This is a genomic window from Chryseobacterium sp. Marseille-Q3244, from assembly GCF_940807095.1.
In the GTDB taxonomy this organism is placed as follows: Bacteria; Bacteroidota; Bacteroidia; order Flavobacteriales; family Weeksellaceae; genus Chryseobacterium.
This window is the reverse complement of record NZ_CALNWX010000022.1, coordinates 1-57,671: the sequence shown is the minus strand read 5'-3', so window position 1 is coordinate 57,671 and position 57,671 is coordinate 1. Positions and strand designations below refer to the sequence as shown.

Annotated in this window: 54 protein-coding genes and 1 pseudogene (1 of these 55 running past the window's edge); 38 read left to right on the top strand and 17 right to left on the bottom strand. The window is 35.2% G+C overall.

Features of this window, described 5'->3' with window-relative positions:
- On the top strand, positions 1 to 52 hold the 3' end of the coding sequence (locus NBX25_RS23060; RefSeq protein WP_250255614.1) for a deoxyuridine 5'-triphosphate nucleotidohydrolase. Its footprint begins 575 nt before the window's first position; 52 of the gene's 627 nt are visible here — the last part of the coding sequence; its start codon lies beyond the left edge, outside the window; its stop codon occupies positions 50 to 52.
- Here NBX25_RS23060 and NBX25_RS23055 read toward each other — a convergent pair.
- From NBX25_RS23055 to NBX25_RS24955, 5 genes are all read right to left on the bottom strand, one after another.
- Entirely contained in the window at positions 44 to 1,282 is a 1,239-nt protein-coding gene (locus tag NBX25_RS23055) for a 3-deoxy-D-manno-octulosonic acid transferase (RefSeq protein WP_250255613.1), read from the bottom strand. The two genes, NBX25_RS23060 and NBX25_RS23055, sit on opposite strands and share 9 nt — an antisense overlap.
- A gap of 11 nt (positions 1,283 to 1,293) precedes the next feature.
- Complete coding sequence (locus tag NBX25_RS23050) at positions 1,294 to 1,758, bottom strand: DUF1648 domain-containing protein (RefSeq protein ID WP_250255612.1); 465 nt, start codon at positions 1,756 to 1,758, stop codon at positions 1,294 to 1,296.
- A 3-nt stretch (positions 1,759 to 1,761) separates the two neighbouring features.
- The gene (locus NBX25_RS23045) at positions 1,762 to 2,478 is read right to left on the bottom strand and encodes a C40 family peptidase (protein ID WP_250255611.1); all 717 of its coding nucleotides are present in this window, start codon (positions 2,476 to 2,478) and stop codon (positions 1,762 to 1,764) included.
- Between the two features lie 85 nt (positions 2,479 to 2,563).
- The gene (locus NBX25_RS23040; RefSeq protein ID WP_250255610.1) at positions 2,564 to 3,211 is read right to left on the bottom strand and encodes an O-methyltransferase; all 648 of its coding nucleotides are present in this window, start codon (positions 3,209 to 3,211) and stop codon (positions 2,564 to 2,566) included.
- A 140-nt stretch (positions 3,212 to 3,351) separates the two neighbouring features.
- Positions 3,352 to 3,507: a CCPGW family putative bacteriocin gene (locus tag NBX25_RS24955; protein WP_410493975.1), complete on the bottom strand. Its 156-nt coding sequence runs from the start codon at positions 3,505 to 3,507 to the stop codon at positions 3,352 to 3,354.
- A gap of 262 nt (positions 3,508 to 3,769) precedes the next feature.
- On the opposite strand from NBX25_RS24955, the gene NBX25_RS23035 reads away from it, so the two are divergent.
- Positions 3,770 to 3,928, top strand: a complete 159-nt coding sequence (locus NBX25_RS23035; protein WP_164466571.1) for a hypothetical protein — start codon at positions 3,770 to 3,772, stop codon at positions 3,926 to 3,928.
- 53 nt (positions 3,929 to 3,981) lie between these two features.
- Here the strand turns inward: NBX25_RS23035 and NBX25_RS23030 are convergent, their stop codons facing one another.
- Positions 3,982 to 4,815, bottom strand: a complete 834-nt coding sequence (locus NBX25_RS23030; protein WP_250255609.1) for an OmpA family protein — start codon at positions 4,813 to 4,815, stop codon at positions 3,982 to 3,984.
- Between the two features lie 87 nt (positions 4,816 to 4,902).
- On the opposite strand from NBX25_RS23030, the gene tilS reads away from it, so the two are divergent.
- The 8 genes from tilS to NBX25_RS22990 all read left to right on the top strand — a co-directional run bounded on the left by tilS (position 4,903) and on the right by NBX25_RS22990 (position 13,537).
- Entirely contained in the window at positions 4,903 to 6,255 is a 1,353-nt protein-coding gene (tilS, locus tag NBX25_RS23025) for a tRNA lysidine(34) synthetase TilS (RefSeq protein ID WP_250255608.1), read from the top strand.
- Entirely contained in the window at positions 6,228 to 6,788 is a 561-nt protein-coding gene (locus tag NBX25_RS23020) for an RNA polymerase sigma factor (protein WP_123909894.1), read from the top strand. The genes tilS and NBX25_RS23020 overlap by 28 nt, the downstream gene beginning before the upstream one ends.
- Before the next feature lie 79 nt (positions 6,789 to 6,867).
- A complete protein-coding gene (locus NBX25_RS23015) occupies positions 6,868 to 7,827 on the top strand; it encodes a redoxin domain-containing protein (RefSeq protein ID WP_250255607.1) in 960 nt (319 codons plus the stop codon).
- 312 nt (positions 7,828 to 8,139) lie between these two features.
- A complete protein-coding gene (locus NBX25_RS23010) occupies positions 8,140 to 10,209 on the top strand; it encodes a protein-disulfide reductase DsbD family protein (protein ID WP_250255606.1) in 2,070 nt (689 codons plus the stop codon).
- Positions 10,210 to 10,462: 253 nt separating this feature from the next.
- Complete coding sequence (locus NBX25_RS23005) at positions 10,463 to 10,984, top strand: biopolymer transporter ExbD (protein WP_250255605.1); 522 nt, start codon at positions 10,463 to 10,465, stop codon at positions 10,982 to 10,984.
- Positions 10,985 to 11,092: 108 nt separating this feature from the next.
- A complete protein-coding gene (locus NBX25_RS23000) occupies positions 11,093 to 11,875 on the top strand; it encodes an alpha/beta fold hydrolase (RefSeq protein ID WP_123909890.1) in 783 nt (260 codons plus the stop codon).
- A 4-nt stretch (positions 11,876 to 11,879) separates the two neighbouring features.
- Positions 11,880 to 12,689, top strand: coding sequence for a hypothetical protein (locus NBX25_RS22995; protein ID WP_250255604.1), 810 nt, complete (start codon positions 11,880 to 11,882; stop codon positions 12,687 to 12,689).
- Positions 12,690 to 12,733: 44 nt separating this feature from the next.
- A complete protein-coding gene (locus NBX25_RS22990) occupies positions 12,734 to 13,537 on the top strand; it encodes a patatin-like phospholipase family protein (protein WP_123909888.1) in 804 nt (267 codons plus the stop codon).
- A 66-nt stretch (positions 13,538 to 13,603) separates the two neighbouring features.
- Here NBX25_RS22990 and NBX25_RS22985 read toward each other — a convergent pair whose 3' ends face one another.
- Complete coding sequence (locus NBX25_RS22985; RefSeq protein WP_250255603.1) at positions 13,604 to 14,608, bottom strand: DHH family phosphoesterase; 1,005 nt, start codon at positions 14,606 to 14,608, stop codon at positions 13,604 to 13,606.
- Positions 14,609 to 14,843: 235 nt separating this feature from the next.
- On the opposite strand from NBX25_RS22985, the gene rpmH reads away from it, so the two are divergent.
- Positions 14,844 to 15,002, top strand: a complete 159-nt coding sequence (rpmH, locus tag NBX25_RS22980; RefSeq protein WP_040997588.1) for a 50S ribosomal protein L34 — start codon at positions 14,844 to 14,846, stop codon at positions 15,000 to 15,002.
- Between the two features lie 155 nt (positions 15,003 to 15,157).
- The gene (locus NBX25_RS22975) at positions 15,158 to 15,868 is read left to right on the top strand and encodes a cell division ATP-binding protein FtsE (protein WP_123909886.1); all 711 of its coding nucleotides are present in this window, start codon (positions 15,158 to 15,160) and stop codon (positions 15,866 to 15,868) included.
- Positions 15,869 to 15,912: 44 nt separating this feature from the next.
- On the opposite strand, the gene NBX25_RS22970 is transcribed toward NBX25_RS22975, so the two are convergent.
- Genes NBX25_RS22970 through NBX25_RS22960 form a run of 3 tightly spaced genes read right to left on the bottom strand, consistent with a single transcriptional unit; the run spans position 15,913 to position 18,657 of the window.
- Complete coding sequence (locus tag NBX25_RS22970) at positions 15,913 to 16,617, bottom strand: tRNA1(Val) (adenine(37)-N6)-methyltransferase (protein WP_250255602.1); 705 nt, start codon at positions 16,615 to 16,617, stop codon at positions 15,913 to 15,915.
- Positions 16,617 to 18,071, bottom strand: coding sequence for a sensor histidine kinase (locus tag NBX25_RS22965; protein ID WP_123909884.1), 1,455 nt, complete (start codon positions 18,069 to 18,071; stop codon positions 16,617 to 16,619). Before NBX25_RS22965 ends, NBX25_RS22970 begins: the two co-directional genes overlap by 1 nt.
- Before the next feature lies 1 nt (position 18,072).
- Complete coding sequence (locus NBX25_RS22960) at positions 18,073 to 18,657, bottom strand: riboflavin synthase (RefSeq protein ID WP_250255601.1); 585 nt, start codon at positions 18,655 to 18,657, stop codon at positions 18,073 to 18,075.
- Positions 18,658 to 18,705: 48 nt separating this feature from the next.
- Here NBX25_RS22960 and pdxA point away from each other — a divergent pair, with 48 nt between their 5' ends.
- The 7 genes from pdxA (at position 18,706) to rocD (ending at position 24,914) form a co-directional block, all read left to right on the top strand.
- Positions 18,706 to 19,797 (top strand): 4-hydroxythreonine-4-phosphate dehydrogenase PdxA, encoded by a 1,092-nt coding sequence (gene pdxA / locus NBX25_RS22955; protein WP_123909882.1) that lies wholly within the window; start codon positions 18,706 to 18,708, stop codon positions 19,795 to 19,797.
- An 84-nt stretch (positions 19,798 to 19,881) separates the two neighbouring features.
- Complete coding sequence (locus NBX25_RS22950) at positions 19,882 to 20,412, top strand: YceD family protein (RefSeq protein ID WP_123909881.1); 531 nt, start codon at positions 19,882 to 19,884, stop codon at positions 20,410 to 20,412.
- Between the two features lie 67 nt (positions 20,413 to 20,479).
- The gene (rpmF, locus tag NBX25_RS22945; RefSeq protein WP_002976251.1) at positions 20,480 to 20,683 is read left to right on the top strand and encodes a 50S ribosomal protein L32; all 204 of its coding nucleotides are present in this window, start codon (positions 20,480 to 20,482) and stop codon (positions 20,681 to 20,683) included.
- Positions 20,684 to 20,810: 127 nt separating this feature from the next.
- Complete coding sequence (accB, locus tag NBX25_RS22940; protein WP_123909880.1) at positions 20,811 to 21,293, top strand: acetyl-CoA carboxylase biotin carboxyl carrier protein; 483 nt, start codon at positions 20,811 to 20,813, stop codon at positions 21,291 to 21,293.
- A 93-nt stretch (positions 21,294 to 21,386) separates the two neighbouring features.
- A complete protein-coding gene (accC, locus tag NBX25_RS22935; RefSeq protein ID WP_123857964.1) occupies positions 21,387 to 22,742 on the top strand; it encodes an acetyl-CoA carboxylase biotin carboxylase subunit in 1,356 nt (451 codons plus the stop codon).
- Positions 22,743 to 22,845: 103 nt separating this feature from the next.
- Entirely contained in the window at positions 22,846 to 23,370 is a 525-nt protein-coding gene (locus NBX25_RS22930; RefSeq protein ID WP_250255599.1) for a YdcF family protein, read from the top strand.
- A gap of 293 nt (positions 23,371 to 23,663) precedes the next feature.
- Positions 23,664 to 24,914 carry an ornithine--oxo-acid transaminase gene (gene rocD, locus NBX25_RS22925; protein WP_250255597.1) on the top strand — a complete coding sequence of 417 codons (1,251 nt, stop codon included), beginning with the start codon at positions 23,664 to 23,666 and terminating at the stop codon, positions 24,912 to 24,914.
- Here rocD and NBX25_RS22920 read toward each other — a convergent pair.
- The gene (locus tag NBX25_RS22920) at positions 24,911 to 25,996 is read right to left on the bottom strand and encodes a glycosyltransferase family 4 protein (protein WP_250255596.1); all 1,086 of its coding nucleotides are present in this window, start codon (positions 25,994 to 25,996) and stop codon (positions 24,911 to 24,913) included. The genes rocD and NBX25_RS22920 overlap by 4 nt on opposite strands.
- Positions 25,997 to 26,042: 46 nt before the next feature.
- Between NBX25_RS22920 and NBX25_RS22915 the strand changes: the two genes are divergently transcribed.
- The 7 genes and pseudogenes from NBX25_RS22915 to NBX25_RS22890 all read left to right on the top strand — a co-directional run bounded on the left by NBX25_RS22915 (position 26,043) and on the right by NBX25_RS22890 (position 32,658).
- Positions 26,043 to 27,077, top strand: coding sequence for a WaaS/CpsH family glycosyltransferase (locus NBX25_RS22915; RefSeq protein WP_250255594.1), 1,035 nt, complete (start codon positions 26,043 to 26,045; stop codon positions 27,075 to 27,077).
- Positions 27,074 to 28,039 carry a glycosyltransferase gene (locus tag NBX25_RS22910; protein ID WP_250255592.1) on the top strand — a complete coding sequence of 322 codons (966 nt, stop codon included), beginning with the start codon at positions 27,074 to 27,076 and terminating at the stop codon, positions 28,037 to 28,039. The genes NBX25_RS22915 and NBX25_RS22910 overlap by 4 nt, the downstream gene beginning before the upstream one ends.
- Positions 28,036 to 28,863: a glycosyltransferase family 2 protein gene (locus NBX25_RS22905; protein ID WP_250255590.1), complete on the top strand. Its 828-nt coding sequence runs from the start codon at positions 28,036 to 28,038 to the stop codon at positions 28,861 to 28,863. Before NBX25_RS22910 ends, NBX25_RS22905 begins: the two co-directional genes overlap by 4 nt.
- 49 nt (positions 28,864 to 28,912) lie before the next feature.
- A pseudogene (locus tag NBX25_RS24950) lies at positions 28,913 to 29,068 on the top strand (IS982 family transposase); the annotation flags it as partial.
- A gap of 124 nt (positions 29,069 to 29,192) precedes the next feature.
- Positions 29,193 to 29,792: a hypothetical protein gene (locus NBX25_RS22900; RefSeq protein WP_123909874.1), complete on the top strand. Its 600-nt coding sequence runs from the start codon at positions 29,193 to 29,195 to the stop codon at positions 29,790 to 29,792.
- Between the two features lie 132 nt (positions 29,793 to 29,924).
- The gene (gltX, locus tag NBX25_RS22895) at positions 29,925 to 31,652 is read left to right on the top strand and encodes a glutamate--tRNA ligase (RefSeq protein ID WP_250255588.1); all 1,728 of its coding nucleotides are present in this window, start codon (positions 29,925 to 29,927) and stop codon (positions 31,650 to 31,652) included.
- Positions 31,653 to 31,701: 49 nt separating this feature from the next.
- Positions 31,702 to 32,658, top strand: a complete 957-nt coding sequence (locus NBX25_RS22890) for an acetyl-CoA carboxylase carboxyltransferase subunit alpha (RefSeq protein ID WP_123857973.1) — start codon at positions 31,702 to 31,704, stop codon at positions 32,656 to 32,658.
- A 57-nt stretch (positions 32,659 to 32,715) separates the two neighbouring features.
- Here NBX25_RS22890 and NBX25_RS22885 read toward each other — a convergent pair whose 3' ends face one another.
- Complete coding sequence (locus tag NBX25_RS22885) at positions 32,716 to 33,480, bottom strand: DUF6759 domain-containing protein (RefSeq protein ID WP_250255586.1); 765 nt, start codon at positions 33,478 to 33,480, stop codon at positions 32,716 to 32,718.
- Between the two features lie 143 nt (positions 33,481 to 33,623).
- Between NBX25_RS22885 and tsf the strand changes: the two genes are divergently transcribed.
- The 10 genes from tsf to NBX25_RS22835 all read left to right on the top strand — a co-directional run bounded on the left by tsf (position 33,624) and on the right by NBX25_RS22835 (position 48,763).
- Positions 33,624 to 34,448, top strand: coding sequence for a translation elongation factor Ts (gene tsf / locus NBX25_RS22880; RefSeq protein WP_065395353.1), 825 nt, complete (start codon positions 33,624 to 33,626; stop codon positions 34,446 to 34,448).
- Between the two features lie 251 nt (positions 34,449 to 34,699).
- Positions 34,700 to 37,984 (top strand): FIDD domain-containing protein, encoded by a 3,285-nt coding sequence (locus tag NBX25_RS22875; RefSeq protein WP_250255584.1) that lies wholly within the window; start codon positions 34,700 to 34,702, stop codon positions 37,982 to 37,984.
- Between the two features lie 78 nt (positions 37,985 to 38,062).
- On the top strand, positions 38,063 to 40,873 hold the full coding sequence (locus NBX25_RS22870) for a T9SS type B sorting domain-containing protein (protein WP_123909870.1): 2,811 nt from the start codon (positions 38,063 to 38,065) through the stop codon (positions 40,871 to 40,873).
- Positions 40,874 to 40,987: 114 nt separating this feature from the next.
- Entirely contained in the window at positions 40,988 to 44,383 is a 3,396-nt protein-coding gene (locus NBX25_RS22865; protein WP_250255583.1) for an FIDD domain-containing protein, read from the top strand.
- Positions 44,384 to 44,574: 191 nt separating this feature from the next.
- Positions 44,575 to 45,381 carry a hypothetical protein gene (locus NBX25_RS22860; RefSeq protein WP_250255582.1) on the top strand — a complete coding sequence of 269 codons (807 nt, stop codon included), beginning with the start codon at positions 44,575 to 44,577 and terminating at the stop codon, positions 45,379 to 45,381.
- A gap of 250 nt (positions 45,382 to 45,631) precedes the next feature.
- Complete coding sequence (locus NBX25_RS22855; protein ID WP_123909868.1) at positions 45,632 to 46,405, top strand: DUF6759 domain-containing protein; 774 nt, start codon at positions 45,632 to 45,634, stop codon at positions 46,403 to 46,405.
- A gap of 100 nt (positions 46,406 to 46,505) precedes the next feature.
- On the top strand, positions 46,506 to 47,183 hold the full coding sequence (gene trmB, locus NBX25_RS22850) for a tRNA (guanosine(46)-N7)-methyltransferase TrmB (protein WP_123857981.1): 678 nt from the start codon (positions 46,506 to 46,508) through the stop codon (positions 47,181 to 47,183).
- Between the two features lie 22 nt (positions 47,184 to 47,205).
- Positions 47,206 to 47,886: a DUF6759 domain-containing protein gene (locus NBX25_RS22845; protein ID WP_250255580.1), complete on the top strand. Its 681-nt coding sequence runs from the start codon at positions 47,206 to 47,208 to the stop codon at positions 47,884 to 47,886.
- A 6-nt stretch (positions 47,887 to 47,892) separates the two neighbouring features.
- The gene (locus tag NBX25_RS22840; protein ID WP_250255579.1) at positions 47,893 to 48,330 is read left to right on the top strand and encodes a DUF6759 domain-containing protein; all 438 of its coding nucleotides are present in this window, start codon (positions 47,893 to 47,895) and stop codon (positions 48,328 to 48,330) included.
- A gap of 247 nt (positions 48,331 to 48,577) precedes the next feature.
- A complete protein-coding gene (locus tag NBX25_RS22835; RefSeq protein ID WP_250255577.1) occupies positions 48,578 to 48,763 on the top strand; it encodes a bacteriocin-like protein in 186 nt (61 codons plus the stop codon).
- Between the two features lie 63 nt (positions 48,764 to 48,826).
- On the opposite strand, the gene rpsB is transcribed toward NBX25_RS22835, so the two are convergent.
- The 3 genes from rpsB to rplM all read right to left on the bottom strand — a co-directional run bounded on the left by rpsB (position 48,827) and on the right by rplM (position 50,644).
- Positions 48,827 to 49,588: a 30S ribosomal protein S2 gene (rpsB, locus tag NBX25_RS22830; protein ID WP_045501217.1), complete on the bottom strand. Its 762-nt coding sequence runs from the start codon at positions 49,586 to 49,588 to the stop codon at positions 48,827 to 48,829.
- Between the two features lie 207 nt (positions 49,589 to 49,795).
- The gene (rpsI, locus tag NBX25_RS22825; protein WP_047373582.1) at positions 49,796 to 50,182 is read right to left on the bottom strand and encodes a 30S ribosomal protein S9; all 387 of its coding nucleotides are present in this window, start codon (positions 50,180 to 50,182) and stop codon (positions 49,796 to 49,798) included.
- Positions 50,183 to 50,188: 6 nt separating this feature from the next.
- Complete coding sequence (rplM, locus tag NBX25_RS22820) at positions 50,189 to 50,644, bottom strand: 50S ribosomal protein L13 (RefSeq protein WP_047385928.1); 456 nt, start codon at positions 50,642 to 50,644, stop codon at positions 50,189 to 50,191.
- A gap of 475 nt (positions 50,645 to 51,119) precedes the next feature.
- Between rplM and NBX25_RS22815 the strand changes: the two genes are divergently transcribed.
- Positions 51,120 to 52,244 (top strand): DUF3667 domain-containing protein, encoded by a 1,125-nt coding sequence (locus NBX25_RS22815; RefSeq protein ID WP_250255575.1) that lies wholly within the window; start codon positions 51,120 to 51,122, stop codon positions 52,242 to 52,244.
- 39 nt (positions 52,245 to 52,283) lie between these two features.
- Here NBX25_RS22815 and NBX25_RS22810 read toward each other — a convergent pair whose 3' ends face one another.
- On the bottom strand, positions 52,284 to 52,700 hold the full coding sequence (locus tag NBX25_RS22810) for a hypothetical protein (RefSeq protein ID WP_349815594.1): 417 nt from the start codon (positions 52,698 to 52,700) through the stop codon (positions 52,284 to 52,286).
- 172 nt (positions 52,701 to 52,872) lie between these two features.
- Between NBX25_RS22810 and NBX25_RS22805 the strand changes: the two genes are divergently transcribed.
- On the top strand, positions 52,873 to 56,220 hold the full coding sequence (locus NBX25_RS22805; protein ID WP_250255573.1) for a methylmalonyl-CoA mutase family protein: 3,348 nt from the start codon (positions 52,873 to 52,875) through the stop codon (positions 56,218 to 56,220).
- A gap of 103 nt (positions 56,221 to 56,323) precedes the next feature.
- Here the strand turns inward: NBX25_RS22805 and NBX25_RS22800 are convergent, their stop codons facing one another.
- Positions 56,324 to 57,253: a hypothetical protein gene (locus tag NBX25_RS22800; protein WP_123909863.1), complete on the bottom strand. Its 930-nt coding sequence runs from the start codon at positions 57,251 to 57,253 to the stop codon at positions 56,324 to 56,326.
- Positions 57,254 to 57,671: the final 418 nt, after the last annotated feature.

Genomic DNA, 57,671 nt, shown 5'->3' with positions numbered 1-57,671 from the left:
AAATATTGATCAAATTATGAAGGACATCAAAAGCCAGGGATTCTTAAGATAGGATTTTATGGAGGATCATTTCTGTAGAACCGGGTTTTTCATCAACGAAATTCTTTGCCTTTTCAGCCATTTCTGCAAGTTCTTCTTCATGATCCTTATTAGCAAGAAATAACACGAATTCTGCAGCCGTGGCTTCGTCTGCAAAAGACCTCCCTCCATTTTTGTTAATAAGATCGTCTGCTTCAGGATTCTTTTTATAATGATTTCCAAAGATAACCGGAACGCCAAATGTGGCAGCCTCCAGAATATTATGAAGCCCTGCATCATGGAATCCCCCACCTACGACTGCTATATCAGCATAGGAATAAAGCTTTGAAAGCAATCCTATACTATCTATAACTAAGATTTGAGGCTTAAAGATTAAAGACTCAGATTTCTTTATTTCGCTATACAATAAAGCATCAGGAAAGATATTTTTCAGGTGCTCTACCCTCTTCAAATCATGAGGAGCAATGATTATTTTGATCGTGTTATTTTTACGGGAAATCATTTCTGCTATTTTCTCCTCTGCCTGCCAGGAACTCCCAAAAACAACAGCTTTCTGATCTGCTATAAAGTCTGTAATATACTCAACTTGGTTATCACGATTTCGAAGTTGTTTTACCCTATCAAACCTGGTATCTCCTGTTACAGAAGACTTCACAAGTCCTACACTTTTAGCCAAAGCCAATGAGAATTGGGTCTGATGAAAGAACCAGTCTACATTTTGCTTAAGCTGTTTCACAAACCATTTCCCATACGAGGTAAAAAAAGATTGACTCTCGTAGAATAAAGCAGAAATCACATAGATCTTTGCATTTTTCTCTCGTAGTACTGCAAGCAGATTATACCAGTAGTCATACTTAACCGTAAAAAATAGTTTAACATCAAATTGTGAGATAAATTCTTTTACAGTATTCTTTCTATCAAATGGGAGGTAACAGATTACATCTGCAATATGTTTCTTTTTAATTACATTTTCATATCCTGACGGGGAAAAGAATGTTACCAGGATTTTATGATCTGGAAACTGATCCTTAAGCCTTTCCAGTACAGGCAAACCCTGCTCATATTCTCCTAAGCTGGCAGCATGCATCCAGATCACCTTATCTGTTTTTGAAAAAGCAGATTTTACCTTATCTAAAGACTGCTTTCTTCCCTCAACGCCTTTTTTAGTTTTATCATTAAATAATGAGAAAACTTTCATTCCAAAAATCAGAAGACTGATAAATATATTATAAAGTAAATTCAATTTTGATAGATCTAGCCGTTAGACTTTGTTTTACCTTCCCGAAATGATTTTATAAGCCCTATTCCAATTATCATCATCATTGCTCCTAAAATAAAGAAAACAGCATCGCTAAGCTCTGTTTGTTTTCCTTCTGCAACACGAATGCTTTCAACAATAATATCCAAAAACAAAACCATTACAGGAAGTTCCAGAGAAAACAAATACAGTTTCAGCGTTCTTTTGTTACGAAAACTTTGAGGAACATTCAAAAGGGATAAATTGGGATCTTTTATTCCTATAAAAAGAAGATGAATAAAAGTAGCAATACAGGGTAAAACCCAAATTGTTGCCTTTCCTGATTCTCCATCAACATTCCCTTGAAAATCAAAATGCGTAGGAATTACATCAGGCAACTCAGCATATTTAATTCCTGTAAAGACCCAGATTACAACCAGTAAAAGAGTGTTTACAATTAATAATATGCCGGAAGTTTTCATGTTTTAAATAATGCTTTTAAGTACTCTCAGTTTATGAGTATGTTTATTCATTTCCTTATTAAAGATTCCGGTAGAATCCAGTGTATCAATTCTCACTTTTCCTGATGCATGAATAATTTTCTGGTTCTCCAGCATAATACCAACATGGATAATCTTTCCTTCAGCGTTTTCAAAGAAGGCTAAGTCTCCCGGCTTCGTTTCTTCCACAAAAGTAAGGTCTTCCCCTATTTCTGCCTGCTGTGAAGCATCCCTCGGAATCTTAATACCGTGAACTTTGTAAACCAATTGAGTAAATCCGGAGCAGTCTACCGCAAAAAAGCTTTTACCACCCCATAGATAAGGCACATTAAGGAATTCTTTGGCTGTAAGAGCAACACTTTCCCTTACATCGTGGCTTCTTCTTGACGCTACCACAGGAAATTCCACTTCAGAACCCATTGATAACAAAGTTTTACCATCATTCATTATAACAGAGGAAAAGTCTTCCGTAACTACAGTCACTTTTCTATTGGTCAGATCTTCTTCTGTTACCGTTTTTAGCTGTTTGGTATCCATCCATCCTTCATAACCATCATAATGCATTTTTATTTTAGTCCAGTTTTTATTCACTTCTAAAATATCTACACTTTCTCCAAACAATATTTCCGTAACAATCTCTGCCTTGTCAGAACCTTCTGCTCTCACGGGTGCTACTGTTACAATACAAATTCCTTTATTCATTTTATTCTTTTAGAAATTAGGAAATTAAGAGATTTGGATATTACATCATTATATAACTTCCAAATCTCTTAATCTTTTCATTTAATTACTTCCTGCGAAGGAAGTTGACTCCATCACGCAAAGGTAAAATAAGATTTTCAAAATCTTCGTCTTTTGCTGCTAAATCATTCAATTCCTGAATAGACTGCGTGGATTTCAGTTTCGGATTTTCTTCCAGTACTTTTCCATACCATAAAACGTTATCAAACATCACTACTGATCCTGACTTTGTATGAGGTTTTATCAGTCTGAAATAGTCTGCATAGTTTTCTTTATCGGCATCTACAAAAATCAAGTCAAAAAACTCATCTGTTTCTTGTAAGAATTCTTTTGCATCCTGAAGTTTGAAATCAATCTGAGCAGCGTATTCGCTGGATTCAAAATATTTTTTCGGAAGATAAGCAAGATCCTCATTCACATCCAACGTAGTAATTTTACCATCTTTTGCTAATCCTGAAGCCAGGCACAGTGTAGCATATCCGGTAAATGTTCCGATTTCAAGAATGTTTGTAGGCCGTAGCATTTGGGATATGATCGTAAGCAATCTTCCCTGCTGATAGCCCGAAATCATATGAGGCTGTGTGGTTTTCTGATAAGTTTCTCTTCTCAGCTTTTTCAGAATTTCGGATTCTGAGGAAGCATGTGCTTCCAAATATCTATCCATTTCAGGATTCTTTTCTTCAAAAAAACTCATACCATTTTAATTTAAACAAATTTAAGGATTTTAAACTTCTTTTTAAACAAACCGCCTCTGTTGAGTATAAGATACAAAAAAGAGAGGAATTAATTCCTCTCTTTTTTCTTAGGCATATCTAACTTTTAAGTAAAAAATCATTATATGGCTATACAATATTGTCTTATACCGGCACAAACCCATCCTGGGCAACATTTTGTCTGTGGACTAGTACAAAATATCTGTGGATTACACCCTGTAATAGCACCTTTTACAGTTTTCATTTCTCCTCTTGAAAGTTTTTTTGAATTTTTCATAATTATTTTGTTTAGTATTAATTTCCTACTCTTTAAGATTTTCGGATACCTCTAATTTTATTTCCTCTTACGGAGATTTAAATATACACATTCTTTTATTAATCAAATAATTATATTTAAAATAAAATATCTTAGAGAATTCAACAATGAAACTTTTGGGAAAAATCCCATACAAAATACCGTGAAAATACGGATGTTTTTTCTGTAGTATTAATGATAAGTTTGCAAAGAGAACGAAGGGGTAAAAACACTAGAAAACAAAATGATTGCAGAAGATCAACCACAAACTAACCATGAGAATCAAAAAAAAGTACCTCCAAAAGGAAGTACACAGTCTTCTGCAAAAAAAGACAAGACTGAAATATCCAATCATTTTTTACGACGAATTATTTCCCTTTTGAAAAAAGAAGAATTAATTTGATTAAAAAAATAAATCCCGAATTTCTTCGGGATTTATTTTTTATTATAATTTCATTATTTCTTTGGAGCAATATCCATCAGCTTCATAAACTCATCCAGCTTAGGCATAATGATGATTTCTGTTCTTCTGTTTTCTGCTCTTCCGGAAACACTCATATTGGTCGCTTTCGGGTTATATTCAGAACGACCTCCTGCTGTAATTCTTGCAGGGTCTACTCCAAACTGAGTCTGAAGAACCTTAGCAACAGAAGTACCTCTTAATGCAGAAAGATCCCAGTTGTCTCTTGGTAAGTTTACTGAATTTAATGGAGCATTATCTGTATTACCTTCAATCAATACTGAATATTTATCATAATCATTGATTACCTTAGCTACTTTACCTAGCACTTCCTGAGCTGCCGGTAAGATCGTGTAATCACCTGTCTTGTATAGCATTTTATCTGAAAGGGAGATCATTACTACACCCTTCAACACTTTCACCTGTACATCTTCATCTGATACATTATCTAAAGACCTCTTCAGCTTGTTAGACAAAGCAAGGTTTAAGCTATCATTTTTAGCATTGCTTGAAATTAGCTGCTTGATATATGAGTTGGAAGCGTTGATTTCTCCCACAAGCTTATCAATATTAGCAGAGCTTTTTCCTGTATTGGAAAGACATGCATCCAATGATGATTTTAAAGCATCATGCTGGCTTTTTAATAAATTATTTTCACCTGTTAATGCAGAGTTTTGAGATTTCAAATCTTGAATTTCTCTCTGTCTTTCTCCGATATTTTCAATACATTGCTTATAGTTTGTGCTTAAGGCATCATACTGCTTCTTGCTTACACAAGAGGTCATCCCCAACGCCATTGCAGAAACCGCTAAAATTTTTAAAATCTTCATAAGTAATCATTTTTAGACTACTCAAAGTTAGGAAAATTCAATTGAATTATATGGATTATCTTTGTATAAAAGAAATTCTCAACACATATGTTGAAAAAATCAAGCTTCAGAAAACAATTAGAAAACCTTATTCACCAACCGGAAAACCACTCCTACCTTTTAGCAGTAAGCGGAGGGGCTGACTCTATGGCTCTGGTCTCATTATTCCGCGATTTGAGAGATGAAAAGCAGAATTCTGAGAGTTCATTTCAGGTGGCTCATATCAATTATAAACTCCGGGGAGAAGATTCTGATAGGGATCAAAAAGTAGTGCAGGATTTTTGTGAGAAAAATCATATCAGGTTCCATCTGTATGAAGTTTCGGAAAAGGATCGAAAACCAGACAATTCTATTCAGCTTTGGGCCAGAGAACTCCGCTATACTTTTTTTAAAGAAATTCAGGAAAAGGAAAATCTGGAATACCTGGTTACGGCCCATCACCTGAACGATCAGCTGGAAACGTTCATCATTAACCTTTCCAAAGCTGCAGGAATTAATGGTCTGAGTGGTATTCCTGCCAATGACAATTATATCCTCCGCCCGCTTTTACCATTCTCCAAGCAGGAAATTTATCAGTTTACAGAAGAAAACAATATTGAGTTCCGGGAAGATCTTTCCAATAAAAAGAGTGATTATCTGAGAAACAAAATCAGAAATGAAATTGTTCCGAAATTATTGGAAACCAATGATCACTTTCTGGAAAACTTCAAAAAAAGTTCTTTATATCTAAATCAAACCAAAGATTTTGTCCAGAAACAGATTCAGGAAATAGAAAATCGCCTTACGATATTTAACCCAGACCATAAAATCTTATCAAAGGAAAAGCTGGATCAGGAAAGCGATTTCGTGAAATTTGAAATTTTAAAAAAATACGGCTTCAACCAAGAGGAAGAAATCCCTAAAATTTTTAAAGCAGAAAATAACCGTTCTTTTTTTTCAAAAGAATATCAGTTGATAATCAATCGTGATGAACTGATTTTTATGGAGAAAAACAATGTATCGGAAATCGAAGAAGAAATAATACTGATCCATCATTTTGATTTTTCCGAAAACCAAACCACCATCAATCTCGTAAATCATATTGAAAACATTAATGAAATCAATAAAAGATTTGAATGGGATTTTGATGCTGAAAAGCTTCACTTTCCACTCTATTTGAGAAAACAGCAGGATGGAGATGAGTTTTATCCAATAGGTTTTTCGGGTAAAAAGAAAGTTTCTAAATTTTTTAGAGACGAGAAACTATCTGTTCTGGTAAGGGAAAAGAGTTGGTTATTGTGTGATTCAAGGAACCATATTCTGGGAGTAATCCCTCTAAGACAGGACCGCAGGTATCAGACCGATAGAAATACTCAAAAAAAGATAACTGTAGTATGGACAGAAGAACAACTAATTCATTAGCTGTTGATGATTTTAAAAAAGACAGCAATATAGCTTTTGGTGTTTTATACCAACAGTATTTCGGATATACAAAAAAATTTATCCTTAAAAATAAAGGTAATCTGGAAGATGCAGAAGATATTTTCCAAGATGCGCTGCTGATCCTCTATGAAAAATTACATGCTGACAATTTCAAGATCCAAACCTGCCTGGGAAATTATCTCATTGGAATTTCTAAAAATTTGTGGTTAAAAAGATTGAGAAACAGAAATTTTTATGTAGAGTCTCCTGAAAACTATTTTACAGAAAACTACCAGGAAATTAATTCTGCCATCGAAAATGAAAAATATTATTGGGAAAAGCTGGTTGGTTATGTTAAATCTATCTCTCTGCATTGTCAGAATCTGATCCATGATATTTTTATTGAAAATAAAAGTATTGAGGAAATCCAGAACAAATACCAATATTCCAGCAGGCATAATGCCCAGAATCAAAAGTATAAATGTGTTGAACAAATCAAAAAAATAAGAAATAACAGCATTTTTTCAACCTAAAAATCAATTCATTACACAAAACAATCAAATTAACGGGTGATTTTCCTTTTTTAATGGAACATATAAAAAAAGAAACATTATGTTCAAAAAAATAATATTGAGTCTCCTCATATTAGCAGGAGTTTTATTTAATGCACAAAACACTGGTATCAATTTTCAAAAAATTGATTTAGAGGCAGCGAAAAAAATCGCAGCTAAAGAAAATAAACTTATTTTCATTGATTTGTATACTACCTGGTGTGGACCTTGTAAGCTTATGGCAAAGAATACTTTCACCGATCCCCGAATTGGAGAGATGTTCAACAAAAATTTTGTAAATATTGCTATAGACGCTGAGAAAGAAGGCGTAAAGCTGGTAAAAGAGTTTAAAGTTGTAAACTATCCCTCTTTTTTATTCTTAGATCCAAAGGGGAAACTGGTTCAATATGATTTTGGTTACTATAATCCAGAACAGTTTTTAGAAGTTGGAGCATCTGTCTTAAGAAAAAAAACTCCTCTCTCCGGCAAAACTTCTGATCAGGTAAAAGGGAAAATGATTGGAGATAAGATTGATAATTTCAATGCTAAAGATCATTTAGGCAATACATTTTCTTCATCAAAAGAAAACAAAAAAATGGTTGTTGTTTTCATCAGAGGGCAGTGGTGCCCGTTTTGTAATCAATATATCGAAACATTACAGAATATCGCACCCGAACTACAATCCAAAAACGCCAAACTCGTTATTATATCTCCAGAAAAACCAGAGTTCATAGAAAAAACAATCAATAAAACAAAAACTGAGTATACTGTTTTATATGATGAAGGCTATAAAATTGCAGAGGCCTTTGATGTTCTTTATACTCCTGACAGTGAAACCCTGAATTTCTATAACTCAAAACTGAAAGATGATTTCACTAAAAGCAGGTCAGATAATTCGGGAAGACTTCCTGTTTCTGCAACATTTATACTTAATGAAGCTAAAGAAATTACATGGAGACATTTTGACCCAGACTATAAGAAAAGGGCTTCTGTAGAGGATATTTTAAAAAACTTAAATTAATTTTTTGCAAGTATTTTATACTGAAATAGAGTTATTTATTAACAAAATTAATAATGATTTAGAAATAAGAGAAAAAGCAACACCCCTATTACAAATTCATTAGGAGACTGAATATTTTACCCATCTGGGGTAAAAAGAAAGTTTCTAAGTTTTTTAGGGACGAAAAATTATCTATTTTAGCGAGGCAAAAAATCTGAATAATGGCTGACAGCAATGATTCTATACTTGGGATCATTCCTTTCAGACAGGATAGAAGATATACAAAGAATGAGAAGACTGAATGAAGTCTTAAAATTTTTAATGAAATGAACAATGAAATTTAGAAATTGGTTTTTATTAATTCTACTGTTTTTAGCAACAGGAATTAATGCGCAGATAAAAAATCCTGTAAAGTTTAAATTTACCATCAACGATCTTGGCAACAACCAGTATGAGGCGGTGTTGAATGCTACCATGGAAAAAGGCTGGCACATTTACTCTAAAGATCTTCCTGAAGATACGGGGATTCCTACGGAGTATAAAGTTTCAGGAAAGAATATTGAGCTGATTGGAAAGTTTACTGAAGTAGGTAAAAAACATGAAGAATTTTCTGAAGCTTTTGGAGGAACTATTGTTTTTTATTCTAACACCGCTGGATTTAAACAGAAATTCAAGCTGAAGGATCCTACTAAACCCGCTGATGTTACTTCTGAAATCACTTATCAGACTTGTGATGACAGAGTTTGTCTTGCTCCAAACACTTTAGAATTCAATCAAAAAGTAACTCCAAAAGGGGTTACAGAGGAAGCTGTTACTAAAGAGACTGTGGAACCTGCGAAAGATTCTGTAAAAGCTGTTGAAACCGTTACTGAAAATCCAACTAAAACGGAGATGACCATTACTGAAACTTCGAAATTGGATCCTAAACAGCTGAAAATTGAAACACTTGATTTCAAAAAACCATTAACGGATTGCGGAACTGCTTCTACAAAGGTAGATGAGAACTACTGGACCTATTTATTCTTAGGATTTATCGGAGGGCTAATTGCTTTACTTACGCCATGTGTATTCCCGATGATTCCTTTAACCGTTTCATTCTTTACGAAAGGAAATAAGGACAAAGCAAAAGGTAAAAGAGATGCCTTGATCTATGGATTTTTCATTCTTCTTATTTTCGTTTTACTGAGTATTCCTTTCCACATTATTGACGGAATTGCAGGAAATATCTTCAATGAGATTTCTACAAGTGTATGGCTGAATATTGCCTTCTTTATTATATTTATCTTCTTTGCCGGAAGTTTCTTCGGGTATTATGATATTACATTGCCTAGCTCTATTGCCAACAAGTCTTCAAAAGCTGAGGAAGCTGGTGGGATCATCGGTATTTTCTTTATGGCATTAACGCTGGTAATTGTTTCTTTCTCTTGTACAGGACCTATTCTGGGAAGTTTATTAGGAAGTGCTGTAACCGGTTCTTCGAATGTTCCTATGTTATTAACATTTGCACTGGCCGGATTTGGACTAGCCTGGGCAATTATTTTTGGATTACTGGCTTTATTTCCACAAGCATTACAGAGTCTTCCAAAATCAGGAGGATGGATGAATACTGTAAAAGTTGTTTTAGGTTTTGTAGAATTGGCTTTAGCTTTAAAATTCTTATCAAAAGCAGATCTTGTATCTAAGACTTTCTTCTTAAAAAGAGAACTTTTCATTGCAATCTGGATCATTATTGCTTTAGGTTTGGCTTTATATTTATTCGGATTAATCAAGTTTCCGCATGATGATAAAAAACCTAAAATTTCAATCACAAGAAAAATATTAGGGGTATTAGGATTTGGTTTTGTAATCTACCTGATTCAAGGGTTGATTCCTTCTGAACGTCCAAAACTTCAGTTATTAAGTGGAATCTTACCTCCATTGAATGTAAGTTATTTCCATGATGAAAAAGATGGTATCTTAGGAATGCATCCTGAACATGATTTCTTTAAAGCGATAGAAATTGCTAAAAAGGAAAACAAACCTATCTTAATTGACTTTACAGGTTACGGTTGTGAAAACTGTAGAAAAATGGAAGAGTTTGTATGGAGCGAACCGGATATTCTTCCTATTCTTCAAAATGATATTGTTTTAGCTTCTCTGTATGTAGACGACAAAGAAGAACTTCCTGAAGATCAAAAAACAAAGATTGACCTTGGGGATGGACAAATCAAAAAGGTTAAAACCATTGGGGACAGATGGAGCTTATTCCAACAGGTTAATTTCAATAACAATTCTCAGCCTCACTACGTTTTAATAACTCCTGACGGAAAAGTAATCAATACTCCTGTTTCAGGATATATGCCGAAGGAAGATTTCAAGAAGTTTCTGGAATGCGGTGTTAATTACTTCAAGAAAAGCAAGTAAATAATTTTACATAAAGTTTTTAAACTCACACTTATCTAGTGTGAGTTTTTTATTTCCACCATTAAAACAGATTATTCACATTCAACACATTGGATAGTTATTTTTAACATTATTTAAGGATAACACTTTAATAAAATTGAAAATTTATTGCATATTTTAAATTTTAGGCATCAACTTTGTATCAATTTTTCAAAATCACGATCGGATTTTCAAAGTTTTCATCAAATACCGTTTAACATTTAAAATATTAATTATGGCTGAAGTAATCGCACAAGAGAAACAAAGCGGCAAGCAAAAGAAAAAATTAATCAGGGTAGATATGACTCCTATGGTAGACTTAGGATTCCTGCTGATCACCTTCTTTATGTTTACTACTAATTTTACAAAACCCAACGTGATGGACCTGGGGCTCCCTGCAAAAGACCCCAACCCTAGACCCATTGAGACTGTAATTGGAGACCAAAACCAGATTACATTTATTCTGGGAAAAGATAATCGCATTTTTTATCATCAAAGCAATGCAAAGGATCTAAATACAAGCAACTTAAAAGAAACTGATTTCAGTGGAATAAAAGTTTCAAAAATCATTTCTGAAGCTTATAAAAACGCTCCAAAACCAGAAAATTTCACAGTCATTATCAAACCTACTGATGAAGCCAACTACAAAAATTTTGTAGATATGCTCGACAATCTGGCTATTGCTAAAAAAGAACGCTATGGAGTAACGGATATCAAACCTTGGGAAACAAAGATTTATAAAGAATTAACTCAATAAAAGAGAAAGGGCATTTTTAAAATGCTCTTTTTTGTTTACATTTGAAAGGAAAACAGAGCTGCAGCCAAAAGAACACTGCATTATTTTAACCTCTATAATTTTGGAATCATGCTGAACTTTGAAAGAAAAGGAAATGGAAAAGAAACGTTAGTACTCCTTCACGGCTTTATGGAAAACCTATCCATTTGGAGCGATATGGAACCCCATCTTTCTAACACTTTTTCACTTTTAAAAATTGATCTTCCCGGTCACGGACAATCTGAGGTCCTGGGAGAAATCCATACCATGGAGCTGATGGCTGATGAAGTAAAAAAAGTGCTGGATCACCAGAACCTGGAAAAGGTACATTTATTGGGACATTCTATGGGCGGATATACATCTCTTGCTTTTGCAGAAAAATATCCTGAAACATTAAAGAGCTTAACTCTTTTCTTCTCTACTTATTTTGCAGATGACGAAGAGAAAAAACAACAGCGTATCAAAAGCTATAGAATCATTAAAGATGCTTTCCCCCATTATGTCAGAGCTGGAATTCCTAATCTATTCAACCCCAATGAAAGAGACATTCTCGAAGGTAAAATTGAGATCGCATTGGAAACAGCACTTTCCACAAACAATAGGGGAGCTCTTGCCTGCGTAAAAGGTATGGTGGAAAGAACAGATAAAAAACATATTATGCAAAATCTGGAAGCCAAAATTCTGGTTTTGGCCGGCAAACATGACAATGCCGTAAAAACAGATATTACGATCAAAAATCTTCCGGACAGAACGAATATCAAATCCTATATATTAGACTGCGGTCACAACGGCCATTGGGAAAAACCAGGCATCTGTGCCGAAATCATTAATACGGAACTTCTGCATAATCTTCCTAAAAAATTAGTATTGTAAAACCATGAGAATTGCTATTACTACCCTCCTTCTGCTTTCATTCTTAAGCTGTAAAAAGGAAAACCTGCCTACTCCCAGCACTCTAAATGATACAGTTCAGGTATCATCTCCAAAAACGGATACTGTAACAGCCATTCAGCCTAAGCAGGAGGTATTTAATTTTGAAACGGAACTATGTGATAATAAAGGATATTTCGACAGCAATAAATACTCCAGAAAAGAACTTGAAGACACTTACAAACTTTGGTTTGAACTGAGCGGATCTCTGTTAGACACTCCTTTCGTTCACAATCTTAAAGATCTTAATGATATAAGGAATAACAAAGAGCAGGTTCTGGCAAAACTGGATAAAGATTTTGCGGAAAGAAAAGCACAAATCATGAATCTGAAAGTTATCAATACCCCTTATTGGCAGAATGTTAAAAATAAGAGTCTTGAAGAGCTTGTTCAAACGTATGAAATGGAAAAAATTCAGATCATCGCTTACTCTGATCCTTCCATCCTTCTTAAAAACAATAGCTGCTCCAACTTTTCTAAAGCATTAAATTCAACCGATGAACAAAGATTTGCGGAGTGGAAAAAACTTCGTGAAGAGATGAGCAAAAGAAATAGTGACCCACAACGTATTATGAATCAGTTCAACGAACAACTCAATTCATCAGACAAAAGAGATTATGCTCTCATTGACCTGATTACATTTGGCTGGGGAAACTGTGCCAACGACAAAGTACAAAGAGTTACTCGTGATGAAAAAATGAATAATGAATTCAATACACTTTTCATTAAGATTGATTCTGAATGTGATGAACCCTAAACATTTAGAAAAATCCTGTATATTAGTAAGGTATAATTTTCTCGATGGGAATATTCTCGTTCAAAAAAAAGACACCACCGAAACCGCAGGTTATCGGACTTACACTTTCAGGCGGAGGAATGCGTGGAATTGCACATATTGCTGTTTTAAAAGCACTGGAAGAATACAATCTTAAACCTCATATTATTTCAGGGACCAGTGCAGGCTCCATCATTGCTGCTTTTTATTCATTTGGAAAAACACCGGATGAAATGATGGAAATTGTAAAACAGACTTCATTTTTTTCACGGTCTGCCTTGAAACTATCAAAAAATGGAATTTTCAGTTCTACTTTTATTTTAAAACTCTTCAAAGATTATTTCCCGGAAGACAACTTCAACATTCTGAAAATCCCTGTTTATGTTGCTACCACGGAAATGACTCATGGAATTGTTGATTTCTTCTCTGAAGGCGAACTTTTCACACCACTTTTGGCTTCGTCAAGTGTCCCTTTCATCCTGCCTCCGGTAAGAATGGGTGAAAAAATCTATGTAGATGGCGGCGTTCTTGACAACCTGCCTATTGAGCCCATTATGGATAAGTGTGATTTCCTGATCGCCTCTCATGTCAACTCCATAAGCTATGATGAATTAAATAAGATGAGCCTCATGAAAGAATTCGACCGGATTCTCCATTTAGCCATTGCAAAATCAGTCTATTCAAAGGTAAAGTATTGTAATATATTTTTAGATCCACCTAAAATGACGAAATATAGTCTTTTTAACAAAAAATATATGGACGAAATGTTTCGGCAGGTATACGAATATACTTGCTTGGAACTTGAGGAAAAGGGATATACCAAGGTTTGAGCGTTGGAGAATTTTAGGGGTTTAGACTATCACAAAATTGTATTATAATCTATCTCACAACTCTTTCTACAAATTCTCTTCGATCAGCCTTGTTTTAAATATTTCTATAGTTCCCGACAAAGAATCATTGGATTTACCCCCTGCTGCATTGATGTGTCCGCCACCGTTAAAGTATTTTCTGGAGAATTGGTTTACATCTACATCATCTTTACTTCTGAATGAGATCTTGATAAAGTCATCATACAGATCTTCCATAAAGAATGCGGACATTTTTACTCCGGCAATGCTTAATCCATAATTCACGAAGCCTTCCGTATCTCCTTTCTGGAATCCAAATTCTTTAAGTTCATTTCTTGTAAGACTTAAGATCGCCACTGTACCATCGTTCACCACCTCAATTCTTCCTAAAACCAAAGCAAGCAAATGAAGACGGGAAACGGTATTGGTATCCCAGGTATTGGAAGTAATCATCGCCGGATCTGCTCCTTTTTCAATTAGGTTAGCAATAATTCTATGCGTGGTAGCACTTGTTGAACGAAAACGGAATCCTCCTGTATCAGTCATAATTCCTGTGTACATACATTCTGCCATATCCTGATTCACCAGTTTTTCATCTTCCATTGCTTCAATAAAATGATAGATCATCTGTGAAGTAGCAGGAATTACAGTATCAGAGTAGACAAAATCAAATGGTTCCGGCTGTTGGTGATGGTCAATAAGAATTTTCTTCCCCTGAGCCTTTACCAGCCAATCTCCTAATAAACCGATTCTTGAAGGAGAATTAAAATCCAGACAGAAAATAACATCTGCAGCTGCAATCATATCAGCAGCCAGTTTTCTTTTGTATTCTGCAATAATTACTTTTTTAGCTTCCGGCATCCATTTCAGAAACTTTGGAAAATCGTTCGGTACAATCACCTCTGCATAGATTCCTTTTGCCTTTAAATAATGTTTCAATCCCAGACTGGAACCAATAGCATCACCATCCGGATTATAGTGGGTAAGAATAACTATTTTGTTTTCAGGGGTAAGTAATGTATTGATCTCTAAAAGTTCTGCTGGTGTAAACATCTTGTGTTTATTTTCGTTAAAATTTAAGTTTTCAAAGATAGAGCTTTTATATAAATCATTTAAATATTATTTTTGCAGGGAGAAATTCAGGTTTACATAAGGGTTTGTAAATATTTGAAAAAAAAACATGACAGATAATTTTAAAAAAAGATAATTTAAGTTTGTATCTTATAAAAAATTATATATCTTTGCAACCTGAAAATTAATAGATTAATTACGATTTAAACATATAGTAATGAGTAAAAGAACATTCCAGCCATCAGAAAGAAAAAAGAGAAACAAACACGGTTTCAGAGAAAGAATGTCTACGCCAAATGGAAGAAGAGTTTTGGCTGCTAGAAGAGCTAAAGGCAGAAAGAGTTTAACTGTAAGTGCTTCACGCGCTAAGAGATAATCTTTTTTATTATCATATACAAAAAATGCTTGAAAAGTTGCTTTTCAGGCATTTTTTGTTGTTAAAATTTATTAAAATTAGAGTCAAATAGACTTCTTTTTTTTACTTTTAAAGATTGAAAATTTTTTGTTTGAAATAGCCTTTAAAATTAAATTATGCCACATACAAATATCTCCGGAGACAATATTATAAGTTTACAACACGCAAAAATTGCACAAAAAAACTTTACTGTTCTTTCTGATGTAAATCTTAACATTAAAAAAGGTAGATTCTGCTATCTTATTGGAAAAACAGGTTCCGGAAAAAGCTCCCTTCTGAAAACGCTTTATGGGCATATCCCATTAGCATCAGGACACGGATCTGTGGTAGGTTTTGATCTGGCTAAACTAAAACCATCTGACATTCCTAACCTAAGAAGAAAATTAGGAATTGTATTCCAGGATTTCCAGTTACTTTCCGACAGAACTGTTGAAAAGAATCTGAAATTCGTACTGGAAGCTACAGGATGGAATGATAAAATAAAAATAGAAGACCGAATCAATGAAGTATTAGGAAGTGTGAACATGAAGAGCAAAAAGCACAAAATGCCACACGAACTTTCCGGAGGTGAACAACAGCGTATTGCGATTGCAAGAGCCCTTCTTAACCACCCGGACCTTATCTTAGCGGATGAGCCAACAGGAAACCTTGACCCTGAAACTTCCAACGAAATCATGACCTTACTAAAGCAGGTTGCCCTTGAAAACGGAGCAGCTGTAGTAATGGCAACACACGATTACCACATGATTCAGAACTTCCCTGGGGAAGCCATCAGATGTGAAGATGGAAAAGTTTCGGTATTGGATACCGCAGAACTATTTGAATAAGAATAAAAGACTTAGAAACTAATTACAAAATCCATTTTTATTTTCTAGTTTCCAGCCTTCTTAAAAACATGAAACTCTTTAGTGAGTTCAAGATATTGGTCCGAGTATTTTCTCGGACTTTTTTCTATAATAAATTCAGATTCCAAAAAGTTTTTTTCCTTGGAAGAAAATTCCAGAACCAATCTTTTTGCTTTTGAATTCTCTATACCTTTGATATTAACTCTTCTGCTCAGAAACAGGTTATTTTCTTCAGCAATTGAAGTAAAGACCTCTCCGGCCTCAATAGGAATAATCACTGAAAGAAGTCCATATTCACATAAAATTGGGGCAGATTGAGCGATAAGCTGTCTGAAATTCAATTCTACCGTCTGGCGTGCAATTTTATCTTTATCAGATCCTGATTCTTCAAAATAAGGTGGATTTGAAACGATCAGATCAAACTGTTCTTCAGTCTCAAAAGTTTTAAAATCCTGATGAATGTTTTTCAGCCTTGCATGAAAAGGGGAATTTTCAAAATTAAGTTTTGTCAACGCTACCGCTTCTCCATTGATATCCAGTCCTAAAAAATCTGCCCGTGGATTCCTTTGAGCTAACATCAACGAGATCAAGCCTGTTCCCGTTCCGATCTCCAAAACACGAAAAGCAGACTTCACATCTGCCAACGCTCCAAGCAATACCCCATCTGTTCCTACCCGAAAGACCTCTTTGGATTGCTGAATTTCAAATTGTTTAAATGTAAAAGGCTTCACTATAGATTGGTAGGCAATGTAATGATAAATGTAGACCCTTTTCCTACTTCTGATTTCACTGAAATTTCTCCTTTATAATCTTCGATCATTTTTCTTACCATGGATAAACCAAGCCCCATTCCACTGGTTTTGGAGGTAAAATTAGGCTCAAAAATCCTTTCATACATACTTTCAGGAATCCCCACCCCATTATCCTGAACAGAAACAATTACTCTTCGCTGATGCTGTTCTACATCTACATTGATAATTAATTTTCTTTCATCACTTTCCGCCTGCTTGGCATTCGTAACAAGATTGGTAATAATTCTGGAAAGATAAATTCTATCCATATTAATCATAATATTACTCTTGTTGGCATGCATGAAGATGCTATCATCATTAAATACACGAAGGATATCTTCTACTTCTGTATTCAGATTGATGACTTCATTATTTTTCTCAGGAAGTTTAGCAAATTCAGAGAATGCAGAGGCTACAGTAGCAATCAGGTCAATCTGATCCACCATTGTTTTACTCATCAACTTAACTCTTTCTCTGATATTCGGATCTTCGGGATCAAATTTTCTTTCAAAATTCTGAATGGTAAGCTTCATAGGAGTAAGTGGGTTCTTTACTTCGTGAGCAACCTGTTTTGCCATTTCTCTCCATGCTTCCTCGGAGGCTTTAAACCTTAACCTTTCTTTTTGATCCTGAATTTGCAGAATCATTCTGTTGTAAGCCCTTGCCAGAGCATTCAATTCGTCATTTTTATAATATCTGATAGGACGCATTTCATTTTCAAACAATGTAATACGTGTAATCATATCAGAAAACTTCGTGATGGTTTTTGCCAGGCTGTTGGAAGTCACCCAGCTTATCCAGATACTGAACAGGATAAGAAATATATCTACTAAAAGAATATATTTTACATACTGATGCAATACTTCCAGATAAGCAGATTCATTATGATATAAAGGAATATAAACGACACCTATTGGCTCCAGCTCATTGTTCTTCAATAAAAGATATGAAGAGGTAAGCTTAGCTTCTTTAGCAGCATCGTATCTGGTCATATCAACCCTCGCGTCTGTAGACAGGATTTTGTTGATAATTTCTATAGAAAGTGTTTTCTGATCAATCAGGCTTTCATCTTTATTGGAAAGCAGATAATTCCCTTTCAGATCGTAAATAACAATATCGTGCTGGTTAATATCTGCAATCTCAAAGATTTTATTACCTAAAACCTTCGGCAGATCTTTTGTTTCTACCAACGTACGGCTTACGGCATAATCCAGATACCTCATTACAGCATTGGTTTTCTCCTGCATATCGATATTACTCTGCTGTAGAGAGTTATTTCTCAATACAAAATAAGGAACCAGTGATGTTGCCACAACACTTAAAAAGCATACCAATAAGAACCCGAAAAATACACGGTTCCTTAAACTATATCCTTTATATTTATTTAATGACATCCTACTTTTTAATTAACCTAGCAATATACTTACCAATGATGTCAAATTCAAGGTTCACTTTATCACCGATTTTCAAGTGTTTCATATTGGTAAATTCCCAGGTATAGGGGATAATAGCTACCGAGAACTGAGTTTCTTCACTTTTTGTTACGGTTAAACTGATTCCATTGACAGTAATAGACCCCTGAGGTACAGTTACAAAGTTTCCGTCTGATTCGTATTTCATGGTAATAAAATAGCTTCCGTCTTTATTTTCGATTCCGACTACTTCTCCTGTTTTATCAACATGTCCCTGAACGATGTGCCCATCCAGTCTTCCGTCCATTTTCATGCAACGTTCAAGATTGACAACGGTTCCCAGTTCCCATTTTCCAAGATTGGTTTTTTCAAGGGTTTCGTTAATAGCTGTTACTACATATTGATTGTCTTTAATCTCAACCACTGTTAGGCAACATCCGTTATGTGCAAGACTTTGATCAATTTTAAGTTCGTTTGTAAAAGGGCATGTCAGGGTGAAATCTATGTTGCTTCCTTTTTCTTCAATCTTTTCAATAACACCAACTGCTTCAATAATTCCTGTGAACATATTATTTTTTGCTAAATTTGTAAATTATAATCTTCAAAGATAATCAAAATGAGCCCAAAAAACCATAAAGTACGAGTAGGAATTTCAATCGGTGATTTCAATGGCATCGGTCCGGAGATCATCATGAAGTCTCTGACAGACAAAACCATTACGGATTTTTTCACTCCTGTAATTTTTGGTTCCGGAAAATTATTTACTTATCAAAAAAACATTTTTAAGCTGAATCTTAATTTCAACTATGTAAATGAAGCTTCCCAGGCACAAGCCGGCAAACTGAATATGGTGAACCTAACCAAAGAAAATGTTAACGTTGAATTGGGAGTTCCTACAGAAGAATCTACTCAAATGGCTATTGATTCTTTAGAAGCTGCAACGGAAGCTTTGATAAAAGGAGACATTGACGTTTTGGTCACCGCTCCCATCAACAAGGATGAAATGGTAAAAATGGGCTTTAAGCATGCCGGACACACTGGATATTTTGAAGAAAAATTCAGTAAAAAAGGATTAATGTTTCTGGTGACAGAAGGTCTTAAAGTAGCGGTGTCTACCCATCATATTCCTATTTCTCAGATCGCAGAGAACATTTCCAAGGAAAAGATCAAAAAGCAGATCAGAGTATTGAACCAGACACTTATTGAAGATTTCTGCATTCAAAAACCTAAAATTGCCGTATTGGGATTAAATCCCCACGCAGGAGACGGAGGAGTAATCGGGACCGAAGAAATAGAAATCATCAGCCCGGCTATTCAGGAACTTTCGGATAATGGAATTCTGGCATTCGGACCTTTCCCGGCAGACAGCTTCTTCCAGCCGAACAAATACAAAAGCTTTGATGCAGTCTTAGCAATGTATCACGATCAGGGATTAGCTCCGTTTAAAACTCTCGCTTATGAAGAAGGTGTAAATTATACAGCAGGCCTTCCTTTTATCAGAACTTCTCCGGATCATGGAGTGGCATATGACATAGCGGGGAAAAACATTGCAGATGAACAAAGTTTTACAGAAGCGATCTTCACAGCTATTAAAGTTTTCAACAACAGAAGTGAATACAACGAGCTGATGAGCAACCGCCTTCAGCCAAGAAAAATAGCTGTTGACAACGGAATTGACGAGGATCTGCCTGAGGAAACTGAAGCATAAACCGTTAAAACAAATTTTAAATTAATTTGTTTTAGATTTTATTTGTTATTATAAAAAAAATGCATATTTTTGCACACTCATTTTATGGACAAGTTAAGAAACTATGACGTAAGCTTTTCCGGACTTAAAAACGGGAAACACGAGTTCAAGTTTGAGATAGATAATACGTTCTTTCAATTATTTGACACTGAGCAGGAATTTACAAATCCTAGAATAGAAGTACAGGCATTACTTGATAAGCATACTACTTTTCTGGAATTTGAGATTAAAATAAAAGGATTGGTTGAGTTGGTTTGTGATATCACAAATGAAGATTTCGACTATCCTATTGAGAATGAAATCAAAGTTTTGGTGAATTTTGGGGAAGAATACGATGACAGCAATGAAGATGTCATTACAATTCCTACAGGAGATCATGCTTTTAATATCGCACATTTGATATATGAAAATGTCATGCTTTCTATCCCGATGAAAAAAATATCACCGAATGTAAGTGATGAAGATATAAAAATTCTTGACCAGTTCAGTCCAAAAGAAATTGAGGAAACTGAAGAAGAAGAACATGAAAGCGACCCGAGATGGGATGCTTTAAGAAAATTAAGAGACAATAATTAAATAGAATAATTTAAATATGATGAGATGATGAATCTCATCGCTCATCAATTAAAAAAGTTATTAGAAAATGGCACATCCAAAGAGAAGACAGTCGTCGACAAGAAGAGATAAGAGAAGAACTCACTACAAAGCTGTAGTTCCTCAATTAGCTAAAGATGCAACAACAGGAGAGCTTCACCTATACCACAGAGCTCACTGGCATGAAGGAAAATTGTACTACAGAGGTAAAGTAGTATTGGAAAAAGAAGTAGCTGCTACTGAAGAAAACTAAGAGTCGCTTTTCACTGAAAAAGCCTCATTTTAATACAAAAACCGCCCAATTTTGATAAAATTTGGCGGTTTTTTGTTGTTTTTTACGTTTTTTTGGTATCTTTGGATCAAAATCAAATATCAAATTTATGGACATTAAAGACATACAAAATCTTATCAAGTTTGTATCTAAGGCTGAAGTTTCAGAAGTGAAGTACAAGACTAAAGATTTCGAAATCACTATTAAAACTCCATTAGCTGGAAGCGATGCTGTTTATGCACAACCTGCAGTATACCACACAGCTCCACAAGCAGTAGCTGCTCCAGCACCTGTTGCAACTCCTGCTGCTGCACCTGCTGAAAAAGCTGAAGCTGCATCTGATGACAGCAAATATATAACGATCAAATCTCCAATGATTGGTACATTCTACAGAAAACCATCTCCTGATAAAGATGTATTTGCAAATGTAGGTGATGAAGTTTCTGTTGGTAAAGTAGTTTGCGTTATTGAAGCAATGAAGTTATTCAACCAGATTGAATCTGAAGTCAGCGGAAAAATCGTTAAAATTTTAGTTGACGATGCTACTCCGGTAGAATATGACCAACCATTATTCTTAGTAGATCCATCTTAAGGAATTTTAGATTAAAGATTATAAATTTTAGATGAAGTCTTTTCATTTAAAATAATTTAAAATTCAAAATTTATAATTTAAAATTTCGGAGAGATGTTCAAGAAAATATTAATAGCCAATCGTGGCGAAATTGCAATGCGTATTCTACGTACTTGTAAAGAAATGGGGATCAAAACCGTAGCGGTATACTCTACTGCTGATAAAGACAGTCTTCACGTAAGATTTGCTGATGAAGCTGTTTGTATTGGTCCTGCAATGAGCAAAGACTCATATCTTAAAATCCCTAATATTATTGCAGCAGCAGAAATTACCAATGCTGATGCGATTCACCCAGGTTATGGATTCTTATCAGAGAATGCTAACTTCTCAAGAATCTGCCAAAAGAATGGAATCAAGTTCATCGGAGCTTCTCCTGAGCAGATTGAGAAAATGGGAGATAAGGCCAATGCCAAGGCTACCATGAAAGCTGCAGGTGTACCATGTGTACCTGGTTCTGACGGATTGATTGAATCTTATGAGCATGCTGTAAAAGTTGCTGAAGAAACAGGATACCCTGTAATGATTAAAGCAACTGCCGGTGGTGGTGGTAAAGGGATGAGAGCCGTTTGGAAAGCTGAAGACCTTAAAGATCACTGGGAGTCTGCAATTCAGGAAGCTGTAGCTGCCTTTGGAAACGGAGGTATGTATATGGAGAAACTGATTGAAGAACCTAGACACATCGAAATTCAGGTTGCAGGTGACCAATTTGGTAAAGCTTGTCACCTTTCTGAAAGAGACTGTTCTGTACAGAGAAGAAACCAAAAATTAACGGAAGAAACACCTTCTCCGTTTATGACTGACGAACTTCGTGAAAAAATGGGTGATGCTGCTGTAAAAGCTGCTGAATTTATTGGATACGAAGGAGTAGGAACTATCGAATTCCTTGTAGACAAGCACAGAAATTTCTATTTCATGGAAATGAATACAAGAATCCAGGTAGAACACCCTATTACTGAACAGGTTATCGATTATGACCTTATCAGAGAACAAATTCTTCTTGCGGCGGGAACTCCTATTTCAGGAATCAATTATTACCCGAAATTACATTCAATCGAATGTAGAATCAACGCAGAAGATCCATATGCAGACTTCAGACCGTCTCCAGGAAAAATCACAGGATTAAATATTCCTGGCGGACACGGAATCAGAGTAGATACTCACGTATACTCCGGATACAGCATTCCTTCTAACTACGACTCTATGATTGCTAAGCTTATCACTACGGCTCAAACCCGTGAGGAAGCGATTGCAAAAATGAGACGTGCACTTGAGGAATTCTATATTGAAGGAGTAAAAACAACGATTCCTTTCCACAGACAACTGATGGATAATGAAGATTATCTTGCAGGAAACTACACTACAAAGTTCATGGAGGATTTTGTAATGGATAAGAAATATGATAATCATTAAGATTATTTAAAATAAAAATTTTAAACTGCCTCTCTTTGGGGCAGTTTTTTATTTTCGTATATATTAATAACAAGATATGCTGACCAAAATTTTAAAATCAATTATGATAGCCGGCTTCTTCTGGTTTATGATTCATGCTCTGTATATTACTTATGATGGGCTTACGAATTCTAAACAAAAAGCAGACCTTGCTGTAGTTTTCGGGAATAAAGTGAACGAAGATGGCAGTCTTTCTCTACGATTACAAGCAAGATTAGATAAAAGTATTGAACTCTATCAGAAAAACCAAATCAAAGAGATCCTGGTTAGTGGTGGTCTGGGCAAAGAAGGTTACTGGGAAGGCACGGAAATGAAAAAGTATCTGGTAAAAAATAAAATACCTTCAGATAAAATTCTTGTGGATAACTTTGGAGACAACACTGAGAAGACCGTTATCAATACCATAAAAATTGCTGATAGCCTAAAGTATAGCAGTATTATTTCAGTTTCACAGTTTTATCATCAGACCAGAATCAAAAAACTGTTCAGGGAGCATCATGTTGAAAATATTGAAGGTTCAAGTCCGCTCTATTTTGAAATAAGAGACTCCTATTCAGTTTTCAGGGAGTTTTTCGCTTATTATTTTTAAAAAAACAACAATATATCTGAATCTGTCCAGAAAATCAAAAAAACTGATAGCTTTCACCTCTACCTAATATAATTCTCTCACTCTCAACCCATTTCCAGATTAATGAAAATTAATCTGGAAAAATCCGCTTCTTATAAAGATATAATACCTGCTACAATTGACCAGCAAAGAAAATATTCTCTGATCCCACTATATTTTGCCTCAAAATTTACTTCAGTTCTGATCTTTGACTGCATCAGGTATTTGTTCATTGATCTCATTAATATTGCGTAAATTTGTAAAAAACCAACAATATGTCAACAGCAGAAACAACAAAAAATTCACAGTACTTTATTGACCTTGAAGACAAACATGGAGCGCATAACTATCATCCTCTACCAGTAGTTCTGGACCGCGGAGAAGGTGTTTTCGTTTGGGATGTAGAGGGCAAAAGGTATTATGATTTTCTTTCAGCATATTCTGCTGTGAATCAGGGTCACTCGCACCCTAAAATTGTAGAAGCTTTGGTAGAACAAGCTAAAAAACTGGCTTTAACTTCAAGAGCATTCTACAACTCGAAATTAGGAGAATACGAGCAGAAGATCACAACTCTTTTCGGGTTTGACAAAGTATTACCGATGAACTCCGGAGCTGAAGCCGTAGAAACCGCGGTGAAGCTTGCCAGAAAATGGAGCTATGAAGTAAAAGGTATTTCAGAAAATGCTGCAAAGATCATCGTTTGTGAAAATAATTTCCACGGAAGAACAACCACTATTGTTTCTTTCTCCAATGATCCTGATGCTAACCAAAATTACGGACCTTTTACCCCAGGGTTTATCAAAATTCCTTACAATGACATTACCGCACTGGAAGAAGTATTAAGCAGAGAAGCAGGAAATATTGCAGCATTCCTTGTAGAACCTATCCAGGGAGAAGCAGGAGTGTATGTTCCGGATGAGAACTTCCTTAAAAATGCTTCTGAGCTGTGTAAAAAATACAATGTCCTTTTCATTGCCGATGAAGTGCAGACAGGTATTGCAAGAACAGGAAAACTGATTGCTTGTCATCATGAAAATGTACAACCGGATATTTTAATTCTTGGAAAAGCCCTTTCAGGAGGAATGTACCCAGTATCAGCAGTATTAGCCAATGATGAGATCATGAATGTGATTAAGCCGGGACAACACGGTTCTACATTCGGAGGAAACCCAATTGCCTGTGCCGTAGCTGTAGCTGCATTAGATGTAGTAGCTGATGAAAAATTATCTGAAAGAGCAGAAGAGCTTGGTCAGATTTTCAGAGCTGAGATCAATAAGTTGATCGAAAAAACAGATCTTATTACCAAAGTAAGAGGAAAGGGTCTTTTAAATGCTATTTTAATCAATGACACTCCGGACAGCTCTACAGCATGGAATCTTTGTTTACAGTTAAAAGAAAACGGATTGCTTGCAAAACCAACACACGGTAACATCATCAGATTAGCACCACCTTTGGTTATTACGGAAGAGCAATTATTAGACTGTGTAAAAATTATTGAAAAAACTATTCTGGAATATAAAGCTTAATTTTCCTTCAGAACAGATTCATAAAACTTAAGATAATTATTGGACATTGCGGTATAACTATATTGCTCTGTCCAATTTTTTATTTCCTGGCTCATTTCTTTTTCATTGCTATGGTAAAGAGCCATTTTCTCCTGAAACAGCTGAGCCATTAATTTCGGTTCAAAACTGTCAAAATAAAAAGCTTTATCTCCTCCTATTTCAGGAAGACTCGTATATGTTGAAAGAAATACAGGCTTACCAAAGGCCATAGCTTCAATCGGCGGAATCCCAAAACCTTCTGCAATAGAAGGATGGCACATGGCTTCGGAATGCTGAATTACTGCATATTTCTCTTCCTCAGAAAGATTTTTAAGAAAATGGACTCTTTGTTCCAGGTGCAGTTCTTTAATTCTTGTTCTCACTTCTTGCCCGTACAATAATTTCTCATCTGAAGCAATAAATACAAGATCTTCTTCTATATAAGGAAGCATTTCAACCAAAGTCAACTGATTTTTTTTGTTGAAAAGCACTCCAATGTTTAAAATATACTTTTTATCTTTTAAATAGCCGTATTTACCCAACTGATATTCTCTATCTGCTGGGAGATCAATTCCGTTGTGTATAACCACAACATCTTTTAGTTTAGTAAAATTAAAAAGCCTCTTATTGCGAATAAAGCTCTCTTTTGCATACTCAGAAATACAAACAATATAGTCTGCATTTTTTACATTACTTCTAACTTTCCCAAGCATTTTTCTCTTTTTAGAATTGGAAAGATTCTCATACAGAAAGTTCAGATCATGCAGAGTAACAATTTTTATTGTGCTTTTATAATTTCTATGAAAGTACGAGGACAGCTGGTGACTTACATGAATAAGATCAAACTCGCCGCTAAAACGCTCAAAAAAACGATGGGTTTTATTCCAGAAAACACAATTAGGCTTAGGCTCGAATTCCTCAAGCTGTTCTTTTTTCCCGAAAAAAAATATTTCAAACTTAGAATTCTCCTCCTGTAAACCTTTTGCCAGATTTCTGAATACATTCGCAATCCCTGAATTAGGATATCGGAGGCGTTCAAGATCGATCAAAAGTTTCTTTTTCATATTTTTTTTGCAAATATATATTTATTATTTTTGTTTAAAATTTTGGATGAAAAAAAAAATAGCACTATTAATTCCTCATCACTTTAATTTATACAACAGTATTGTAAAAAATTTAGAACTTAATAATTATAACGTAGAATTATTAGTTTTAACTGATAAAGACTTCAAATATAAAAATATTGGAGAAAAGCTATCAAATTTCGTACAAAAAACCTTTTTTAAAAATAAAAATTTCAAATCTCAGCTAAGAGTTAGACGACACTCTGAGCAACTTTTAGAAAAACTAGCCCATATAAAGGAGCCTTTAGACTATACTCTTGTCATTCGTCCTGATTATTTTACCAAGGAATCACTGGCTCTGTTGAAGCAAAAATCCAAAATTTTTACAGCCTATCAGTGGGACGGCTTCCAGAGATATCCAGGAATTGTTGACTATATAAAACTTTTCGATCGTTTTTTCGTGTTTGATAAAGATGATTATTTTCAGTATAGAGATCAATATTCCAATCTATTTCCTACTACAAATTTTTATATAGACAGCTACGAAAAGTCTGATAAAAGTTCTAAAGATGAAGTATTTTTCCTGGGAAGTTATTTAGAAAACAGAATTGATGAAATAATCTCTATTGCTGATTATTTTGAGAAACAAAAAATTGAGACCAATATTCAGATAGTATATACCAGAAGTAATATTCCTGAAAAACTGGTTGATTCTCCTGTAAAAATCAGAACTCAAATCCTCACATATTCTGAGATGATCTATGAGATTCAAAAATATAATTACCTGTTGGAGTTCCATAACACCAGCATACATAATGGATTATCATTCAGAGTATTTGAAGCGTTGTGTTTTAAAAAGAAACTCATTACCAATAATCCGGAAGTAAAAAATTACGATTTTTATCATCCAAATAATATTTTGGTTTGGGAAGGGCAAAATTATGATGATATTATTCCTTTTCTAGAAAAAGAATACGTGGAAGTCGCTCCAGATATTTATAAAAAATACGCTTTCAGCAATTGGATCCGTTATGTATTTAATGACCAGCCTTATCAACCTATAAATTTTAAAGAAAATTGAAAACATCTGTTGCTCTTTGCACTTATAATGGTGAAAAATATTTAAAAGAACAGCTAGATTCGATTATCAATCAAACCTATAAAATAGACGAGATTATAGTTTGTGATGACCGATCTACTGATATGACGCTTTCTATTTTGAAAGAGTATGATTCCTTATTTCCTGGTTTATTTCAGATTCATGTTAATGAGCAAAATCTAAGAAGTGTAAAAAATTTCGAAAAGGCTATTTCTCTATGTAATAATGATATTATCTTTCTAAGCGATCAGGATGATCTGTGGCAGGAAAATAAAGTGGAAAGTATTATTTCTTACTTCAGGAACAATCCTGATACCAATGTTATTTCAACCAACGGCTGTTGCCTGCTCAATAATGAGATAGACTGCAATAGGATTTCGGTTTGGGACATTCCTAATGTATTGAATGAGGAAAAAATTAAATATAATTATTTTGAAATCATCAGTTCAATTACCAATATTGCTACCGGAGCCACCATGGCCATAAGAAAAAACTTTATTCCACAATTTTTTCCAATTCCGGTGTATCATGATTTCCACCATGATGAGTGGATTGCATTGGTTTCATCCTACTCTTCTTCCTTTTCTTTTCATAATGAAAAACTGACTTATTATAGAATTCACGAAGATCAGCAGGTAGGTTTAAACTTCTTTAAACTTTCTATTGCGAATCTAAAAGCTTTAACTGCCGTTTACCGAAAGTCTAAGTTCGATGAATATAAAAGAGCAATTAAAGTAACCATTACTAATTATAACAAAAAGAAAGCAATTCTTCAGAGCAATACCCTCAAAAAAGAATTTGTAGACATTTTAGAGAAAGGGCTTTCTGTAGATTTGGAAAAAATTGAACAGCTTAGCAGAAAAACAAAAAAAGAGTTTCCTTTCCAATATATCCTTTTAATGTTAAGCAATATATTCACTAACAAACGTACAATAAACCAATGATAACAACATCCATAATTGTTCCTTGCTACAATCAGGAAAAATATTTGAGTGAAACACTGGATTCTGTATTGGCTCAAACGTCTCAAAACTGGGAATGTATCATTGTAAATGATGGTTCCACAGATCATTCTGAAAAAATCATTGATGAATATTGTCAAAAAGATCCCCGTTTTATTAAACTCAATCAACACAATCAGGGTCTTTCTGCAAGCAGAAATAATGGAATTAAACTTGCAAAAGGAACTCTTATTCTTCCACTGGATGGTGATGATAGAATAGGAACACAATATCTCGAACTGGCAGAGAAAGAATTTACAAAGAATCCGCAACCCAAGCTGGTGTATTGCAAAGCAGAGTTTTTCGGGGCTAAAAATGAATTTTGGGATCTTCCGGAATACAATTATGAAAAGCTTTTATTTTTAAATCATATCTTTTGTTCTGCTATTTTCAAAAAAGAAGATTACTTAAAAACTTCCGGATATGACACGGATATGAAACTTGGATATGAAGACTGGGAATTCTGGGTTCAGCTTTTAAGGAAAGATGATATTGTTGTACAATTAGATTCTATCCAGTTCTTTTATAGACAAAGAGAAGATTCTATGGTAAAATCTTTACATGAAAGTAAAGTAAAACGACATCAGATGGAATGGCATATTTTCACCAAACATCGTGATATTTATGGTCAAATGTTGAATTCTGATATGTCTCTGGCAGAAATAGAGCATGTATTCAATCTTCGCCAAACCTTAAAAAAAATAAAAAAAACCTTTACGTACAAAACCATTTATAAAGTTGAACGTGCTATAAGATCTCTTTTTTAGAAAAATAAATTATAACTTGAGAGCAAATTACGAAAGAATTTTAGAAGTTTTTATAAGCAAGACTGAAAGAATAGTTGATAATTGTCGAAGAAGAAAATTAGTGAGTTTTACAAATATGATAAGGTTACAGTTATCTGAAATATTTAATGGATTTGAAACTTATTTCATTGTTGACAGTATGCCTTTGGAAGTATTTAAAATCTCAAATAAGTGAGTTAATACAAGTGTAGATATTCATACAAACGCCCATCATTATTAACAAAATTAATATTATTTTATTCACCGAATATAGAAATTTAATTATCTTTGCCGGAAAATTATAAATTTCCATGACAAAACTATTAAAAATTTCAACTTTAACTTTATTAACGTTAGCCATCACATCATGCTCAAGAGAAACCGATTCAATGACGGAGCAAACCCCTGTACAAACTGCCAAAAATATGAATGCACAGGAAAAAATTTCATTGACAAAGACTGAGGTACTTGCTGAAAGCCACAGAATATCAAGCCTTAATGCTGGGCAATCTTTAGTTTTAAACTACGGAAATGTGAACTTACATCTAGATCTTCAATTTGATTCTAACCTGGTCCTTTATGCAAGTCCTATCAATTTTTGGGGACCAGTACCTCATCCTGTAAAATGGGCATCCAATACAAATTTGGGTAATGGTGTGGCTCAACCTTTTTTAAATGCACAAACCGATGGTAATTTGGTATTATACAAAGCACAGCCCTATGTTTCAGGAAATGCTATATGGTCTACAAATACATATTCTGGAACCGTTTCAAATCCTAGATTTAAACTTCAAATCATTAAAAAAACGCATGCAATAAATGGTACCCGCTATTATGCAACTTTTATTCTTGAAGGAAATGATTCTGAAAGACACGAAATTGCCGTAGAGGACATTACAAATATCTATTAAATAAAAACTTTTCAACATAAAAAAACTATCTGTTTTCAGATAGTTTTTTTTTATGCTTTTCTTACATAATCAAATGAAACAATTTATTTTTCAAGTTACTTTAAGTAAATTTGCACCAAAATTTAAATTGAAATGGAGAAAGTAAGAGTACGTTTTGCTCCAAGTCCTACCGGACCTTTACATTTGGGAGGCGTAAGAACTGCATTATATGATTACCTTTTTGCTAAAAATCAAGGGGGAGAATTTGTATTAAGAATTGAAGATACAGATACCGCCAGATATGTAGAAGGAGCTGAAGAATACATTGAAGAAGCTTTAGAATGGTGTGGAATCATCCCTGATGAAAGTCCTAAGAAAGGAGGAAAATTTGCCCCTTACAGACAATCTGAAAGAAGAGATATTTATGACAGATATACTGAGCAGATCTTGAAAACAGATTATGCTTATATGGCATTTGATACTCCGGAAGAATTAGATGCTGTACGTGCAGAATTCGAAGCAAACGGAGAAGTTTTCTCTTATGATAATAAAACGAGAAACCGTTTAAAAAACAGTCTTGCGCTTTCTGAGGAAGAAGTTCAGAAATTATTGGATGAAAAAACACCATATGTGGTGAGATTCAAAATGCCTGTAGACAGAGTATTGAATCTTGAAGATATCATCCGTGGAAAATCTGCGGTTAATACCAATACGTTAGATGATAAAGTTCTGGTAAAAAATGACGGAATGCCAACTTACCACTTCGCTAACATCATTGATGACCACGAAATGGAAATTTCTCATGTAATCCGTGGAGAAGAATGGCTGCCATCTCTAGGACTGCATACTTTATTATATGAAGCAATGGGCTGGGAAGCGCCGCAATTTGCTCACCTTTCATTAATATTAAAGCCTGATGTTTCAACGTTAATCAACAAAGATAATATTGATGAGATCACAAAATCTTTCACCGATGAATTTGTGGTGAAGAATGGTCAGTTTTCTTTCGATGAGTCTGCACCGATCATCAAATCATTCTTTGCGGAAGTAAAAAGCCCTAGATTCAAATCTATGTTGGGCGAAAATGATAAAGATAATCCACTAACTGCTGCAGTAAAGCAATTTTTAAAGAAAGGGCTTTCAGGAAAATTAAGCAAAAGAGATGGTGATAAATTTGGATTCCCTGTATTCCCGCTTGACTTCAAAGACCCTGCAACAGGTGCTGTTTCTAAAGGATACAGAGAAAACGGATACCTTCCTGATGCATTCATCAATATGGTAGCATTATTAGGATGGTCTCCGGCAGATGATAAAGAAGTTCTTTCTTTAGAAGAAATGGCTAAGGAATTTGATCTTCATAAAGTTCACAAGGCAGGAGCAAGATTCAGCAAAGAAAAATCAGAATGGTTCAACCATCAGTACATTCAGATGAAGTCAGATGAAGAACTTCTTGAAATGCTTAAAAACTCAGGCCTTGATTTATCCAATGCTTCTGACGAAAAGCTATTAAAAGTAATTCCTCTGATGAAGGAAAGGGCTACTTTCCCTAAAGACATCTATGAAAACGGAAAATTCTTCTTTGAAGCCCCAACCTCATATGATGAAAAAGCATCTAAAAAAGCATGGAATGACGAAACATCTGCTATTTTAGGAGAATTGGCTACCCTATTCCAATCTACAGACTTCGTTGCAGAAACAATAAAGCAAACGATGCATGATTTCGCGGAAAATAAAGGCTTGGGAATGGGTAAAGTAATGATGCCACTTCGTTTAGCTTTGGTAGGAGAATTGAAAGGCCCAGACGTTCCGGACATTCTGGAAATCATTGGAAAAGAGGAAAGTATCGCCAGAATAAGCAATGCTATAAATAATTTTAAATAAAATTACCATAATTTTTCATACATTTGAAAGATTTAATTTACTTCAAGAAATGGAATATTTAAGTTTCGAACTTCCTATCAAAGAATTGATGGACCAATACCAGACGTGTTCTTTAGTAGGAGAAGAAAGTGGTGTTGATGTAAAATTAGCATGCAGCCAGATTGAGGATAAGATTTTAGAAAAGAAAAAAGAAATCTATAGCAATCTTACACCTTGGCAAAGAGTACAACTGTCCCGTCACCCGGATCGTCCTTATACATTGGACTATATCCACGGAATGGCAGACAAAGGCAGTTTCTTAGAACTTCACGGAGACAGAAATTTCGCTGATGATCCGGCAATGATTGGAGGATTGATGACCCTGGATGGTCAGAGAGTAATGATCATAGGGACTCAAAAAGGAAGAACAACTAAGGAAAGACAGCATAGAAGATTCGGGATGCCAAATCCTGAAGGATACAGAAAAGCTTTAAGACTAATGAAGCTTGCTGAGAAATTCAACATTCCTGTAGTAACTTTAGTGGATACACCGGGAGCTTATCCAGGATTAGAAGCTGAAGAAAGAGGACAAGGTGAAGCGATTGCAAGAAATATTTTTGAAATGGTTCAGCTGAAAACGCCGATCTTCACTTACATTATTGGAGAAGGAGCAAGTGGTGGAGCATTAGGAATAGGTGTAGGTAATAAAGTATATATGCTGGAAAACACATGGTATACGGTAATTGCGCCAGAAAGTTGCTCTTCTATCTTATGGAGAAACTGGGATCATAAGGAAGATGCTGCTAATGCATTAAACCTTACTCCTCAGGATGCTTTAAGAGAAAAGTTCATTGACGGAATTATTGAGGAACCCCTAGGAGGTGCTCACTACGACCAGGAGACCACTTATTTGAACTTGAAAAATTCTATTTTACAAAATATCAAAGCGTTCTCTAAATTTACAGGACAAGAGCTTGAAACCCAGAGACAGGATAAATTCATTGCGATGGGTCAGTTTAAAGGATAAAAAATAAAAAAGGTTAAGAAAATTTCTTAACCTTTTTTATTTTAGTTTTCTTCTTCATTAATCAGCAATATTGAGAGCAATCTCTATATCCTGAGTAATTTTTTTCAGTGAAGAATATTTTGCATCACACACCATTGTAGTCAATACATATTCTCCTTTATCAATCAAAATAAAGTTTTCCCCTCGGGCAGGAACACTTAAATTATAATATTTTTTACCACTTATTTTCACGATCAGATTACAGCTTGATCTGTTTTTAATATTGATATACGCTTCATTCTTATTGATGTCATTATTAAAAAGGTGTGTAAGCATGGCCGCTGTCTTCTTATTCGCTTCACTAGGTTCCGATTTCACCGAAGAACCTGCACTTTTTGCAGTCCCTGCTGAAGCATAGTTTGCCAATCTTTCTTCTTTCAATGCATTGATGGCATTATTTACTTTATCCGCATTCTTGCTATTATTGGCAGTAGATGCTTTATTGGCAGCCATTACTTTCCCGCTATTCAGCTCATTATTTTTAACAATATTTTCAATTTTTTCTTTGCTGATCAGCCTTATGGTAGGTTTTGCTTCAGGTGAATTATCAGCCATGATAATATCCATCAACCTTTTTTTAAAGAAATCTGTTCGTGCATGTCCAGGATTTTGTTTAATAAAACCGGCAATCACTCTTGTTTCTTTTGAGACCTCTGCTTCCTGCTCCGTATAAATAATCACTGTTTCTTTTTCAACAACAGCTTTAGATTTTGTTTTTTTCTTTTTTTGAGAAAAACCAAGCGCAAAAATGCTTACAAAAAGGAGAAGGAAGATTTTTTTCATTAATCAAATCTTTAAAATAGTATTAAATATATTAATAACGTGAAAAGTCATTTTTTAGTTTATCATTAAAATCATTATCTTTGCACTGCTCTAAAATTAAGCTAAAAATTAATACTAATCTTAAATAAAAAATAATAGATATTATGTCTTATACACCAGTTGCTGCAGATGTAGCTAAATTAAGAAACCAAACAGGTGCAGGTATGATGGACTGCAAAAAAGCTCTAGTTGAAGCAGAAGGAGACTTCGAAAAAGCAGTGGATATCCTTAGAAAAAAAGGACAAAAAGTTGCTGCTAACAGAGCTGACAGAGAATCTACTGAAGGAGCTGTAATCGCAAGAGTAAACGAAGATAACACTTTAGGTGCTATTATCTCTTTAAACTGCGAAACTGACTTCGTTGGTAAAAACGAAGCTTTCATCGAGCTAGCTTACGAATTAGCTGAAATGGCAATCTTCGCTGCTACTAAAGAAGAATTATTAGCTACAGATTTCCACGGAATGACTGTTGCTGAGAAATTGATTGAGCAGACAGGTGTTATCGGTGAAAAAATCGAAATTGGTACATTCGAAAGAATCGAAGGACCATTCCTAGGAGCTTACATCCACGCAGGAAACAAAATTGCTGCAATTACTTCTCTTTCTGCAAAAGTAGACGGAGCTGATGAAGTTGCTAAATCTGTTTCTATGCAAGCTGCTGCGATGAACCCAATCGCTCTTGACGAAACTAGAGTTTCTCAAGAAACTATCGACAAAGAATTAGAGATCGAAAGACATAAACTTACTGAAGAAGGTAAGCCTGCAAACATCATCGATAATATCTTGAAAGGTAAAATGCAAAGATTCTACAAAGACAACACTTTGGTACACCAAGACTTCATTAAAGACTCTAGTATCTCAGTTGCTGATTATGTAAAATCTGTAAATGCAGATCTAAAAGTAACAGGATTTATAAGAGTAAGCTTATAATCCAGCTTTTTAAAATATAGAATCCCGGTGAAATTATTCACCGGGATTTTTTTATGGATTATCTTAATGAATATGAACGCAAAATGAAGCAAATTTTAAATATTCAACAATTCTAAAGCAAATCAAAATTCCAAGTTTTTTTTATATAAAATTGTGATGATTAATACTTAAATTTGCGGCCCTTATAGTAACGCATGAAAAAATTTCTACTAGCTTTTTGCACATTTTTTTGTTTATTAGTTAATGCCCAATTGGATACAGAACACTGGTTCGCTCCTATGTCTGCAAGCAGTCTTCAGGGTACTCCCAAAGGTTATTTGTACCTGTCTACTAATGAAACAGTCCCTTTTACTGTACAGATTTTTAACAATAATAATCTCATTGCCTCGGTACAACTCAGTAAAGGAAACCCTATAGAACAGTCTATATCCAATAATATGATGATTGCTTCTACAGCAGCCAACCTGTTTAAGTCTGTTTCAATGGGGCTGCATGTTAAAGGGAGTAAAAAGTTTTTTGCCAGCTACAGATTTGCAGTGAAGGATCAGGCAGAATTTATTACTTCAAAAGGACTAGCCGGTCTTGGAAAAACCTTCTTTGTAGGAATGGCTCCCAATACATCAGCCAAGCCTTATGTAAATTCCACTATTGGGATTACCGCTACTGAAGATAATACGACTGTAACGTTATCAGGATATAATCAGAATGTAGTCTTCTCCGACTTAGTATCCGCTCCATCCAGAACGTTTACCATTGATAAAGGAAAATCATATATCATTGAAGCGCAAAGTGACCTTAATACCAACAACTTGAAAGGATTAGTAGGCGCGAAAATTGTTGCTAACAAACCTATATCCGTCACTAACGGAAACTTTAACAGCATCTATACAACCCAAAACAGCACAAATGTTGATGTATTGATGGATCAGTCTGTTCCTGTTGAAAGATTAGGAAAAGACTTCATAATGGTAAAAGGAAACGGTCCGGCAAATTCTGGAATGGAAGCTGCTGTAGTAGTTGCCACAGTAAACAATACAAAACTTACGGTAAATGGTGCTCCACTAGGACCTACCCTAAATGCAGGTGACCATTATGTTGTACAGGGAACGCATTACACTTCTCAGGCTAACGGAAACTTTAACATGAGCATTTCCGCAACCAATAATGTATATGTCTATCAACTACTAGCAGGAACTTCCACCGGGAATATTTATGCTACAGGAGGGATGAACTTTATTCCACCTTTGAGCTGCTTTCTCCCTACCGAGATCAACGAAATTGGATTCATTAATAAAATAGGAAGTGATTCTTTTACTGCAAGACTTAATATTATTACCCAAACCGGAGCCACAGTAACAGTTAACGGAAATCCAATCACAACTAACGGACCTGCTCCAGTAAACGGAAACCCAAACTGGGTTACTTACTCAATTCCTACTATAACAGGAAACGTTACAGTACAATCAACCAAACCAGTCACCGCAGGTATTGCCGCAGGAAACGGAGCTGTAGGATACGGCGGATATTTTGCAGGATTCTCATCGATCCCGGTGATTACTAAAACTGGTGATTGTTATAATGGAGTCATTTTACAAGTAGAGTCTGGCTATGATGACTATAAATGGTACCGTGACGGTGTTGAAATCCCAGGTGCTATCACCTCTACTATCAGCCCAGACTTATATGGTTCTGGGATCTATACCTGTAAAATCACCAAAAATAGTTGTGAAACCAGGCTTACTGCAGAATACGATTATACAACTTGTCCACCTATTACAACCACAACTTATGATATTGGCTCATGTAATACACAAGTAATTATTCCTGCATTTACCCATTCAACCCAACCTGTAGTTCCTGCCAACACCAATATTATTGTACAACCAACTAATGGGACAGTTGCGATTAATCCTACAACAGGCCAAATTACCTATACTCCTAATGCAGGGATGGCTGCAGATTTTACAGATACCTTCACTTATTATATTCAGGGCAATGGAAGTCCTGCTGCGTTTGAGTATTTTAAAATTGTAGTCAATACCCATATCTTAAAAGTGACCAATGATGTGCTATTTTCCTGTGCTGCAGCTAATGGAAACGGAACCTACAATCTGCAAGCGGCCAGCGTCACTCAAACTCCGGGAGTTACAATAACTTATTTTACCAATGCTAATTTAACAGGGCCAATTGCCAATCCTCTAAATTATACTGGTCCTGCAGGGAACGTATATGCCAATGTAACTTTTTATGGATGTTCTAAAATAGCGACCATTACTTTAAATACATTTCCTATACCTGTTATCAACACTACCAGCTTCAATGCTAATAGCTGTGGAAGTGATGTTGATGGAAGCGTACATATCAACTTTGACAATGTTACTCCACTGATTGTGGCTAATTCACCGATTTTTACAGTAAAATATTATCTTAGCCAGGCCGATGCGATTGCAGGAAATAGCAATACACTTCCTACCAACTGGACCTATACAGCCAACACAACAGTGTATGTAAGAGCAACGGGGAACACTGGAAGTTGCCCTCCAGTCTTCGGACAGATTAATTTTACTATAGGAAATAAAATTCCATTGATTACGAATAATGCAACCGCTGATGTCTGTGATAATGATATTAACGGTTCTGAACAAGTAAATCTGAATGATTATAAAGGTTTATTTACCGTTGATCCGCTTGTTATCTTATCTTTTTATGCCTCTGCAGCTGATGCGCAAACAGGAACTAATCCAATCTCAGCATCACAGATCCTTACTTCTTCAGGAGGTACTTTTTACATAAGATTCCAAAGCAATACAGCATGTGCCAATACAGGTAGTTTAACACTTAATTTAAAAGTACCTAAAAAATCGACAACACTTCAAGATCAGATCATCTGTTCCAATGACAAAATCCTTTTGGATGCTGGACCTGGATTTTCATCCTATCTATGGAGCAATGGAGCTACTGCCCAAAGCATTAGTGCTTCTGCAGGAAATTATTATGTAGACCTTGGATCTAATGGATGTGTGTACCGTCAATATGTAAAAGTTAATACGGCTCAGTCTCCTGTCATTTCAAAAATAGAGGTTTCTGGTACTACAGCAACGGTTTATGTAACAGGCGGAACTCCTCCTTACAGATATTCATTAAATGGTTTTGATTATCAGTCTTCCAATGTGTTTACAGGATTATATAAAGGGACTCATACGGTATATGTATTAGGTGCTGACGGATGTCGTCATGTAACTAAAAACTTCCTGATTGTTAATATTATCAATACGATTACTCCGAATGGAGATGGTATTAATGATACCCTGAACTATTCAGAATTAGGAATCAAACAAAATGTATCCATAGAAGTTTCAGATCGATATGGAAATCCTGTGTATAAATCTTCCGATAAGAATTACATCTGGGACGGAAAATCGAACGGAAGAAATCTCCCTACGGGAACTTATTGGTATGTTATAAAATGGATTGAACCAGACACTCAATTACCAGTTTCGTATTCAGGATGGCTTTTAATTAAAAATCGGGAATAATTTTCAACTTTTATTTACATTTTATTAAAAGTATTTGATTTTTTATTTTAATTTTGTAGAAATCCTAATTCCATACACATGAAAAGATTTCTACTCAGTTTGGTACTAATTTTTTTTACAATTAATACCCTCTTCGCGCAAAGGGATACTGAACACTGGATTGCACCTTATTATACCAACCCCGTTGGAGGTTACCAAAATAAGGTGTATTTATCTACTGATTCTACCACTCCTTTTCCCGTGCAAATATTCAGTGCCAATACCCTTATAGGTACTGTTACTATTGCTAAAGGAGATCCCCAAACATATAATATTGAAGATCCAAGCCTTATCTCTGCCAGCGGAATAACCGATGCTTTTGTTATAGGCACAAAAGGACTTTATTTGAAAGCAGAAAAGCCTTTCTATTGCAGTTTACGAATTGCTCAAAGTGCCCATGGAGAAATTATTACCAGTAAAGGGAAAGCAGGTATTGGTAATAAGTTTTTCGTAGCAGCCGGTCCCAACACAAGGGAAAGTGGTGCCAGTACAGATAATTTTACAGCAGGAATTCTTGCCACTGAAGATAATACGAGTGTTGTAGTAACCTGGAATACTCCCGGGCTAAAATTCATCAATGGAAATCCTCCTGGCCAAAGTCATTCGTTTGTATTAAATAAAGGGCAATCCTTTATTTTTGCTGGAAAAACGGATGATGCAGCGGTTAATAACAAAGGCTTTATTGGAGCTAAAATCGTTACAAGTAAACCTGTAACTCTTACCAATGGTAACTGTAATGGTAACTTCACTACCAGTCCGAGTGGTTCTGACCCTATCCTTGACCAATCTGTACCTGTAGACAGATTAGGGAATACATTTGCTATGGTGAGAAGTAAATCTGAAGATCCTACCTTAAATATGGAGGGAGGGATTGTTATTGCCACAGAAGATAACACTGAAATTTTTCTTAACGGATCCACCACTCCTATTGCAACCCGAAATGCAGGACAATGGTATAGAATCAACGAAACCAGCTATGTAGCTCAAGGTGGAGGTCATTCTAATATGTTTGTTTCCACATCCAAGAATGTATACCTTTATCAATTTGTAGGAACTGACAGCGACGCGACCAACGGATTCAATTATATTCCGCCATTGAACTGTTTCTTACCAAGAAAAATTGACGAAATTGGGAAGATCAATGAAATGCCTGGTATTACTTCTACTATTAAATTAAAACTGAATATCGTAACTGAAGTTGGAGCCAGTGTATTGGTAAATGGAGTTCCTCCTACTGCAGCCCAAGGACCATACCCTTTAACAGGAAATTCACTATGGGTAACCTATTCATTAGAAAACTTCCCTCCAAACCTTACTATTACCTCTACTAAAGCAGTAACTGCCGGAATTAACGGCGGATATAGTTCAGCTGGGTACGGCGGATATTTTGCAGGATTCTCATCAGTTCCTGTAATTGCTAAAAAATCAGGAGATTGTGTTCCCGGGATTGTTCTGCAAGTAGATGATACGTATGATACTTACCAATGGTTTCTTAATGACGTTGCCATTTCTGGTGCTACTACTTATACCTATTCACCAACGCAACCTGGTTATTATACGGTAAAAGTAACTATGGGAGCGTGTCAATCACTTACAACACCTATTTACAAAGTCACTAACTGTTTAAAGAAGACGATTAAAAATGAGCCTGCTTGTTCTACTAAGGTCATTACCCCAACATTCTCTTCTTCAACACAGACTCCAGTGATAAGTACTATAAAGATTCTTACCCCTCCATCTAATGGAACTGCGGTACTTAATCCGGATGGTACAATTACCTATACACCGAAACCTAATTTCGAAGGTACAGATAAAATTGTTTATACATTCTGTGGTGACTCTCCAGACTTTATGGATTGTGAAGAAGTTACCCTAAACCTTACAGTTGTCCCTTTCATTGTGAAGGATGCCACTATTAAAGCTTGTTGGTATGATGTAGCTCCTTATGCTTATTTTGACCTGACCAAAGCTAACGTTACAGATTACGGAAATGCAATAAAAAAATATTACCGTACATTAAAAGATCTTACTGCAGGAATTAACGAAATTACTGCAACAACCAACTATCCTGCAACAGGAGGAATAGTATATGTAAAAATTACCACTGAACAAGGATGTGAGGCTACTGCAAAAATTGAACTTATCCCACTTCCTATTAAAAAATCCCCGATTCTTGTAGATAAATACATCTGTATTGATGCTAAAACGGATCTGGATGCAGGTACTGGATATGATTCTTATCAATGGAGTACGGGAGCAACGACTTCAGGAATCAGAGGTGTAGGTGTAGGTGAATACAGTGTAATTCTTGAGAAAAACGGATGTTTCATTACCCAAGTTGTAAGAGTAAGAAAAGCTGTTGATCCGGTTATTCAACAAATTGAAATCAATAACACTACAGCTACTGTAGTTGTAGTAGGTGGTAAAGCCCCTTACAAATATTCAGTTGACGGAACTACAAACTGGCAGGATTCCAACACTTTTACAGGATTAACCAGAGGCCAACATAAATTCTATGTAAAAGATGCTTACAACTGTACCCCTGTTTCAGCAGAAGTTACCGTTCCTAATTTATTGAATGCCATTACTCCTAATGGAGATAACATCAATGACTACATCGATTACAGTGATCTTGCTTACAAGGACAACCTTAGCTTTGTTGTTTATGATAGATATGGAAATATGATATTTACCGGAAATAAGTTTAACAATTACAGATGGGATGGAAGACATTTCGACAAAAAACTTGTAACAGGTACTTATTGGTATCACGTTTCCTGGAATGAATCTAACAAAGAAAAGACTGAGATAAAATATACTGGCTGGATTATGGTAAAAAACAGAGAATAATCATCCAGATTTAAAATTTTTCAAAACCACGATTGCAAAATCGTGGTTTTTTTATTGCATTTTCAATACTTCAATGCTTTTTATTATTAAATTTGTGATAAATACCATCACTGAATGAAGAAAATTCTATCTTTTTTATTTATATTTCACATATTCACCTCTCTTTTTGCACAATTAGACAGAGAACATTGGTTTGCTCCCATGATAGACCGATCTGGAGCTTCCAATCCTTATCAGAAGCTCTACTTGTCTACCAGCCGTACAACCCCTTTTCCTGTAAACATCTATAACAATAATGTTTTGATCGGAACAGTGAACATCAGTAAAAATAATCCTCAGAAATTTGATGTCTTAAGGAATTATATCATTACCACACAGCAGACAGATTTATTTACTCCTACCACAAAAGGATTATATCTGAAGGCAGAATTTCCATTTTATGCAAACCTAAGATTTTCAGTATTTAATCATGCCGAAATCATTACCTCTAAGGGCATTCCATCCACTGGAAAAAGTTTCTTTGCAGCATCAGCTCCTATCAGTGTAAATAATGATATTCTGAATTTTATGACCAGTATTCTGGCAACAGAAGATAACACTACGGTTAGCATTACCGGTTACAGCCCACTTGTACAATTCTCAAACGGAACTACAGGGGCTACCAACCCTACCATAAACATCGCTTTAAACAAAGGACAATCCTATATTATTGATGGTATTGGAAACAGTACCGGAAACTTTGATGGATTTATCGGAGCTAAAATCACCTCAAACAAACCCATTAATGTCACTAATGGAAATTTCAACGGTCAATATGCTGGAAACTTCCCTACCAGTTCTGATATTTTAATGGATCAGGCTGTACCTGTTGACAGGCTTGGAAATGAATTTGCTCTCGTTAAAGGTAACGGAAGTATTGGAGCCAATATGGAAGGAGCTGTTATTATTGCTACCCAGGATAATACCCAGATCTATGTAAATAATGAACTAACCCCTATCGCTACATTGAATACTGGGAAGTATTTTGTAATTCCTGATTCTAAATACAGTCTTCAGGGCGGTGGTCATTATAATTTATATATCAAAACTTCTAAGAATGCCTATGTTTACCAGATTTTAGCAGGAGATTCGAATACAGGAAATGAAGTAGCTACAGGAGGTTTCAATTTCATTCCTGCATTAAATTGCTATCTTCCCAAGCAGATCAATGAGCTTGGTCTTATCAATGAAAACTTTGTTCATTCGAATATAAACCCTTCAGGAGTTCTCAATATTCCCACAAAGCTGAATCTTGTTACAGAAAAAGGAGCTATAGTTACCGTAAATGGAGGAACTCCACCAGCTTCTACCGGTCCTTACAATATGACAGGCACCAACAATTGGGTTACTTATGGAATTCCCAATGTGACTGGAACAATAACAATCGTTTCCAGTAAAGCTATTACTGCGGGAATTACAGCAGGAAGTGACGCGGTAGGATACGGAGGTTTCTTTGCGGGCTTTCCTACCCAACCCGTTATTTTAAAAACAGGAGGTTCATGTATTCCGGGAATTGAGCTTACTATAGATCCCATCATTTATGATACCTATCAATGGTACAGAAACGGGATCGCAATTTCCGGAGCGAATAGCTCTTCAATTGTTCCTACCCAATCCGGATATTATACTTGCTCTGTTACCATGGGAAGCTGTGCTCCTTTGGTTACTGAACAATATAAAGTAACAAATTGTATGAAGCTGACAACAACATCTTATGATGTATGCACTTCACAAATAATTACCCCAACCTTCAGTAATTCAACACAAGTTCCTGTGGCCTCTACTGTGGCCATCACTTCTCCACCAGCATTGGGTACAGTGGTAATAAATCCTACCACGGGAATCATTACTTATACTGTCAATACTCCCGGCACAGCAGGAATTGATACATTTACCTATACTTTCTGTGGCAATGACCCTGATTTCCCTGACTGTGAAACAGTAACCGTAAATATCAATATTAAAGCGATCATAGCTACCAATGCTGTATTATTTGCCTGTGATGTAAATGGAAAAGGAACATTTAACCTTACAACCGCCAGTGTAACAACAAACAATCCTGTTACTAAAACCTATTATCCAACCCTGGCAGATGCACAAACAGAAAATCCTGCAGCCCAAATCACTACTCCCAATGCCTATTCCGCAGCAAATGGTACAATCATCTATGTGGTAATCAAAAATACACTTGGGTGTAAAAGCATTGCCCAAGTAACATTAAGTTTTTATAATAAAGCCATTGTACCAGATAATTATAATGGGACATTCTGCGATGATAATTTCGATGGAACTGTAAATATAACCCTCACTAACATCACTCCTATCGTTCTTAATAATCCGAATTATTTTACCGTAAGATACTATGCAAATTTGGCTCATGCCAATGCAGGAAACGCTAACACACTGCCTAATAACTGGAGTTATACCGCAACCACAACAATCTATATCAGAGTAGATTCTCCTGACGGATGCTCCCCTGTTGTTAAACCTTTACAATTCAGTATCGGAAACAGAATAAAACTAGCAAGTCAGGCAGTCACAGAAAATGTATGTGATGATGACCTGGATGGAATAAAAACAGTAAATCTTTCCCAATTTATTCCTCTGTTTACACTAGATCCCAATGTGACCTTTACATTTCATGGAACCTTAGCTGATGCACAAAACAATGTCAATCCATTAGCTGCAACAGTCAATATTACCACCCCACAAACATTTTATATCCGTTTTGAAAAAAATGGTGTTTGCCCGGAAGTGGCCTCTATTAAAATTACTATTAAAATTCCTAAAACTTCGCCTCTTCTTGCAGATCAGATGATTTGTCCTAAAACAACCACAACACTGAGTGCGGGTCCGGGATTTGACAAATACTTATGGAGCACGGGAGCCACTACCCCTTCCATTACTAATGTACCTGCAGGCAGCTATTGGGTAGAGCTTACCTCTAATGGATGTACTTATAAACAGCATGTAAATGTGACAGAATACACCATCCCAACGATCACTTCCATTGAAATTGACGGAACAACAGTGAAAATTGGTGCAAGTGGTGGCAACCCACCTTATGAATACTCTTTGGATGGGATTGTATGGCAATCTTCAAATATTTTCTATGATGTACCAAGAGGCCCTCATTATGTAGTGGTAAGAGACGCTAAAATGTGCGCAGAAGTAAAAAAGGAATTTGCTATTATTAACCTTATCAATACCATTACTCCAAATGGTGATGGGCGTAATGACCAAATAGACTATTCGGCGTTAATGGCTAATGAGAATCTGGTATTCAGAATCTTTGACCGATATGGAGCTGAAATCTTCCGGGGTACCCGTGAAAACCGATTTACCTGGGATGGAAGAGTGGGAGGCAGATATACTCCTACGGCAACTTATTGGTACTTTATCAGCTGGACAGAATTTGGTTCTACAGTTTCAATAAAATACTCAAGCTGGTTATTGGTAAGACACAGATAAAACATCTAAAAGGCTGAAAAAGAGCAACATTCTTTCAACCTTTTATGGTATATTCCGGTTTAGATTCAAATTGAAAATATGTTTATAACATTCATTAACAATTCAATACTAAAGTTTAATATAACTTTAACCACTATTCTTTATCCAACTAAGCACAAATTGCTGTATTTCTATGTAATTTTGCCAATTATATGAAGAAACTGTTTACTCTGCTGATGCTGATTTTTCTGGCAAAAATCAATGCTCAAATATATTCCGGTGAAGTATTTCTAAGGGATAACTCCATCCTTTATCTTAACCAGGTATATGTTACCAATCTTAATACCCAAAAAACTGTTCTTGCGGACTTCAACGGTAATTTCAATGTCCCGGCCAATCCCGGAGATGTTATCCGTTTTACCTCTATTGTTACGGAAAGAAAGGATATTAAATTGACTCCTCAGTTATTGGGGCAGAAAAATCTTGTAGAACTGAAAGTAGCTTATTATGAGATTCAGGAAATTGTGCTCAGCAGATTTAAACCTACAGGAAACCTAAGATATGATGTAAATTCTCTCAGAAAAGAAGATAAAGCCCTTGCAATTAAAAAAGTTATCGGACTTCCTGAACCTAAAGGAGATGGAACCCCTCCTGAGCTTCCGGTTGCGGGATTAAGGGATGGCGGACTTACCTTCAGCCTTGAAAGTATCTATGATATGCTTTCTGGTGAAAGAAAGAAGAAGCAGCGTTATCAGGCTTACGAGAATATGAATACCTCCATCACTCAGGTTAAAAATTATTTAGGGAAAGACTATTTTGCTAAATTTAAAATACCTGAAAACCTGATCGATAACTTTTTACAGTTTGTCTATACTTCGGAAAACATTCAGCCTTATGTATTGGCTGGAAACTTTGAAGCCATCAAAATTCCTATAGAAAAATATATGCCTATCTACCAGAAGAGATTAAGAAGTTCACATCTCCAGGAAGTCATAGCACCCCAACAGACCGAGAAATAACAATTCACATTTATACAAAAATCCATGTAGTTTTACATGGGTTTTTCTTTTACACCAATGCGGGCATCTATTGTCAATCATTCACTTCTCACATAAAACATTTCACTTATATTCAAAAATATGTTTAATTTTATATCACGATAATGTGTTTAAAATAAAAACAATACTATTTCGTTATCCTACTAAAAGACTAATTGACCCAAACACAAATTAAGAAAAAGTACCTAATTTTTAACTTAATATTATATTAATGAAAAAAATACTTTTACTTCTTGCCTCGGTCTTGTTTTTCAGCGTGTATGCCCAAAAGAAGGGAAAAGATTACAGCGAAATTCTGAAAAGCAATAATATATATGAAATCAATGCATTCTTAAGAGACGCTCATCCTGATGATCCCAGAAGATCTGTCCTAAAACCAAGGGTTATGGAAATGATGAAAGAATACATCAAAAATGCTCATCCCGAAGATCAGAAAGTGAAAGACATGCAGGAAATGCTGGCCTTATTAAGAAGAAGACCTTCTACAAAAATCACCTTTGATGAAATGAATGCTATTATCAAACAGAAACAGATTGCCAAATATAAAGCTGAACTTGCCGCCAAAAAATCAACAGAAACTTATACTCCAAGCAACGCTCAAAATACATTTGTGGTGAACACAGCAGCTAATGCTGCAATTCCTAATGCAGAAGCCGAGGAATTTAATATGCTTATGAATATCTCTCCTATTGAACATCAAAACAAAACCGTCAAAATCCTTAATTCCTTATTTGATAATGATCCCAATGCTAAAGAATGTATTGTTCTTATCCAAAATCAATCTGACTGCAATATTATTGTAAGGATGGAAAGTGTTGGTACAATTAAATACAGACTCGCCGTTCCGGCCCATAAGGACAACTCCATCGTAGTAGAAAAAGGACAGTATCTTTTCACAAGTTTGGTATGTGGTGCACAGTATGCATCACAAAAAACTATTCAAAAGCCAATTATGGTTGCTTTAGGCAGCGCAACAGCAAAATAATCAAAACAATATCATAGCCTCACCATAGGTCTTTTAACTTTAAAAGACCTCAATTCTGTGTAAATTTTATTACTTTTGCAGTCATTTTATACATGACTCAATGGGCAAGAATAAATTAGCAAGATTTGCAGAAAACAAGATACTACCGAATGTAATTCAACCAACACGGGAAGATGCTTTAGAAGGCTTTGAACTTAAAGGAAAATGGAGAGAAAATTTCTTTAAAAATGACAACCCGATTGTTCTGGAGCTAGGCTGTGGAAAAGGAGAATACTCTGTAGGGTTAGCCAAAACATTTCCAGAAAAGAACTTTATCGGGATTGATATTAAAGGGGCAAGATTCTGGTTCGGAGCAAAAGAGGCAGTGGAAAACGGGATGACTAATGTTGCCTTTTTAAGATCACAGATTGAACTTGTGGATCATTTCTTTGCTGAAAATGAAGTGGATGAGATCTGGATTACCTTCCCGGATCCACAAATCAAATACAAAAGAACAAAACATAGATTGACACACCCGGACTTTTTAGCCCGTTATAAAAAATTCCTGAAGCCAGGAGGAATTATCCATTTGAAAACTGACTCAGAATTCCTTCATGGATATACTCTAGGATATTTACAGGGAGCAGGATATGAAATCATTACCGCTCACCATGATATCTATGGAGCTCCGGAATATGATCCTAATACGCCCCATTTGAGAGATATTCAAACGTATTATGAACAGCTATTCTCAGCAAAAGGAAAAACAATAACCTACATAAAATTCCGAATCAACTGATGAAATAAACGAAACACTATTGATGAAAAAAAAATTTTTGACGATTTTATTTTTCACTTTCCTTACACCCGGCTTTACCTCCGCACAAAAAGGCAGTAAAGACATTTTAAAAAGCACAAATATTAAGGAAATTGAAGAATATCTTAAGACCGCACACCCTGACGATCCTAAAAAAAGTGTGCTAAAACCTAAGCTCATTGCTTTAAAAAACTCTGAATGGACAAAGGGAGCAAGGACTGCCAAACCAATGGAAACAAGGCCCGTTATCGCAGATATTCCAAAAAATGCGATGAAAGATCCCAATTCTAATGAAGCGGAAGAATTTAGGCGTTTAATTGCCGAAACATCTACAGAACATAGAGAGAAAACTGAGCAGCTTCTCAATACAATGCTCAATGAGGATATTACCAAAAAAGAATCCATTCTTTTATTTAAGAATAACTCGGACTGTAATATTGTTCTCCGGATAGAAGGTAATGATTATTATAATCTTGCCGTACCTGCTCACGGAGAAAATTTTATTATAATTAATAAAGGTTCTTATACACTGAACAGTAATGTCTGTGACATGAAGTACTTCTCTCAAAAAGATATAAAAAGAAGTATCTTTGTAACCATAGATAATCCAGGTCAGCCAGGTGCTCAGCAAGCCTCACCCACAAAGGCACCCTCTGAAAAACCATTAAAAAAAAGAAAAAAATAAACAGGTATGAAAAAGTTATTAGTTCTGACTGGGATTTCAATGATCCTTACCAGCTGTAGTGTTAATTATGGTGGTTATCCCATTAGAAATCCCTATCCTACCAATACTGGTGGTGGCAGTGCAGCTAATACAGAGAGAGAATATAATGAACTGATGAAGACTCATAAACCTGAAACAGCTGAAGTACTTACAGATCTTCTTAACGAAACAGATCCCACTAACCTAAGAACCTCCCTTTCAGTAGAAAATGCGTCTCGTTGCAATATGGTCCTTACCATCAGCGGAAACGGATACTTTAAAAAGGTTCCTATTGGAGCTGGGAAAATCGGCGCAGTTATGGTTCCTAAAAACCAAAGCTACAGACTATCAGGAATGTTGTGCAACTCATCCTATCAGTCTACAAAATTTATTACCAGTTCATATAATATCAAATTATCTAACTAAAAATAGAACTGCAGAATTCTGCAGTTTTTTTATTTTTAATATTTACTTACAGACAAAACAGGCAGCATATAAACCTCTAAGATGCTCATTGTCTACTTTGTCCATAAATGATTATAAATAAAAATGTAAATAACATAAAATCAAAAAGTTATTATATAAAACATACAAAGTAATAAATATCTATTTTTAAAAAATAATTGCGGTAGCCGAAAAGCATACAGAGTAGGACAAGTCAAAACTAAAAACCATGAAAAATTTAAAAAGAATTCCAAGGAATGCCTTAAAAACAATTAAAGGAGGATTTAAATTATGTACACAAGGCTGTAATACCGACATAGGAGAAATATGCTGTGGGGTTGTATGTAAGGTGGGAGAAGTCTTAACACCAGAAGATCCTACTATTCCATCGGTTGTTATCTGTCCAAAAAGATAAACTAAAACAAAAAAACGCTGGATCGAAATCCAGCGTTTTTCCTATATTAAAGAAAATCTTTAATTATTCAGCATCGAAATCAGCATCTGTATCAGCAGATACTTTTTCTCCTTCTTCTTTAGATTTTTCTTTATCAGCTTTTCTTTGAGACTGACCTTCTTTGATAGAATCAGAAACAATGCTCAAGATCATATCAATAGATTTAGAAGCATCATCGTTTCCTGGGATAACGAAGTCAACTTTTCTAGGGTCAGAGTTTGTATCAACGATACCGAAAACTGGAATACCAAGCTTCTTAGCTTCAGTTACCGCGATGTGTTCTCTTAAGATATCAACTACAAAGATTGCAGAAGGAAGTCTAACCATGTCAGAGATAGAACCTAAGTTTTTCTCTAAGTTAGCTCTTTGTCTGTCAACTTGTAATCTTTCTTTTTTAGATAAAGTTTCGAACGTACCGTCTTTTTTCATTTTGTCGATAGAGTTCATCTTCTTTACCGCCTTTCTGATAGTAACGAAGTTCGTTAACATACCACCTGGCCATCTTTCTGTAATATAAGGCATATTAAGTTCAGAAGCGTGTTTTGCAACCACTTCTTTCGCTTGCTTCTTAGTAGCTACGAAAAGAACTTTTTTACCTGCAGAAGTTAATTTTTCTAAAGCGCTGCACGCTTCATCCAATTTAACTGCTGTTTTATGTAAGTCTACAATGTGAATACCGTTCTTCTCCATAAAAATGTATGGAGCCATATTTGGGTTCCACTTTCTAGTCATGTGACCGAAGTGTACACCAGCCTCTAAAAGGTCTTTTACATTTGCTTTTGCCATGTTTTCTGTTTTTGTTAGTTTACTTTCCGTTTTTTAAACAATCAACAACTTCTTTAGATGGGAGAAGCGTTTGGATGCTAAACGTAACGGGCAATTGGCGCTTTGCTTATTGCTTTTGGCAATGGGCTCTTCGCCGAGATTAAGTTTAAATAAAATGTAGTACATTTCTGTAGCCAATAGCCAAAAGCCATTCGCCAACAGCAAATCTTAACGTTTTGAGAATTGGAATCTCTTTCTTGCTTTTTTCTGACCTGGCTTCTTTCTTTCCACCATTCTTGCGTCTCTTGTAAGTAAACCAGCTGGCTTTAATGCTAATCTGAACTCAGCGTTGATTTCGCATAAAGCTCTAGAAATACCTAATCTGATAGCTTCTGCCTGACCTGTATTACCTCCACCGAATACGTTTACGGTAACGTCATACTGACCAACAGTCTCAGAAAGGATGAACGGTTGGTTTAATTTGTAAACCATCACGTCTGTAGAGAAATATTCTTTAGCATCTTTACCGTTTACTGTAATGTTTCCAGAACCTGGTCTTACATAAACTCTTGCTACAGAAGTTTTTCTTCTTCCGATTTTGTGAACTATAGACATAATTAATTATTTAAATTCGTTAACATTAATTGTTTTTGGCTGTTGAGCTTCATGTTTGTGCTCAGTTCCTTCATACAAATAAAGGTTCTTAAGGATAGCAGATCCTAATCTGTTTTTAGGCAACATACCTTTTACAGACTTCTCTAATACCTTTAAAGAATCTTTCTTTTGAAGTTCAGCCGCAGTCATAGACTTCTGTCCACCAGGGTATCCTGTATGCCAGATATAAGTCTTATCAGCCCACTTGTTTCCGGAAAGCGTAATTTTCCCAGCATTCAAAACGATTACGTTATCACCACAATCTACGTGAGGTGTAAAATTCGTTTTGTGCTTACCTCTCAAAATCTTTGCAACCGTAGAAGCTAGTCTTCCTAACGGCTGTCCTTCAGCGTCTACCACAACCCATTCTTTATTAGCAGTAGCTTTGTTCGCTGAAACAGTTTTGTAACTTAATGTATTCACACGTTTTAGTTAAAGATTAAACATAATTTACCCCTAAAAGGGTGTGCAAAGGTACAAATTATTTTTGTAACCCAAAAACATATTTTATTTAATCTATAAAATATCGGATAATCAACCCTGTAGCAATAGATTTTAGCACTATTTATACTTTTGGCATAAAACTTGTAAAATGTTGTGGCGATGAAAAAAAACGTTTAGAAGGTTCTAAAAGCACGAAGATGATAAAGCAAGAGTTTCTTCCCTCAACTCTTTCTTTATTGCCTTTTCTCTAAAATCCCTGTAAAATATTATTCTTTAATTCACTCCTTTAAACTTATTAGAAAAGGCATTCATAACTATCATTAGTATTAATTCCATTCGGTTTCAAGAATAATTACTCCTCAATTTTAATTTTTCTTTAAGGATTTCTTCAAAAGAGTATTGATATCATTATTTATTTACTGAAATAATTATCTTTGCCACACAAACAAGTACCATGAGCCACGGAAAGATCCGAGAAGATAAAATCTGCCTGAATTGCGGGCATCAAGTAGAAGAAAGATTCTGCCCTCATTGCGGACAGGAAAATACTGAACGCAGACAGCCTTTCTATTTTCTTTTTACCCATTTTATCGAAGACTTTACCCATTATGATGGCCAGTTCTGGGGAACGGTAAAGAATTTATTATTTAGCCCCGGGAAACTAACAAACACTTATCTGGAAGGAAAGCGACAGAAATTCGTACCCCCTGTAAAACTCTATATTTTTGTCAGTTTTATTACATTCTTCCTATTTGCATTATTTCCTCCTTTTAATGTCAATTATGGACATACAAAAAAAGAGGAACACAATGTTCCTCAAGCTAACCCAGTCAAAAACCAGGTCGTGCAAAACATTGTCGAAGGGATTGAAATAGAAAAGCTGAGAGTAAAAGATTCTGCGAAAATAACACAACTTAATCAAGCACAGACCTACATACAAGATTCTTTGAAGAAAGACAGCTTCCAAGAAGGTCTTATAAGCACATTGGATACCAATAATAAAATAGCTGATGACACCAATTATCGGGGATACAAGACTCAGGAGGAATATGATAAAGGAACAGCCAATAAAAAAAATATTTTTAGTTTTATCAATGATGCTTTTGCCCGTAAATTCTTCAGTCTAAAAGAAGAAGGTGTTAAAAAAGGAGATATTCTGAGAAATCTGGTAGAAACCTCTTTTCACAATCTGCCTAAAGCCCTATTCATCTATCTCCCAATTTTTGCATTCTTTTTATGGATATTTCATAGCAAAAGAAAATGGTGGTATTTTGACCATGGCATTTTCACTCTGCATTATTTTTCATTTTTACTTGTAAGCATTTTGATATTAGCACTGCTCATTAAAGCTGCAGGCTTATTATCGGAATATACATTTTTCCCTTCTTTACTATCACTGATTATATTCATAATTTCGGCATACGGACTCATTTATTTCTTCATTGCCCATCGCCGGGTCTACAAATCACATGGTATTGTAAGTATTATGATTGGTGGAATTATATTCTTTCTCAATCTGTTTGCATTCATATTCTTAGCTACAGGATTGGCATTAGTAAGTTTTCTGATGCTCCATTAAATAAAAAAAGAGGCTGTCCGATACGACAGCCTCTTTTTTTTATTTTCTTAATGACTTAGTGGCCCTAAAACTTGCTATTACATAATAGGCTACAAAGACCATCGAAAATTTCAGAATAGATGGAATCGCCAGTTCGAGCTTAAATAGTAAAGTACCTATCAGAACCAAAATAGCCATGGCTAAAAAAGACAGACCTAGTTTCTTAGGCAATGTAAAATCCGGAGTATCCAGATAATAAGCAATTCCCCACGCCGCCCCGAAGGCAATGGCATAATAAAGTTCCAGTCCCATATTATCTGAACTTAAAAAGAAATAATTGATAAGGAAGCTTACTACTGTTCCCAATGCGAAATATATCAAAGCTTTTTGCATGTCTGTAAAATATGGTGCAAAAGTAGAGATTTTAATTTGAGTAATTAAGGATCTATCAATTTCTAAATAAAATCTGGAAGTCATTTTTAATTCTGTAACTACCGAACCGTAAGACTTTCAAATTCTCAAACCTAAAATTGGAGCTATTTTATTAAATAAACCAATTTAACCAAATGATAATCAGCTCAATAAAATCAAACACAGGGTTGTTTTTTTATTATTATATTTGAAAACTTAGAAACTTTCTAGAATTTTTATGGAAACCCAAAAATATACTCCAACCAACAAGGTAAGAATCGTAACCGCTGCGTCATTATTTGACGGACATGACGCTGCGATCAATATTATGCGTCGTGTCATTCAGGGAACTGGATGTGAAGTGATTCACTTAGGACATGACAAATCAGCAGAGGAAGTTGTAAACACAGCGATCCAGGAAGATGCCAATGCTATAGCATTAACTTCATATCAAGGAGGGCACAATGAATATTTCAAATATATCTATGATCTTTTAAGAGAAAAAAATTCACCACAGATCAAAATTTTTGGTGGCGGTGGTGGTGTTATCCTTCCGGAAGAGATTAAAGACCTGATGTCTTATGGAATTGATAGAATCTATTCTCCGGATGATGGCCGTGAACTTGGCCTTCAGGGAATGATTGATGATCTGGTACACCGTTCAGATTTTGCAACAGGAAAAGATGTAACAGCCGATGATTTGGACTTAATCAATTTTGAAAATTCAACAAGTATTGCCAGAATTATCTCAGCCGTTGAGAACTTTTCAGAAGAAAAACCTGAATTGGTAAAAGCGATTGATGAGAAATCAAAAGATTTAAATATTCCAATCATTGGGATTACAGGAACCGGAGGGGCTGGAAAATCATCTTTAACGGATGAATTGGTAAGACGTTTCCTACGTTCCAACACCGATAAAAAAATCGCAATTATTTCTATTGATCCTTCTAAAAAGAAAACCGGAGGAGCTCTTCTTGGAGACAGAATCCGTATGAATGCGATTAATGATCCAAGAGTATACATGCGTTCAATGGCCACAAGAGAAAACAACGTTTCTGTTTCTCCATTTATCCATTCTGCACTGAATGTATTGAAACTGGCGCACCCGGATGTGATCATCCTTGAAACTTCAGGGATTGGGCAATCAGGATCAGAGGTTTCTGATTTTGCAGATGTTTCCATGTATGTAATGACTCCTGAATATGGTGCTTCTACACAGCTGGAAAAAATTGACATGTTAGATTATGCTGATCTGGTGGCATTAAACAAATCCGACAAACGAGGGGCTCTTGACGCGCTTCAGGCGGTAAGAAAGCAGTTCCAGAGAAACCATCTTTTATGGGAAAGCCCATTGGAGGATATGCCTGTATATGCTACAAAAGCATCTCAGTTCAATGACCACGGAACAACAGAACTTTACAACAGATTGGTTTCAAAAGTAAATGATAAGTTTACTGACTTAGGGCTTAAGACTTTCGTTGAGCAGGAAATTACAGATGAAGTAACCATCATTCCACCCAAAAGAGTTCGTTACCTTTCTGAAATTGTTGAAAACAACAAACAATATGATGCTAATGTTGAGAAACAAGCTGAATTAGCAAGAAAATTATACCATATTGAAGGGGTAAAAAATATTATTTCTAATGAAGCTTTAGATATTGAATATCAAAAAGCAGAAAAAGAACTTCAGCAGGAAAATATTGATTTCCTGAAAACATGGGATGATACAAAAAAAGCGTTCCATGCAGAGTTTTACTCCTATTTTGTAAGAGGAAAAGAAATTAAAGTAGAAACTTCTACAGAATCTTTATCTCACCTAAGAATTCCAAAAATTGCTTTACCAAAATACAACGATTGGGGTGATCTGATTCAATGGAAAGGCCAGGAAAACCTTCCGGGAAGCTTCCCTTATACTGCCGGAATTTATCCGTTTAAAAGAACAGGTGAAGACCCAACAAGAATGTTTGCGGGAGAAGGTGGCCCGGAAAGAACCAACCGAAGATTTCATTATGTATCTGCAGAAATGCCTGCAAAACGTTTATCTACGGCTTTTGACTCGGTAACATTATACGGACAGGATCCAGCTTTACCACCAGACATCTATGGTAAGATTGGTAATGCAGGGGTTTCCATTGCGACTTTGGATGATGCTAAAAAACTATATTCTGGATTTGATCTGGTGAATGCATTGACTTCAGTTTCCATGACCATCAATGGTCCAGCTCCAATGCTATTGGCATTCTTCATGAATGCTGCCATTGACCAGAATGTTGAAAAATACATTAAAGAAAATGGATTAGAATCTAAAGTTGAAGCTAAACTTAAAGAAAAATTCGACGATAAAGGTTTAGAAAGACCAAAATATAAAGGCGAACTTCCTCCATCCAATAGCGGATTAGGATTACAGCTTTTAGGATTAACCGGTGATGAAATTATCCCTGCAGAGGTATATGCTGAAATTAAGGCTAAAACAATTGCTACCGTTCGTGGTACTGTTCAGGCTGACATTTTAAAGGAAGACCAGGCTCAGAATACTTGTATCTTCTCTACTGAATTTGCCTTAAGATTAATGGGTGACGTTCAGGAATATTTCATCAAAGAAAAAGTGAGAAACTTCTACTCTGTTTCCATTTCCGGTTATCACATTGCTGAAGCAGGGGCTAATCCTGTGTCTCAGCTGGCATTTACATTGGCCAACGGTTTCACTTATGTGGAATACTATCTGTCAAGAGGAATGGATATCAATGATTTTGCTCCGAACCTATCCTTCTTCTTCTCTAACGGTATTGACCCTGAATATTCAGTGATCGGACGTGTAGCCAGAAGAATCTGGGCAAAAGCAATGAAACTAAAATATGGTGCAGATGAAAGAAGCCAGATGTTGAAATACCATATTCAGACTTCAGGACGTTCTCTTCACGCTCAGGAAATTGATTTCAATGATATCAGAACTACCCTTCAGGCACTTTATGCGATCTATGATAACTGTAATTCACTTCACACGAATGCTTATGATGAAGCCATCACGACTCCTACAGAACAATCGGTAAGAAGAGCAATGGCGATTCAGCTGATTATCAATAAAGAACTAGGTCTTGCTAAAAACGAGAACCCACTTCAGGGATCTTTCATTATCGAAGAGCTAACGGACCTTGTAGAAGAGGCAGTATATGCAGAATTTGACAGAATCACAGAAAGAGGAGGTGTTCTTGGAGCTATGGAAACGATGTACCAGCGTTCTAAGATCCAGGAAGAATCTATGCATTATGAATGGTTGAAACACACAGGAGAATATCCAATCATCGGGGTGAATACATTCCTTGGAAAAGACGGTTCCCCAACCGTACTTCCGGGAGAGGTTATCCGTTCTACCGAAGAAGAAAAACAGGCACAGATTGAATCTCTTCACAATTTCCAGAAAGCTAATGAAGAAAAATCTGAAGAAGCGTTGAGAAAACTTCAGCATGCAGCAATCAACCAGCAGAACTTATTTGAAGTAATGATTGATGCGGTTAAATTCTGCTCTTTGGGGCAAATCACCAATGCTTTATTTGAAGTGGGTGGTAAGTACAGAAGAAATATGTAAGATAAGATGTACCTTGTTAATTAATATAACAAAACCTAACAGGATTCAGAACCCTGTTAGGTTTTTATTATAGAAAAGGTAGTTCAAATAAACAACCTTTAATTTATGAAATTTCTAAAATTAGTTTTATTGAGATTTCAACAAATTTATGTAATGGAATCTCTCCCCTGAAACTTTCATTATCTATCATAGATGTAATATCAATTTCTGATCTAATTTTTGATTTATCTTTCACATAGAATGTCTTAGTAACTTTGTCAAGATAAAACGTAAACGAAACTTCATCATAAAAGTTTCCATCAATCTCAACTTGATCATCACCACTATAACTTTTATTATAAATATTATATAAAACTTGTTTAAAGTTATCCTTTGTAGCTATTTTATTAAATTTCAATTGTGTAGTAATTGTCCCTAAATTTGAATCACTTACTCCTTCAAATAACTCTGAAAAACTATTTGGTATAATATTTCTTTCAAGGTTTATCTCCTTCAAATCTCCTCCATCCATCATTCTTTGCATTAATTTTAAATTAGGAGCATGTGAAAGCTTAATTTTAATTCTATTCTCACCTTGAAAACCTTTTTTCACTAAAAAATTATTAAAACAATCTTCAAAACTCTTTTGAATGCTATGAGTAGATTTTCTTTGTAATATAATAAAACCTTCTTGTTTGTTTTTTGGAATTTGAATAAAGAAATTTAATATTCTTGCTTGAAGTTCATCAGAACTAACTGAATAATTAGTTGCATTAGTTTCTGGATCATTAATATTTACAGGATCTCCTGTTGTCCCGGCATCAAATTTTCCATAGATTTGCCTATTAGTTTTATCAAATCTATGAGGTTCTCTCAAGGTAAGACTTTTGTCTTTCCCGTTCTCATTAAATTTTTTAGTATTTGAAAAAATGTCATGACAAAACTCATCAAATAAATCTTGAGAATCGATATTCCCGGGCAAATTAGCCAAAAAGTGTTTTTCTCCTCTTTTATCTAAGATGGAGAATCTAAAAGTTGATACTTTATAATTCATTAATTTTTATTTCTTTTTTATAAAATTCTTAAATAATGATATTCTTATTTTTTTAAATATTATTATTATAACTCTAACGTTCGTGAGTGTTAAAAACGAATTTAATTTTGGAAAAAAGAAACATTTGCAATACATTTGCACAACAAAAGTAGATGAGGTAATCTCATTTTCTTCATTATTGATTTTTGTTTAAATTTGGATTGCGACCCCTAATTTTTAATACAAAATTTGATAAATTTTCCATGGCTGTTTATTCAGCCTTTTTTTATATTTTCTTTCCCTCTATTATTTTTTTCTTTTTGTTAAAATAAAATACTCTACCCCTTCATTTTTTTCCTTTCTAATATCATATATATAGCTTTTATTTTTATAATCTACCCCTCTTTTATCAAAAACATTTTTTAGATTAATATAAAAA

What these genes read in the sequence shown, in the direction of transcription:
- NBX25_RS23050 (WP_250255612.1), bottom strand. Translation starts at nt 1,758, where the DNA reads ATGAAAACTTCCGGCATATTATTAATTGTAAACACTCTTTTACTGGTT.
- NBX25_RS23045 (WP_250255611.1), bottom strand. Translation starts at nt 2,478, where the DNA reads ATGAATAAAGGAATTTGTATTGTAACAGTAGCACCCGTGAGAGCAGAA.
- NBX25_RS23040 (WP_250255610.1), bottom strand. Translation starts at nt 3,211, where the DNA reads ATGAGTTTTTTTGAAGAAAAGAATCCTGAAATGGATAGATATTTGGAA.
- NBX25_RS24955 (WP_410493975.1), bottom strand. Translation starts at nt 3,507, where the DNA reads ATGAAAAATTCAAAAAAACTTTCAAGAGGAGAAATGAAAACTGTAAAA.
- NBX25_RS23035 (WP_164466571.1), top strand. Translation starts at nt 3,770, where the DNA reads ATGATTGCAGAAGATCAACCACAAACTAACCATGAGAATCAAAAAAAA.
- NBX25_RS23030 (WP_250255609.1), bottom strand. Translation starts at nt 4,815, where the DNA reads ATGAAGATTTTAAAAATTTTAGCGGTTTCTGCAATGGCGTTGGGGATG.
- tilS (WP_250255608.1), top strand. Translation starts at nt 4,903, where the DNA reads ATGTTGAAAAAATCAAGCTTCAGAAAACAATTAGAAAACCTTATTCAC.
- NBX25_RS23020 (WP_123909894.1), top strand. Translation starts at nt 6,228, where the DNA reads ATGGACAGAAGAACAACTAATTCATTAGCTGTTGATGATTTTAAAAAA.
- NBX25_RS23015 (WP_250255607.1), top strand. Translation starts at nt 6,868, where the DNA reads ATGTTCAAAAAAATAATATTGAGTCTCCTCATATTAGCAGGAGTTTTA.
- NBX25_RS23010 (WP_250255606.1), top strand. Translation starts at nt 8,140, where the DNA reads ATGAAATTTAGAAATTGGTTTTTATTAATTCTACTGTTTTTAGCAACA.
- NBX25_RS23005 (WP_250255605.1), top strand. Translation starts at nt 10,463, where the DNA reads ATGGCTGAAGTAATCGCACAAGAGAAACAAAGCGGCAAGCAAAAGAAA.
- NBX25_RS23000 (WP_123909890.1), top strand. Translation starts at nt 11,093, where the DNA reads ATGCTGAACTTTGAAAGAAAAGGAAATGGAAAAGAAACGTTAGTACTC.
- NBX25_RS22995 (WP_250255604.1), top strand. Translation starts at nt 11,880, where the DNA reads ATGAGAATTGCTATTACTACCCTCCTTCTGCTTTCATTCTTAAGCTGT.
- NBX25_RS22990 (WP_123909888.1), top strand. Translation starts at nt 12,734, where the DNA reads ATGGGAATATTCTCGTTCAAAAAAAAGACACCACCGAAACCGCAGGTT.
- NBX25_RS22985 (WP_250255603.1), bottom strand. Translation starts at nt 14,608, where the DNA reads ATGTTTACACCAGCAGAACTTTTAGAGATCAATACATTACTTACCCCT.
- rpmH (WP_040997588.1), top strand. Translation starts at nt 14,844, where the DNA reads ATGAGTAAAAGAACATTCCAGCCATCAGAAAGAAAAAAGAGAAACAAA.
- NBX25_RS22975 (WP_123909886.1), top strand. Translation starts at nt 15,158, where the DNA reads ATGCCACATACAAATATCTCCGGAGACAATATTATAAGTTTACAACAC.
- NBX25_RS22965 (WP_123909884.1), bottom strand. Translation starts at nt 18,071, where the DNA reads ATGTCATTAAATAAATATAAAGGATATAGTTTAAGGAACCGTGTATTT.
- NBX25_RS22960 (WP_250255601.1), bottom strand. Translation starts at nt 18,657, where the DNA reads ATGTTCACAGGAATTATTGAAGCAGTTGGTGTTATTGAAAAGATTGAA.
- pdxA (WP_123909882.1), top strand. Translation starts at nt 18,706, where the DNA reads ATGAGCCCAAAAAACCATAAAGTACGAGTAGGAATTTCAATCGGTGAT.
- NBX25_RS22950 (WP_123909881.1), top strand. Translation starts at nt 19,882, where the DNA reads ATGGACAAGTTAAGAAACTATGACGTAAGCTTTTCCGGACTTAAAAAC.
- rpmF (WP_002976251.1), top strand. Translation starts at nt 20,480, where the DNA reads ATGGCACATCCAAAGAGAAGACAGTCGTCGACAAGAAGAGATAAGAGA.
- accB (WP_123909880.1), top strand. Translation starts at nt 20,811, where the DNA reads ATGGACATTAAAGACATACAAAATCTTATCAAGTTTGTATCTAAGGCT.
- accC (WP_123857964.1), top strand. Translation starts at nt 21,387, where the DNA reads ATGTTCAAGAAAATATTAATAGCCAATCGTGGCGAAATTGCAATGCGT.
- NBX25_RS22930 (WP_250255599.1), top strand. Translation starts at nt 22,846, where the DNA reads ATGATAGCCGGCTTCTTCTGGTTTATGATTCATGCTCTGTATATTACT.
- rocD (WP_250255597.1), top strand. Translation starts at nt 23,664, where the DNA reads ATGTCAACAGCAGAAACAACAAAAAATTCACAGTACTTTATTGACCTT.
- NBX25_RS22920 (WP_250255596.1), bottom strand. Translation starts at nt 25,996, where the DNA reads ATGAAAAAGAAACTTTTGATCGATCTTGAACGCCTCCGATATCCTAAT.
- NBX25_RS22915 (WP_250255594.1), top strand. Translation starts at nt 26,043, where the DNA reads ATGAAAAAAAAAATAGCACTATTAATTCCTCATCACTTTAATTTATAC.
- NBX25_RS22905 (WP_250255590.1), top strand. Translation starts at nt 28,036, where the DNA reads ATGATAACAACATCCATAATTGTTCCTTGCTACAATCAGGAAAAATAT.
- NBX25_RS22900 (WP_123909874.1), top strand. Translation starts at nt 29,193, where the DNA reads ATGACAAAACTATTAAAAATTTCAACTTTAACTTTATTAACGTTAGCC.
- gltX (WP_250255588.1), top strand. Translation starts at nt 29,925, where the DNA reads ATGGAGAAAGTAAGAGTACGTTTTGCTCCAAGTCCTACCGGACCTTTA.
- NBX25_RS22890 (WP_123857973.1), top strand. Translation starts at nt 31,702, where the DNA reads ATGGAATATTTAAGTTTCGAACTTCCTATCAAAGAATTGATGGACCAA.
- NBX25_RS22885 (WP_250255586.1), bottom strand. Translation starts at nt 33,480, where the DNA reads ATGAAAAAAATCTTCCTTCTCCTTTTTGTAAGCATTTTTGCGCTTGGT.
- tsf (WP_065395353.1), top strand. Translation starts at nt 33,624, where the DNA reads ATGTCTTATACACCAGTTGCTGCAGATGTAGCTAAATTAAGAAACCAA.
- NBX25_RS22870 (WP_123909870.1), top strand. Translation starts at nt 38,063, where the DNA reads ATGAAAAGATTTCTACTCAGTTTGGTACTAATTTTTTTTACAATTAAT.
- NBX25_RS22865 (WP_250255583.1), top strand. Translation starts at nt 40,988, where the DNA reads ATGAAGAAAATTCTATCTTTTTTATTTATATTTCACATATTCACCTCT.
- NBX25_RS22860 (WP_250255582.1), top strand. Translation starts at nt 44,575, where the DNA reads ATGAAGAAACTGTTTACTCTGCTGATGCTGATTTTTCTGGCAAAAATC.
- NBX25_RS22855 (WP_123909868.1), top strand. Translation starts at nt 45,632, where the DNA reads ATGAAAAAAATACTTTTACTTCTTGCCTCGGTCTTGTTTTTCAGCGTG.
- trmB (WP_123857981.1), top strand. Translation starts at nt 46,506, where the DNA reads ATGGGCAAGAATAAATTAGCAAGATTTGCAGAAAACAAGATACTACCG.
- NBX25_RS22845 (WP_250255580.1), top strand. Translation starts at nt 47,206, where the DNA reads ATGAAAAAAAAATTTTTGACGATTTTATTTTTCACTTTCCTTACACCC.
- NBX25_RS22840 (WP_250255579.1), top strand. Translation starts at nt 47,893, where the DNA reads ATGAAAAAGTTATTAGTTCTGACTGGGATTTCAATGATCCTTACCAGC.
- NBX25_RS22835 (WP_250255577.1), top strand. Translation starts at nt 48,578, where the DNA reads ATGAAAAATTTAAAAAGAATTCCAAGGAATGCCTTAAAAACAATTAAA.
- rpsB (WP_045501217.1), bottom strand. Translation starts at nt 49,588, where the DNA reads ATGGCAAAAGCAAATGTAAAAGACCTTTTAGAGGCTGGTGTACACTTC.
- rpsI (WP_047373582.1), bottom strand. Translation starts at nt 50,182, where the DNA reads ATGTCTATAGTTCACAAAATCGGAAGAAGAAAAACTTCTGTAGCAAGA.
- NBX25_RS22815 (WP_250255575.1), top strand. Translation starts at nt 51,120, where the DNA reads ATGAGCCACGGAAAGATCCGAGAAGATAAAATCTGCCTGAATTGCGGG.
- NBX25_RS22810 (WP_349815594.1), bottom strand. Translation starts at nt 52,700, where the DNA reads ATGACTTCCAGATTTTATTTAGAAATTGATAGATCCTTAATTACTCAA.
- NBX25_RS22805 (WP_250255573.1), top strand. Translation starts at nt 52,873, where the DNA reads ATGGAAACCCAAAAATATACTCCAACCAACAAGGTAAGAATCGTAACC.
- NBX25_RS22800 (WP_123909863.1), bottom strand. Translation starts at nt 57,253, where the DNA reads ATGAATTATAAAGTATCAACTTTTAGATTCTCCATCTTAGATAAAAGA.